This window comes from Lysobacter sp. 22409 (assembly GCF_052045105.1).
In the GTDB taxonomy this organism is placed as follows: Bacteria; Pseudomonadota; Gammaproteobacteria; order Xanthomonadales; family Xanthomonadaceae; genus Lysobacter; species Lysobacter antibioticus_B.
The window spans coordinates 133705-190181 of record NZ_JBQEOE010000002.1; the positions used below are offsets into that span (position 1 = coordinate 133705).

At 68.2% G+C, this 56477-nt stretch carries 45 protein-coding genes and 1 pseudogene (2 of these 46 only partly in view); 19 read left to right on the forward strand and 27 right to left on the reverse strand.

Translation table 11 applies throughout. The annotated features are described in order from the left end of the window. Window positions 1-333: the 5' end (the start) of a triose-phosphate isomerase gene (gene tpiA, locus ACTJJK_RS01665; protein ID WP_223620082.1), read on the reverse strand. It extends 420 nt beyond the left edge of the window; the window shows 333 of its 753 coding nt (coding positions 1-333); it begins with the start codon at window positions 331-333; its stop codon lies beyond the left edge, outside the window. A gap of 180 nt (window positions 334-513) precedes the next feature. On the opposite strand from tpiA, the gene ACTJJK_RS01670 reads away from it, so the two are divergent. Together ACTJJK_RS01670 and ACTJJK_RS01675 are read left to right on the forward strand one after the other, a co-directional pair. Further along, window positions 514-1050 carry a DNA-deoxyinosine glycosylase gene (locus ACTJJK_RS01670; protein ID WP_031370884.1) on the forward strand — a complete coding sequence of 179 codons (537 nt, stop codon included), beginning with the start codon at window positions 514-516 and terminating at the stop codon, window positions 1048-1050. A gap of 559 nt (window positions 1051-1609) precedes the next feature. Continuing rightward, window positions 1610-2758 (forward strand): trypsin-like serine peptidase, encoded by a 1149-nt coding sequence (locus tag ACTJJK_RS01675; RefSeq protein WP_440729290.1) that lies wholly within the window; start codon window positions 1610-1612, stop codon window positions 2756-2758. Between the two features lie 136 nt (window positions 2759-2894). Here ACTJJK_RS01675 and ACTJJK_RS01680 read toward each other — a convergent pair whose 3' ends face one another. Next, entirely contained in the window at window positions 2895-3830 is a 936-nt protein-coding gene (locus tag ACTJJK_RS01680) for an isopenicillin N synthase family dioxygenase (protein ID WP_440729291.1), read from the reverse strand. 280 nt (window positions 3831-4110) lie between these two features. Between ACTJJK_RS01680 and ACTJJK_RS01685 the strand changes: the two genes are divergently transcribed. Next, window positions 4111-5970 carry a DUF3413 domain-containing protein gene (locus ACTJJK_RS01685; RefSeq protein WP_440729292.1) on the forward strand — a complete coding sequence of 620 codons (1860 nt, stop codon included), beginning with the start codon at window positions 4111-4113 and terminating at the stop codon, window positions 5968-5970. 616 nt (window positions 5971-6586) lie between these two features. Here the strand turns inward: ACTJJK_RS01685 and glmM are convergent. The 11 genes from glmM to prmB all read right to left on the reverse strand — a co-directional run bounded on the left by glmM (window position 6587) and on the right by prmB (window position 20170). Continuing rightward, the gene (gene glmM, locus ACTJJK_RS01690) at window positions 6587-7927 is read right to left on the reverse strand and encodes a phosphoglucosamine mutase (RefSeq protein ID WP_440729293.1); all 1341 of its coding nucleotides are present in this window, start codon (window positions 7925-7927) and stop codon (window positions 6587-6589) included. Between the two features lie 184 nt (window positions 7928-8111). After that, the gene (gene accD, locus ACTJJK_RS01695; protein WP_031370889.1) at window positions 8112-9002 is read right to left on the reverse strand and encodes an acetyl-CoA carboxylase, carboxyltransferase subunit beta; all 891 of its coding nucleotides are present in this window, start codon (window positions 9000-9002) and stop codon (window positions 8112-8114) included. A 116-nt stretch (window positions 9003-9118) separates the two neighbouring features. Next, window positions 9119-9919 carry a tryptophan synthase subunit alpha gene (gene trpA / locus ACTJJK_RS01700; RefSeq protein ID WP_031370890.1) on the reverse strand — a complete coding sequence of 267 codons (801 nt, stop codon included), beginning with the start codon at window positions 9917-9919 and terminating at the stop codon, window positions 9119-9121. 134 nt (window positions 9920-10053) lie between these two features. Continuing rightward, window positions 10054-11268 (reverse strand): tryptophan synthase subunit beta, encoded by a 1215-nt coding sequence (gene trpB, locus ACTJJK_RS01705; RefSeq protein WP_031370891.1) that lies wholly within the window; start codon window positions 11266-11268, stop codon window positions 10054-10056. Between the two features lie 155 nt (window positions 11269-11423). Next, window positions 11424-12092, reverse strand: coding sequence for a phosphoribosylanthranilate isomerase (locus tag ACTJJK_RS01710; protein WP_031370892.1), 669 nt, complete (start codon window positions 12090-12092; stop codon window positions 11424-11426). Further along, window positions 12089-12883, reverse strand: a complete 795-nt coding sequence (gene truA, locus ACTJJK_RS01715) for a tRNA pseudouridine(38-40) synthase TruA (protein WP_031370893.1) — start codon at window positions 12881-12883, stop codon at window positions 12089-12091. Before truA ends, ACTJJK_RS01710 begins: the two co-directional genes overlap by 4 nt. Window positions 12884-12992: 109 nt before the next feature. Next, window positions 12993-14978 (reverse strand): FimV/HubP family polar landmark protein, encoded by a 1986-nt coding sequence (locus ACTJJK_RS01720; RefSeq protein ID WP_440729294.1) that lies wholly within the window; start codon window positions 14976-14978, stop codon window positions 12993-12995. Between the two features lie 352 nt (window positions 14979-15330). Next, window positions 15331-16353 (reverse strand): aspartate-semialdehyde dehydrogenase, encoded by a 1023-nt coding sequence (locus ACTJJK_RS01725; RefSeq protein WP_223620077.1) that lies wholly within the window; start codon window positions 16351-16353, stop codon window positions 15331-15333. A gap of 106 nt (window positions 16354-16459) precedes the next feature. Continuing rightward, window positions 16460-17521: a 2-hydroxyacid dehydrogenase gene (locus tag ACTJJK_RS01730; protein ID WP_440729295.1), complete on the reverse strand. Its 1062-nt coding sequence runs from the start codon at window positions 17519-17521 to the stop codon at window positions 16460-16462. Beyond that, window positions 17508-18623, reverse strand: coding sequence for a chorismate synthase (gene aroC, locus ACTJJK_RS01735; protein ID WP_031370897.1), 1116 nt, complete (start codon window positions 18621-18623; stop codon window positions 17508-17510). The genes ACTJJK_RS01730 and aroC overlap by 14 nt, the downstream gene beginning before the upstream one ends. A 617-nt stretch (window positions 18624-19240) precedes the next feature. Further along, on the reverse strand, window positions 19241-20170 hold the full coding sequence (gene prmB, locus ACTJJK_RS01740) for a 50S ribosomal protein L3 N(5)-glutamine methyltransferase (protein ID WP_440729296.1): 930 nt from the start codon (window positions 20168-20170) through the stop codon (window positions 19241-19243). Window positions 20171-20530: 360 nt separating this feature from the next. Here prmB and ACTJJK_RS01745 point away from each other — a divergent pair, with 360 nt between their 5' ends. The 3 genes from ACTJJK_RS01745 to ACTJJK_RS01755 are packed head-to-tail and all read left to right on the forward strand — an operon-like array spanning window position 20531 to window position 23059. Continuing rightward, on the forward strand, window positions 20531-21178 hold the full coding sequence (locus ACTJJK_RS01745) for an SCO family protein (protein ID WP_031370899.1): 648 nt from the start codon (window positions 20531-20533) through the stop codon (window positions 21176-21178). Further along, the gene (gene asd / locus ACTJJK_RS01750; RefSeq protein ID WP_223620074.1) at window positions 21175-22023 is read left to right on the forward strand and encodes an archaetidylserine decarboxylase; all 849 of its coding nucleotides are present in this window, start codon (window positions 21175-21177) and stop codon (window positions 22021-22023) included. Before ACTJJK_RS01745 ends, asd begins: the two co-directional genes overlap by 4 nt. 40 nt (window positions 22024-22063) lie before the next feature. Then, window positions 22064-23059, forward strand: a complete 996-nt coding sequence (locus tag ACTJJK_RS01755; protein WP_223620073.1) for a hypothetical protein — start codon at window positions 22064-22066, stop codon at window positions 23057-23059. A 44-nt stretch (window positions 23060-23103) separates the two neighbouring features. Here ACTJJK_RS01755 and ACTJJK_RS01760 read toward each other — a convergent pair whose 3' ends face one another. The 5 genes from ACTJJK_RS01760 to ACTJJK_RS01780 all read right to left on the reverse strand — a co-directional run bounded on the left by ACTJJK_RS01760 (window position 23104) and on the right by ACTJJK_RS01780 (window position 29065). After that, on the reverse strand, window positions 23104-24888 hold the full coding sequence (locus tag ACTJJK_RS01760) for an XVIPCD domain-containing protein (RefSeq protein ID WP_440729297.1): 1785 nt from the start codon (window positions 24886-24888) through the stop codon (window positions 23104-23106). Between the two features lie 91 nt (window positions 24889-24979). Beyond that, a complete protein-coding gene (locus ACTJJK_RS01765) occupies window positions 24980-25444 on the reverse strand; it encodes a hypothetical protein (RefSeq protein WP_152566101.1) in 465 nt (154 codons plus the stop codon). 109 nt (window positions 25445-25553) lie between these two features. Continuing rightward, entirely contained in the window at window positions 25554-26243 is a 690-nt protein-coding gene (locus ACTJJK_RS01770; protein WP_440729298.1) for a lysoplasmalogenase, read from the reverse strand. Beyond that, on the reverse strand, window positions 26240-27457 hold the full coding sequence (locus ACTJJK_RS01775) for a M50 family metallopeptidase (protein WP_223620071.1): 1218 nt from the start codon (window positions 27455-27457) through the stop codon (window positions 26240-26242). The genes ACTJJK_RS01770 and ACTJJK_RS01775 overlap by 4 nt, the downstream gene beginning before the upstream one ends. A 27-nt stretch (window positions 27458-27484) precedes the next feature. Then, window positions 27485-29065 (reverse strand): transglycosylase SLT domain-containing protein, encoded by a 1581-nt coding sequence (locus ACTJJK_RS01780; RefSeq protein WP_440729299.1) that lies wholly within the window; start codon window positions 29063-29065, stop codon window positions 27485-27487. A gap of 241 nt (window positions 29066-29306) precedes the next feature. Between ACTJJK_RS01780 and ACTJJK_RS01785 the strand changes: the two genes are divergently transcribed. From ACTJJK_RS01785 to ACTJJK_RS01800, 4 genes are all read left to right on the forward strand, one after another. After that, on the forward strand, window positions 29307-30842 hold the full coding sequence (locus ACTJJK_RS01785) for a helicase HerA-like domain-containing protein (protein WP_036148070.1): 1536 nt from the start codon (window positions 29307-29309) through the stop codon (window positions 30840-30842). A gap of 147 nt (window positions 30843-30989) precedes the next feature. Beyond that, window positions 30990-31490: a copper resistance protein NlpE gene (locus ACTJJK_RS01790; protein WP_081930633.1), complete on the forward strand. Its 501-nt coding sequence runs from the start codon at window positions 30990-30992 to the stop codon at window positions 31488-31490. Window positions 31491-31500: 10 nt separating this feature from the next. Next, complete coding sequence (gene greB, locus ACTJJK_RS01795) at window positions 31501-32016, forward strand: transcription elongation factor GreB (protein ID WP_031370909.1); 516 nt, start codon at window positions 31501-31503, stop codon at window positions 32014-32016. Between the two features lie 7 nt (window positions 32017-32023). Next, window positions 32024-32503 (forward strand): GNAT family N-acetyltransferase, encoded by a 480-nt coding sequence (locus ACTJJK_RS01800; protein ID WP_440729300.1) that lies wholly within the window; start codon window positions 32024-32026, stop codon window positions 32501-32503. A gap of 72 nt (window positions 32504-32575) precedes the next feature. Here the strand turns inward: ACTJJK_RS01800 and ACTJJK_RS01805 are convergent, their stop codons facing one another. Together ACTJJK_RS01805 and ACTJJK_RS01810 are read right to left on the reverse strand one after the other, a co-directional pair. Further along, the gene (locus tag ACTJJK_RS01805) at window positions 32576-33220 is read right to left on the reverse strand and encodes a hypothetical protein (protein WP_440729301.1); all 645 of its coding nucleotides are present in this window, start codon (window positions 33218-33220) and stop codon (window positions 32576-32578) included. A gap of 196 nt (window positions 33221-33416) precedes the next feature. Further along, on the reverse strand, window positions 33417-33821 hold the full coding sequence (locus tag ACTJJK_RS01810; protein WP_440729302.1) for a hypothetical protein: 405 nt from the start codon (window positions 33819-33821) through the stop codon (window positions 33417-33419). Window positions 33822-33950: 129 nt separating this feature from the next. On the opposite strand from ACTJJK_RS01810, the gene ACTJJK_RS01815 reads away from it, so the two are divergent. The 4 genes and pseudogenes from ACTJJK_RS01815 to ACTJJK_RS01830 all read left to right on the forward strand — a co-directional run. Next, window positions 33951-34769, forward strand: coding sequence for a helix-turn-helix domain-containing protein (locus ACTJJK_RS01815; RefSeq protein WP_440729303.1), 819 nt, complete (start codon window positions 33951-33953; stop codon window positions 34767-34769). 91 nt (window positions 34770-34860) lie between these two features. Continuing rightward, window positions 34861-35313 carry an ArsR/SmtB family transcription factor gene (locus ACTJJK_RS01820; RefSeq protein ID WP_440729304.1) on the forward strand — a complete coding sequence of 151 codons (453 nt, stop codon included), beginning with the start codon at window positions 34861-34863 and terminating at the stop codon, window positions 35311-35313. Window positions 35314-35356: 43 nt separating this feature from the next. Then, a complete protein-coding gene (locus ACTJJK_RS01825; protein WP_440729305.1) occupies window positions 35357-35908 on the forward strand; it encodes an SRPBCC family protein in 552 nt (183 codons plus the stop codon). 246 nt (window positions 35909-36154) lie between these two features. After that, window positions 36155-36517 (forward strand): annotated as a pseudogene (locus tag ACTJJK_RS01830) (FKBP-type peptidyl-prolyl cis-trans isomerase); the annotation flags it as partial. Window positions 36518-37421: 904 nt separating this feature from the next. Here the strand turns inward: ACTJJK_RS01830 and ACTJJK_RS01835 are convergent. From ACTJJK_RS01835 to ACTJJK_RS01845, 3 genes are all read right to left on the reverse strand, one after another. After that, a complete protein-coding gene (locus tag ACTJJK_RS01835; protein ID WP_031373203.1) occupies window positions 37422-38408 on the reverse strand; it encodes an LLM class flavin-dependent oxidoreductase in 987 nt (328 codons plus the stop codon). 308 nt (window positions 38409-38716) lie between these two features. Beyond that, on the reverse strand, window positions 38717-39187 hold the full coding sequence (locus tag ACTJJK_RS01840; protein ID WP_051885236.1) for a hypothetical protein: 471 nt from the start codon (window positions 39185-39187) through the stop codon (window positions 38717-38719). A 50-nt stretch (window positions 39188-39237) separates the two neighbouring features. Then, window positions 39238-39390: a hypothetical protein gene (locus ACTJJK_RS01845; RefSeq protein WP_161786141.1), complete on the reverse strand. Its 153-nt coding sequence runs from the start codon at window positions 39388-39390 to the stop codon at window positions 39238-39240. 320 nt (window positions 39391-39710) lie between these two features. On the opposite strand from ACTJJK_RS01845, the gene ACTJJK_RS01850 reads away from it, so the two are divergent. The 3 genes from ACTJJK_RS01850 to ACTJJK_RS01860 all read left to right on the forward strand — a co-directional run bounded on the left by ACTJJK_RS01850 (window position 39711) and on the right by ACTJJK_RS01860 (window position 48842). Further along, entirely contained in the window at window positions 39711-45635 is a 5925-nt protein-coding gene (locus tag ACTJJK_RS01850; RefSeq protein WP_440729306.1) for an MG2 domain-containing protein, read from the forward strand. A 53-nt stretch (window positions 45636-45688) separates the two neighbouring features. Then, window positions 45689-48067 (forward strand): penicillin-binding protein 1C, encoded by a 2379-nt coding sequence (gene pbpC / locus ACTJJK_RS01855; protein ID WP_051885238.1) that lies wholly within the window; start codon window positions 45689-45691, stop codon window positions 48065-48067. A 109-nt stretch (window positions 48068-48176) separates the two neighbouring features. Next, complete coding sequence (locus ACTJJK_RS01860; RefSeq protein ID WP_440729307.1) at window positions 48177-48842, forward strand: hypothetical protein; 666 nt, start codon at window positions 48177-48179, stop codon at window positions 48840-48842. Between the two features lie 25 nt (window positions 48843-48867). Here ACTJJK_RS01860 and ACTJJK_RS01865 read toward each other — a convergent pair whose 3' ends face one another. Both ACTJJK_RS01865 and ACTJJK_RS01870 read right to left on the reverse strand, forming a co-directional pair. Next, entirely contained in the window at window positions 48868-50181 is a 1314-nt protein-coding gene (locus ACTJJK_RS01865) for a PQQ-dependent sugar dehydrogenase (RefSeq protein WP_440729308.1), read from the reverse strand. Between the two features lie 506 nt (window positions 50182-50687). After that, on the reverse strand, window positions 50688-51251 hold the full coding sequence (locus ACTJJK_RS01870) for a cold shock domain-containing protein (protein WP_440729309.1): 564 nt from the start codon (window positions 51249-51251) through the stop codon (window positions 50688-50690). Window positions 51252-51598: 347 nt separating this feature from the next. Between ACTJJK_RS01870 and ACTJJK_RS01875 the strand changes: the two genes are divergently transcribed. After that, the gene (locus tag ACTJJK_RS01875; RefSeq protein WP_440729310.1) at window positions 51599-52531 is read left to right on the forward strand and encodes an alpha/beta hydrolase; all 933 of its coding nucleotides are present in this window, start codon (window positions 51599-51601) and stop codon (window positions 52529-52531) included. Between the two features lie 337 nt (window positions 52532-52868). Here ACTJJK_RS01875 and ACTJJK_RS01880 read toward each other — a convergent pair whose 3' ends face one another. Beyond that, the gene (locus ACTJJK_RS01880; RefSeq protein ID WP_440729311.1) at window positions 52869-54587 is read right to left on the reverse strand and encodes a serine hydrolase; all 1719 of its coding nucleotides are present in this window, start codon (window positions 54585-54587) and stop codon (window positions 52869-52871) included. Between the two features lie 140 nt (window positions 54588-54727). Between ACTJJK_RS01880 and ACTJJK_RS01885 the strand changes: the two genes are divergently transcribed. Further along, window positions 54728-56011, forward strand: coding sequence for a TIGR03862 family flavoprotein (locus tag ACTJJK_RS01885; protein WP_440729312.1), 1284 nt, complete (start codon window positions 54728-54730; stop codon window positions 56009-56011). Between the two features lie 71 nt (window positions 56012-56082). Here ACTJJK_RS01885 and ACTJJK_RS01890 read toward each other — a convergent pair whose 3' ends face one another. After that, window positions 56083-56477, reverse strand: the 3' portion of a protein-coding gene (locus tag ACTJJK_RS01890) for a hypothetical protein (RefSeq protein ID WP_440729313.1). Its footprint extends 34 nt past the window's final position; only the last 395 of its 429 coding nucleotides appear in the window; its start codon lies beyond the right edge, outside the window — the gene reads right to left on this strand; the stop codon is at window positions 56083-56085.

A 56477-nucleotide genomic window follows, 5' to 3' on the forward strand; every position in this document is an offset into this window, starting at 1 on the left:
CTTGCGCGCGACCAGCTCGCTGCTTTCTGCGTGGTACTGGCGGCGCTCGGAGTGGCCGACCAGGCCGTAGCCGGCGCCGACGTCCTTGAGCATCGCGGCGGAGACTTCGCCGGTGTAGGCGCCCTTCTCGTTGCTGCTCACGTCCTGGGCGCCGAAGCTCAGGCCGCGCTCGCCGTAGTGCTCGATCAGCTCGCCCAGGTACGGCAGCGGCGGTAGGATCAGGCGTTCGACACCGGACGGCGGCGTTTGCGCTGCGACTTCGTCGAGCAAGGCGAAAGCGAACTCGCGGCTGCCGTGCAGCTTCCAGTTTCCGGCGACGATTCTGCGGCGCATGGCGACTCCCTTGATGCTGAGGCGCGCAGTTTACATTCAACGACCAGGACTGAGTGGAGAGCAGTGAGGAGTGAGCCAAAGCGGCCCCACACACTCGTTTCCGGCGCGCCCGCCCTTACTTAGCCAGGCGCCACCCCACTCACTCCTCACTTTTCTTTACTCACTTTCCTTCCGCGCCGCATGAGCCCCACGCCCTCGCCCACCCTGCACAGCTTCGCCCCGATCGAGGCGCCGGACGCCAAGGTGCTGGTGCTCGGCAGCATGCCCGGCGTCGCCTCGCTGACCGCCGGGCGCTACTACGCCCATCCGCAGAACCGCTTCTGGCCGATCATGGGCGCGGCGGTCGGCGCCGGCCCCGAACTGGCGTACGAACAGCGGCTGCAGCGCCTGCGCGCCGCAGGCATCGCGCTATGGGATGTATTTGCCGAATGCGAACGCGAGGGCAGCCTGGACTCGGCGATCCGCGACGAAACCGCAGTCGCCAACGATTTCCCCGGCTTCCTGGCCCGTCATCGGCAGGTGCGCACCCTGCTGTTCAACGGCGCCAAGGCCGAGCACGCGTTTCGCCGCTTCGTCCTCAAGCCGCTGGCACGCCCGGACCTGATCCTGCGTCGGCTGCCCTCGACCAGCCCGGCCAACGCCTCGCAGCGCAATGAGACGAAGTGGACGGCCTGGCGCGAGGCCCTGCGCGAAGCCGGCGTCTGCGTAGCCGACTGATTCCCGGGCTCGTTCCTGGACTGATTGCCGGGCTGATTGCCGGGCTGAACGCCTGGCCGATCGGCGCCCTCGCCGGCCGATCCGGCCGCGAAACCCGCCTCGCCGCCCTCCGTGACCGCTCGGCCGCGCCCTCCGGATGGCGGTACGGGTGATTCACGTCTGCAACATCCGCGGCCCCGGCCCGAACCGGGCCCGCACCACTGAAACCCGCGCCGCCATGGGCTTTCAGCCTGACGAAAGCGGCCCCGTCCCTGCCCGCCGGAGACCCGGCCGGCGACTTTTTTCCTTCTGCCCCTGTCCTGCGCTCCAGGGCACCGCCGTTTGTTGGGGTTAACCGCCCAGCAGGGCCCACCACCATCACTCGATCGCTTGCGGCCCTCCGGGCGCCGCGGGAAGCGGAGCTTTTCGTCCGCACCCACAGGAAGTCGCTGCGCCGTCGTCGTGATCGACACCAGCAGCGCCGAAACGCCGTTCGCGCCGTCCGGGTCGGAGCGCGAGCGGTCACACAGGGACCGACCCGTTCATCCCTCAGGGAAGCGCTACCACAAGGAGCTCCACCATGAAGACCCATCGCCACCGTTCCGCCCTGCAGCTCGCCGCGTTCAGCGCGCTCGTGCTGCTCTCCTCCACCGCCTCGGCCATCGCCGGCGAGACCGTGATCCGCACGCCGCAGGGCGACATCGCCGCGATCGACGCGCCGAAGTCGCAGCAACTCAATGCCAAGAACGCCCACGCCCATCCGTTCGCGACCGAACGTCAGCGCGCGGCAGCCAAGCCCATGGTCTGGACCGACCGCGGCAACGACGCAGCGCCGCAGGCCGCGGCCCTGACCGACAAACTCGTGCGCGCCGCCGGCAGCGCCCCGGGCGGCAGCGCCCCGGCCTTCGGCAATTACCTGGCCCGCAGCCATTTCCGCGCCAGCTGGGACAAGCTCGACGCGCTGGATGCGCGCCAGGGCGCGGCGGCGGACGCCTCGATCTCCTCGGAGAAAGACGGCGCCCACTATCCGTACACGCGCTTCCTCGGCAACTACTACACCACCCAGTGGAAGGCCTCGCCGTGGAACAAGATCGGCAAGCTCTATTTCACCAAGCCCAACGGCAGCACCTCGTACTGCACGGCCAACGTCGCCAGCGGCAACTCGGTGCTGGTGACGGCCGCGCACTGCGTGTACTCCTTCGGCCAGGGCTGGAACTCGAACTTCCTGTTCGTGCCGGCCGAGCGCTACGGCGTGGCGCCGTACGGCAAGTTCGGCTGGAGCGCCGCGCGCGTGCCGACCAACTGGATCAGCTCGGGCACGCGCCGCTGGGACGTGGCGGTGATCAAGCTGACCGGTGAGCAGACCAGCGGCCTGCCGGTGACCAGCTACGTCGGTTGGCTCGGCCGCGCCTGGAACCAGCCCTACTCGCTGTACACCTACTCGCACGGCTACGCGAGCAACCTGAGCACGCAGTACACCAACATCTGCGCCGGCCAGACCTACGACTCGCCGACCGAAGGCACCAACGTCCTGGTCCAGGGTTGCGACATGACCTACGGCGCCAGCGGCGGCGGTTGGCTGATCAACTACACGCCGAACTCGAGCAGCGGCAACCACGTCAACAGCGTGGTCAGCGGCCCGCATATCGGCGCCTTCGGCACCGCCTGGGTCGGCGCGCGCTTCAACGACGACAACATCGTCCCGCTGTGCACGGCGATCGGTTGCTGAGAGCCGGGATTCGGGAACGGGGACTCGGGATTCGTTCGCGATCCCGGAACCCTGGCCAGGGACTGGCCGAGGCTGTAAAGAAAAAGCCGGCGCGAGCCGGCTTTTTCTTGTCTGCGGACAGCACCTGCGAAATCGACTACTTCAGCTTGATCTCGCGCAAGCGCTCTTCGAGGTAGCCCTGGGCGGTGATCGGCTCGGGGTAGCGGCTCGGGTTGTCCGGGGTGATCGTCGAGGGCAGCACGTCGATCAGGAAATCCGGGTTCGGGTGCAGGAAGAACGGCGTCGAATAACGCGGCTGGCGCGCCTTCTCGCCCGGCGGGTTGACCACGCGGTGGGTGGTCGAAGGATATACGTGGTTGGTCAGGCGCTGCAGCATGTCGCCGATGTTGACCACGATGGTGTCGGCATCGGCGGTGAACGGCACCCACTCGCCCTTGCGCGACTTCACTTCCAGGCCGGCCGAGCTCGCGCCGACCAGCAGGGTGATCAGGTTGATGTCCTCGTGGGCGCCGGCACGCACGTTCGGGATGTCGTCGGTGGTGATCGGCGGGTAGTGGATCGGGCGCAGGATCGAATTGCCCGAGTCGGTCTTGTCGGCGAAATACTGCTCCGGCAGGCCGATGTGCAGGGCCAGCGCGCTGAGCACGCGCGAACCGAGGCGGTCGAGCGACTGGTACAGGCCATAGGCCTGTTCGCGGAAATCAGGGATCTCCTCCGGCCACAGGTTCGGCGGCATCTCGGCGGCGTACTTGGAGTCGCGCGGGATCTCGCGGCCGACGTGCCAGAACTCCTTGAGGTCGAAATGCTTGGAATCCTTGGCGGTCTCCACGCCGAACGGGGTGTAGCCGCGCGCGCCGCCGCCGCCGGCGACGTGATACTTGCGCTTGACCTCTTCGGGCAAGGCGAAAAAGCGCTTGAACACGTCGTAGGAGCGGTCGATCTGATGGTCCGAGATGTCGTGACCGCGAATGCCGGCGAAGCCCCATTCGCGATAGGCCGCACCGAGCTCGGCGACGAAGGCGTCGCGATCAGTATCGAAGCGGCGGATGTCCAGGGTGGGAATCTGACTCACGTTGACGTTCCTGTTGATGTTTCTTCCGGGCAGACCGCTATCTTCGCTCAAAGCCGCGGGCTGCGCGCAAGGCCCGCGCCGCGGGCCGCCCGTATGGACACAACCCGCATGGCCGGCCGCCCGTATGGGCAGTTGGACCCTACACAGGATGAACGCCTTCATGCGCAGCGCCCGCCCCCTCCTTCCGACGGTTCTCCACGGCTTTGTTACACGATAAAGTCGCGCCCCGACCCGGCGTTGCTGACCGGCAGCGCCACCGACCGCCCGAGACGCTCCTTAGATGGATGACCTAGCCGCCCGCCAAGCCTTCACGGTGCGTCGCGCCCTGGCCTGGCTGACCGGGTTCACCCTGACCAACGCGGCGGCGGCGATCGCGATCGCCGGCTTCAACATCCCCTTCGGCCATCTGGCCGAGCATTGGAAGGCCGCGTTCTTCCTGACCGTGGCCCTGCCCGGGCATTTCCTGTTCTTCGGCGCCCTGCTCGGCGTGGTCCCGCTGCTGCTGGGCTGGATCGGCCGGCGCATGCGCTGGACGACCATCGCCGCGGTGCTCCTGCAATCGGCCTGGATCTGCCTGCTGGTCGCCGACGCCAAGGTCTTCGCCCTGTACCGGTTCCACCTCAATGCCATGGTCGCGAACATGGTGTTCGGCGGCGCGATGCAGGATCAGGTGGTGTTTTCCGGTACGGTCTGGGGATTGATCGCGCTCGCGATCGGCTCGGTGCTGATGCTCGAGATCGTCGCCGCCTGGCTGTGGTGGCGCACGGTGGAGCGCCGTCCCGGCACGATCGGTATCGTCAAGGCCTGGTGGATCGCGGCGGCGGTGATGCTGTTCGGCCAGGGCATGGTCGCCTACTACGACGCCCGCGGCGATCGCACGGTGATGTCGCAACTGCCCTACATCCCGTGGGCGCAACCGATCACCCTGAAGGACGCTCTGCATCGCTTCGGCGTCGCCAACGCCGAAGCCGCGCGCCTGCCGAGCGCGGGCGAAGGCCTGCTGGCCTACCCGCGCCGGCCGCTGCAATGCGAGGCCCAGCCCAAGCTCAACGTGGTGGTGATCCTGCTCGAATCGCTGCGCTACGACGTGCTCACCCCCGAAGTGATGCCGAACACCTGGCGCTATGCGCAGCAGTCGCTGTCGTTCGACGATCATTACAGCGCCGGCAACGCCACCCGCTTCGGCGTGTTCGGCCTGCTCTACGGCCTGCCCGGCGGCTACTGGCACAAGATGCTCGCCGAACAGCGCGGCTCGGCCTTGATCGGGCAGATGAAGCGCGACGGCTACGGCATGCACATCTACGGCAGCGCGCCGCTGTACAACCCGGAGTTCGACCGCACCGCGTTCTCGGAAGTGCGCGAGCACATCGTCAACGGCCCGCGCGAACGCAAGAGCGCCGAACGCGACCAGGCCATCCTGGAACGGTTGCAGGCCGACATCGTCGCGACCCCGGCCGATAAGCGCTTCTTCGGTTTCGTGTTCCTGGATTCGCCGCACCAGCCCTATTACATGCCCAAGGGCTATGTCTCGCCGTTCCAGCCGATGGCGAAAGAGATCAACGTGTTCGAATTCGGGCCGGACCACGACCCGACCCCGGAGTTCAACCGCTACCGCGCCTCGGTGCGCTACAGCGACGAGCTGATCGGCCGTTTCCTCGCTCGGCTCCAGGCCAGCCCCTTCGCCGACAACACGGTGGTGGTGATCACCGGCGACCACGGCGAGGAATTCAACGACCTCAAGCAGAACTACTGGGGCCACAACGGCAATTTTTCCGACTACCAGTTGCGCACGCCGTTCGTGCTGCACTGGCCGGGCAAGACGCCGCAGAAGATCGCCCACACCACCTCGCACGAAGACCTGGTCCCGACTCTGATGCGGCATGCGCTCGGCTGCCGCAACGACAGCACCGATTACAGCACCGGCCGCGATCTGTTCGGCCCGGGGCAGCCGTCGCGCCCGCTGCTGGTCGAAAGCTGGTCGCAGCGCGGCATCCGCCAAGGCGACCGGATCTATCTGTTCGACAATTACGGCGCCGCCACGGTGGTCGACCGCCAATACCGCCCCCTGCCCGACGCCAAGGTCGACCCGGCGGCGGTCAAGCAGTCTTGGGAAATGCTGACGCGGTTTCAGCAGCGTTGAGGAATGCGCGGTGGGCCGTCTTACCCTTGTAGGAGCGGCGTGAGCCACGACCATGGGGTCGCCGATGACTGCGCAGGTTCGGACGAATGGCGGTCGCGACTTGCGTCGCTCCTACCCCAAAGCTGCGAAGCTCCTGTAGGAGCGGCGCGAGCCGCGACCACGGGGCGGCCGATGGCTACGCAAAGCCGGATAGATCACGGTCGCGACTTGCGTCGCTCCTACCCCAAAGCTGCGTGCTCTTGGGTAGGAGCGGCGCGAGCCGCGACCGCGGGGCGGCCGATGGTTGCGAAGGTCCGGATCGATCACGGTCGCGACTTGCGTCGCTCCTACCCCAAAGCTGCGTAGCTCCTGTAGGAGTGGCGTGAGCCACGACCATGGGGTCGCCGATGACTGCGCAGGTTCGGACAAATGGCGGTCGCGACTTGCGTCGCTCCTACCCCAAAGCTGCGTAGCTCCTGTAGGAGCGGCGCAAGCCGCGACCGCGGGGGCGCCGATTGCGGCGCAGGCTCGGATGCATGGCGGTCGCGACTTGCGTCGCTCCTACACGAGCTCGGACAGGACAAAAAAAATCGCACCGGCGCCTGCGCGCCGGTGCGATCGTTGTCCGCTCGAAACTTCAGACGGCCGCGCGTACGGCGTTGGCCAAGGCGTCGAGCGTGGTCTGCATCAGGGTCGCTTCGTCGGCTTCGACGGTCACGCGCACCACCGGCTCGGTGCCGGAGGGGCGCAGGAAGGCGCGGCCGCGGCCGGCCACGGCGGCTTCCGCCTGGGCCAGGGCCTGCTTCACCGAGGCCGCTTCGGTCGGCTTGTTGTTGCCTTCGTAGCGGACGTTGATGGTCTTCTGCGGCACGCGGCTCAAGCCTTCGAGCGCATCGCGCAGGCTCAGGCCGCGACGGCCCAGCACTTCCAGCACCTGCAGCGCGCTGACGATGCCGTCGCCGGTGCTGGTGCGGTCCAGGCACAACAGATGCCCGGAAGCTTCGCCGCCCAGCACGCCGCCGTGCGCGATCAGTTGCTGATGCACGTAGCGGTCGCCGACCTTGGCGCGCAGGAACGGGATGCCGCGCTGCTCGAAGGCGCGTTCCAGACCGTAGTTGGTCATCAGCGTACCGACCACCGGGCCCTGCAGGCGGCCGCTGTCCTGCCAGTCGGTGGCGAGCACGTACAGCAGGTCGTCGCCGTCGCAGACGCGGCCTTCGCCGTCGACGAACAGCACGCGGTCGCCGTCGCCGTCGAAGGCGATGCCGAGGTCGGCGCCGGTCGAGCGCACGCGCTCGACCAGGGTCTGCGGGTGGGTCGACCCCACACCGTCGTTGATGTTGAGGCCGTTCGGCTCGATCCCGATGGCGTCGACGCGGGCGCCGAGTTCGCTGAGCACCAGCGGGCCGCTCTGGTAGGTCGCGCCGTTGGCGCAATCCATGGCGATGCGCATGCCGCTGAGGTCGAAACCGCGCGGCACCGAGTTCTTGCAGGCTTCCAGGTAACGGCCGATGGCATCGCGGGTGCGCACGGCCTTGCCGAGGCGTTCGGATTCGACGGTCTGGAACGGTTCTTCGAGCGCGGCTTCGATCGCCAGCTCGGTTTCGTCGTCGAGCTTCTCGCCTTCGGCCGAGAAGAACTTGATGCCGTTGTCGTAATGCGGGTTGTGCGAGGCCGAGATGACGATGCCGCCGTCGGCGCGCAGCGAACGGGTCAGGTGGGCGACCGCCGGTGTCGGCATGGGGCCCATCAACTGCACGTCCACGCCGGCGGCGACCAGGCCGGCTTCGAGCGCCGCCTCGAACATGTAGTTGGAGATGCGCGTGTCCTTGCCGATGATGACCATCGGGTTGCGCCAGCCGCGCCGGATCAACGCGTGGCCATAGGCGTTGCCCAGGCGCAGGACGAAATCGGCCGAGATCGGGCCTTCGCCGACCCGGCCGCGGATGCCATCGGTGCCGAAATACTTACGTGCCATACAGTTCAACCTCCAGGTAGCGCGACGCGTCGCACCTGGACGCGCGCGCTGGATGTGATCGGGAAAGGAACGAAGACATCGCCGACGATCGGCGCCCCCTGGCCATCCAGCCCGCCGTCGTGTGCAGAAATCGCTGGGACTGTCTCGACAGCCCCATAGTGACCGCGCGGATACGCCGCTACGATCAAGCCGCTGCCTCGGCGTCGTCTTCGGGTTGAGATTGTTTCATCATCATCGCCAAAAGATGGGCGAGACGATCACGCATTTCGCGACGGTCGCAAATCTGGTCGACCGCGCCGTGCTCGACGAGGAACTCGCTGCGCTGGAAACCTTCCGGCAGTTTTTCGCGCACGGTCTGTTCGATCACGCGCGGGCCGGCGAAGCCGATCAGCGCTTCGGGTTCGGCCATGTTGATGTCGCCGAGCATCGCGAACGAGGCCGACACGCCGCCGGTGGTCGGATGCGTCATCACCGAGATGTACGGCAGGCCGGCCGCGCGCAGGCGACCGAGCGCGGCCGAGGTCTTGGCCATCTGCATCAGCGAGAACAGGCTTTCCTGCATGCGCGCGCCGCCGCTGGCGGAGAAACACACGAAGGGGCTTCCGATCTCCAGCGCGGTTTCGGCGCCGCGGGCGAAGCGCTCGCCGACCACCGACCCCATCGAACCGCCCATGAAAGCAAAGTCGAACGAACTGGCCACCAGCGGCCGCTGCTTGAGCGTGCCGCGCAGGGTGATCAGGGCGTCGCGTTCGCCGGTGGCCTTCTGCGCCGCCTTGATGCGCTCGGAGTACTTTTTCTGGTCCTTGAACTTGAGCACGTCGGTCGGACCGAGCTCGGCTCCGATCTCGACCGTGCTGCCGGCATCGAACAGCGCGTTCAGGCGCGCGCGCGCGCGGATCGGCATGTGGAAACTGCACTTCGGGCAGACCTCGAGGTTTTCCTCGAGCTCGGGGCGGTACAGCACCGCGCCGCAGCGCTCGCACTTCTCCCACAGCCCCTCGGGCACGCTGCGTCGTTTGGCCGCGCCGGATTCGGTGCGGATGCCGGACGGCATGAGTTTCTTGAGCCACGACATACGATGGAACCTTCTGTTCAGGCAGCTAAATGAAGGACCGGACCGGCGACGATGAGGCCATCGCCGCCGCCAGCCTAGCGGGTCAGTTTAACGCAGCGAACCATACGGTCCGCGGTTCAGCCGTCCAGGGCCTGTCGCAGCGGGGTCAGGAAGCGCCGCGCGGTCTGGGCCGCGGCCTGCGCATCGGCGGCCTCGGCGAGCTCGGCCACCAGGGCGCTGCCTACCACCACGCCGTCGGCCTCGCGGGCCATGGTCGCGGCGCTGGCGGCGTCCTTGATGCCGAAACCGGCCACCACCGGCACCCGGCTGCGGGCGCGGATGGTGTGCAGGCGGTCGTTGGCAGCGCCGGTGTCGAGGCGGTCGGCGCCGGTCACGCCGGCGAAGCTGACGTAGTACAGGTAACCCTGGGCGTCGTCGCAGAGCAGCGCCAGGCGCGCGTCGGTGGTGGTCGGCGAGGCCAGCAGGATCAAGGCCAGACCGGTCTCGTTGAAGGCCGCACGCAGGTCCCCGGCTTCTTCCGGCGGCAGGTCGACCAGCAACACGCCGTCGACGCCGGCCGCGACCGCGTCGCGGGCGAAGCGCGCGTTGCCGCGGATCTCGATCGGGTTCAGATAGCCCATCAACACGACCGGCGTGTCGGCGTCGCGGCCGCGGAACTCGCGCACCGCTTCGAGCACCCAGCTCAGGCCGGCGCCGCGCGCGATCGCGCGCTCGGAGCTGCGCTGGATGGTCGGGCCGTCGGCCATGGGATCGGAGAACGGCACCCCGAGTTCGAGCACGTCGGCCCCGGCCTCGACCAGCGCATGCATCACCGGCACGGTCGCCTCCAGCGACGGATCGCCGGCGGTGACGAACGGGATCAGGGCCTTGCGGCCGGCGGCCTGCAGTTGTTGGAACTTGGCGTCGATTCGGTTCATTAGGCGAGCAGTGAGTTCAGAAGAGTGAGGAGTGAGTCAAAACCAAAGCCGAGCCGCACGACGGGTGAGATCTCGCAAAGGCGGCGCGTTGCCGCCCTTACTCACTCCTCACTCCCACGCACTCGTTGTTCGCCTCAAAAGTGCAGCCCTTCGCGTCCGGCGATGGTGTGCACGTCCTTGTCGCCGCGGCCGGACAGGTTGCACAGCACGACCTGGTCCTTCGGCATCGAGCGCGCCAGCTTGATCGCCTGGGCGATGGCATGGCTGGATTCCAGCGCGGCCAGGATGCCCTCGGTGCGCGCCAGGGTGCGGAAGGCGTCGAGCGCTTCGTCGTCGGTCACGCCGACGTATTCGGCGCGGCCGGCGTCCTTGAGGAAGGCATGCTCGGGGCCGACGCCGGGGTAGTCGAGACCCGCCGAGACCGAATGGGTCTCGATGATCTGGCCGTCGTCGTCGCACAGGACATAGGTGCGGTTGCCGTGCAGCACACCAGGACGCCCGGCCGCGAGCGAGGCGGCGTGGCGACCGGTGTCGATGCCGTCGCCGGCCGCTTCGGCGCCGACGATGCGCACCGCGCGGTCGTTGAGGAAGGCATGGAACAGGCCGATCGCATTGCTGCCGCCGCCGACGCAGGCCGTGATCGCATCGGGCAGGCGGCCGTACTCGGCCAGCATCTGCGCCCTCGCCTCGCGCCCGACCACGGCGTTGAAGTCGCGGACCATGCGCGGATACGGATCCGGGCCGGCCACGGTGCCGATGATGTAGAAGGTGTCGCGCACGTTGGTGACCCAGTCGCGCATCGCTTCGTTGAGCGCGTCCTTGAGGGTCTGCGAGCCGCTGGTCACCGGCACCACCGTCGCGCCGAGCAGCTTCATGCGGTAGACGTTGATCTTCTGCCGCTCGATGTCGGTCGCGCCCATGTAGACCACGCACTCCAGGCCCAGGCGCGCGGCCACGGTGGCGCTGGCGACGCCATGCTGGCCGGCGCCGGTCTCGGCGATGATGCGGGTCTTGCCCATGCGGCTGGCCAACAGGGCCTGGCCGATGGTGTTGTTGATCTTGTGCGCGCCGGTGTGGTTGAGGTCTTCGCGCTTGAGCAGGATCTGCGCGCCGCCGACTTCGTCGCTGAGGCGTTGCGCGTGGTAGATCGGGCTCGGCCGGCCGACGTAATGGGCCAGGTCGCGCTCGAACTCGGCGATGAAGGCCGGATCGACGCGGGCCGCGTCGTAGGCCGCGGCCAACTCTTCGAGCGGCGCGATCAGGGTCTCGGCGACGAAGCGGCCGCCGAAACGGCCGAAGTGACCGGAAGCGTCCGGATAGGCGTGGAAATCGATGGGGTCTGCGGACATCGGCTCGGGCGCGTTCTGCATCAGGGCGGACGTCGCCGTGGCGGCGACGGGAACGGGTGAGTTTAGGGCATCGAGGCGATCACCGTACGCACGAGGTGATCGCAGAATGGCGCCTCCGGACCCGGACGCCCTGCACCGCCGCCTTGCGCCAGGCCTCAGTCGACGTGACAGTCGGCGCGCCGCACTTCTTCGACGAAGTGGCGCATCTTGTCGCCGTCCTTGAGCCCCGGCGCGCTTTCGATGCCGCTGGACACGTCCACGCCCCAGGGCAAGGTCGCCAGGATCGCCTCGAACACGTTCTCCGGGGTGATGCCGCCGGCGAGCACGAAGGGTTTCTGCACGCCGACCGGAATCCGCGTCCAGTCGAAGGTCTTGCCGCTGCCGCCGCTGCTGCCCTTGGCGTGGCTGTCGAACAAAAAGCCGGCCGCGCCCGGATAACGCGTATGCAGCGCCGAGGGGTGCTGGTCGGCGAGTTCGCCGCCCATCGGGATGGCTTTCAGATAAGGCACGCCGAAGGCGCGGCAGAAGGCGTCGTCTTCGTTGCCATGGAACTGCAACAGGCTCGGCCGGACCTGGCGCACCACCTCGCGCACTTCGTCGACCGGGTTATCCATGAACAAGGCCACCGCGTCGACCAGCGGCGCCAAGGCCTGGCGCATGGCGCGCGCCTCCTCGGCGGCGACGCGGCGCGAGCTGCCGGCGGCGAACACGAAGCCGATGGCGTCGGCGCCGAGCTCGCAGGCCAGGCGCACATCGCCGGGACGGGTGAAACCGCAGAACTTGATGCGGGTACGGAACAGGGTGCGGGGACAGGGCTGGCTCAAAACGTAACCTCGGCAGGCAGCTGGCAATCGGCGGGATAGCGTGGGCCGACGAACACCAGACCCGAGGACGGCGCGGTCGGGCCGGCGACGGTACGGTCGCGTCCGGCCAACAATTCCCCGATCCATGCCTCGGGCTGTTCGCCCCGGCCCACCATCAGCAAGCTTCCGACAATGTTGCGCACCATATGGTGAAGAAAGGCGTTGGCCTGGACCTCCATCTCGACCACCTCGCCGTCGCGGCGCACCCCGATGTACTGCAGGTCGCGGCGCGCATGCGGGGCCTGGCAGTGCACGGTGCGGAACGCCGAGAAGTCGTTTTCGCCGAGCAGGGCCTGGGCGGCGCGGTGCATGGCGTCGGCGTCGAGCGGCCGGCGCTCCCAGGTCAGGTACTGCCGTTGCAGGGCCGGCCGCACCGAGCGGTTGAGGATGCGGTAGCGGTAGCGACGCGCGCGTGCCGAGAAGCGGGCGTGGAAATCGGCCGCGACCGGCACGCACCAGCGCACGCATACCGAGGGCGGCAGGCGCGAAGTGGTGCCGAGCACCCAGCCGCGCAGGTCGCGCTGGGCACTGCTGTCGAAATGGACGACCTGGCAGGAGGCGTGGACGCCGGCATCGGTACGCCCGGCGCAGGTCACATCGACGCGGCCGCCGGCCACGAACGACAGCGCGTCCTCCAGAGTGCTCTGGACGGTGGCTTCGCCGCGCAGGTCGGGCTCGCCCGGGCGCACCAGGCGTTGCCAGCCGGAAAACTCGCCTCCGTCGTACTCCACGCCCAGGGCGTAGCGGCGCAGCGGCGCCGCCACTGCGGAGGGAGCCGCCACTACGGAAGAAAGGGCGTCCGTCTCGAAAACTTCGGTCATGCCTGGTTCGGTCGCGTGCTGGCGCGGCTCAACTCAACGCTCAGGATTCGAGTTCGCGCAGCAGGCGCGCAGCCTGTTGGCGCGCCGCATGGTCACCGTTGATCAACACCTCGCCGAGCAGCTGGCGGGCGCTGCTTTCGTCGCCGAGGTCGAGGTAGGCGCGGGCCAGCTCGATGCGCTCCTGGCCCGGCGCGGTCGCCGCTTGGGCGTTGCTGCCGGCCGCGCTCGGATCGAGCACCGGCGCGGCGACGAATTCGGGGATCTGCGGCGCTGCCGGTTCGGCCCGCGGCGCGCCTGCGCCGGTATCGGCCGGGCCGACCGGCGCACGGGCGCTGCCGGCTTCGGCAGCGTGCCAGGTCGGCACTTTCGCGCCGGTGCGCGGTTCGGTCTTGGGCGCGGTCCAGAACGGCGCGGCGATCGGTTCGGCGGTCGCGGCACGGTCGGCCTCGGGTTCGCCGATCAATTGCGCGACCGGGTCGACCAGGGCCGCGGCGGGGTCCGGGCGGCGGCGCAAGGAGTCGCCCGAATCGCTCGCAACGGCATCGACCGCGGCACGGTCCGGGCCGCCACGGCTCGGCGCATCCGCCGCCGAAGCCGGCGCGCGGAAGCTCGGCTTCTTGGGTTCGCGGCGGCTCAACACCCAGCCGCCGATCAGCAAAGCCAGCACGCCGAGGCTGCCGAACACCCACGGCAAGGGCGAGCCGCCCTCGCTGCGGGCCTGGTTTTCGGCCAGACGCTGCTGGCTCGCGGCCAGCTCGCTGTCCTTCATCGCAATGAGCTTCTGCTGCTGCGTCTGCAACTGCTCCAGCTCGGCGACGCGGCTCTTGAGGTCGGCCAGTTCGGCATCGCGCGCGGCGATGACCTCGTTGGCCTGCTGAATCTCCTGTCGAACCATGCTGCCCTCGCCTCCGGCGCTGATGCCGGACTGTGCGCCCGCCTGGGTGGCTTGGCTGGCCCCCGGCGGGACGATTTCAAGACGCGCGTCGTTGCTGCGCGAGGCCGCGCCGCTCTGCGCGGCCGGTGCCACCGGCGTTTTCGCGACGGCGTCGGACTCCAGGCTGATGGGCTGCGGAACCGGCTGCCGCGCCTGGCGCCACTGCTGGACCTGCACCCGCACCAATTCGCTGGCTTCGCGCGGATCGATCGCATCGAATTGGTTGCCAGGCGGCAGGCGCAGCACCGCGCCCTGCCGGAGGCGGTTGATGTTGCCGCCGATGAAGGCCTCGGGATTGGCCCGCAACAGCGCGATCATGGTCTGGTTGAGGGTGTTCTCGCCGGCCACGCCGGCAGCGATCGCCGACAGGGTCTGGCCGCGCTCGACCGTGATCTCGCCGTCGGCGCCTACGCTCGGTGCGGCCGCCACCGGGCGCGGCTCGCGCGGCGCCTGCGGGATGCGGCCTGCATTCGGACGCTCGGCCTGCGCCGGCGGCACCGCCTCGGGCTGCACCGGCTCGGGCTGGAGCGCGATGGGTTCCGGCGCCGGCGCCGGTGCCGCGGTGATCGCACTGCCCGGGTCGTAACGGTCGAGCTGGTTCTCCACCGCCAGCGGATCGGTCGCCTGCGGCTGCGCACCGAACGGCAGCGGCGCATCCAGCGGACGCTCGATGGTGTTGGCGGCGGCGCCGGTCGGAGCCTGGATCGGCGGCTGCATCGGTGCGGACACCGTGCGCGGCGCGTCGAGCAAGGCCGAGTATTCGCGGGTCAGGCGGCCCTGCCCCCAATCGACTTCGATCAGGAAGGTCAGCAGCGGCTGATTGACCGGCTGGGTGCTGGTGACCCGGATCACCGGCTTGCCGGCGTTGTCCAGGGCGAGCACGAAGCGCAGGTCGGTGACGATGCCTTGCGGCGGCTGCAGGCCGATGCGCTGGAAGGTCTCCGGCGAGGCCAGCCCCGCGCGCAACTGCGCCAACTCGTTGCTGTCGCTGGAAATGACCGGGATCTCGGCCAGCAACGGCTGGCCCGCGCGCGATTTGACCTCGATCTGCCCCAGACCGAGCGCACCGGCCGCCCCACTGGCCAGAGCCAACGCGAGAGCCAATGCTGTGCGTGCGAAACCTGATCTCACAGACGATCCCATTACCCTAGTCAGGCGGCGACTCTAGCGGTCGGCGGGCGGAATGCGCAACGCGGCGATGAAGGTCGGCCTTCGATTCGGCGTTCGATCGGCATCCGACCGCCTGAACCGATTCGGCCCGATGCCTGGCGCACCGCCGTCGACCCGTGTCTGCGCAGAGTGCACCACATCGGCCGGTCGACGCCAGCAGCCCGGCTCATTCCGGCGAAACCGGCCCACGGCCCGGTCTGGACATAAACGCATTGCGCAAAAAAATCGGGCCCCGCAGGGCCCGATCCGTACTTCGATCCGTGCGCTGCGGGGCTCAGCCTTCGTTCCAGACCAATTCCGCCAGTTGCACGGCATTGGTCGCCGCGCCCTTGCGGATGTTGTCGGACACCACCCACAGCGACAAACCGCGCGGATGCGAGATGTCGTCGCGGATGCGGCCGACGAAAACCGGATCTTGTCCCGAAGCGTGCGTGACCGGCGTCGGATATCCGCCGCCGACCGGGTCGTCGACCACCACCAGGCCCGGCGCCTGCTCGAGCAGCGCGCGCGCGTCGACGGCGCTGAGCTTGTCGCGGGTCTCGATGTGCACCGCCTCGGAGTGGCCGTAGAACACCGGCACCCGCACCACCGTCGCGTTCACGCCGATGCTGTCGTCGCCGAGGATCTTGCGGGTCTCCCAGACCAGCTTCATCTCTTCGGTGGTGTAGCCGTTGTCGGTGAAGTCGCCGCCGTGCGGGATCACGTTGAAGGCGATCTGCACCGGATAGACCTCGGCCTTGGCTTCCTGGAAGTTCAACAGCGCCGCGGTCTGCTTGCCGAGCTCTTCCATCGCGCGCTTGCCGGTGCCGGACACCGACTGGTAGGTGGCGATGTTGATGCGTTCGAGCTTCGCCTTGCGGTGGATCGGCGCCAACGCGACCATCAACTGCATGGTCGAGCAGTTCGGATTGGCGATGATGCCGAGCGGGCGGTGCTTGGCCGCTTCCGGATTGACTTCGCTGACCACCAGCGGCACGTCGTCCTGGTAACGGAACGCGGACGAGTTGTCGATCACCACCGCGCCGGCCGCGGCGAACTTCGGCGCATATTCCTTGGACACCGAACCGCCGGCCGAGAACAGCGCGATATCGACGCCGCTCGGATCGAATTTCGCCAGGTCCTGGACCACGATGGTTTTGCCGTCGAACTGGATTTTCTCGCCCGCCGAGCGTTCGCTCGCCAACACATGCAACTGACCGATCGGGAATTTGCGCTCGGCCAGCACCTTCAGCATGGTTTCACCGACTGCGCCGGTGGCACCGACGACAGCGACATTGCAGGACGTCTTGGCGTTCATCTGTTCCTATTTACCTGACTTGTGGGAGCCGCCGGACCCATTTCCGGCGGATGTTGCTCGGGTCGGCGCGCGAGGCGCCGGAAAAGCTTGGCCGCGGGCTGCGCCTTCATGGCGCGCCCTGTGCGCCCATTGTGCGGCCGCCGGCGTCGGCGTGGCGGGCCTCAGCTCGGTGGGCGAACTGCGCGGCGTTCACAGGCGACGGCGGCCGGCCGGCGTCGGGCCCGTGGCCCAGCGCCGCGATCAGATTGTCCACCGCTAGCGCGACCATGGCACGCCGGGTGGCGAGGCTGCCGCTGGCGATATGCGGGGTCAGCACGACGTTGCGCAGCGCGAGCAGGCGCGGATTGAGCGCCGGCTCGCCCTCGAACACGTCCAGACCGGCCGCGGCCAGGCGCCCGTGTTCGAGGGCATCGGCGAGCGCGTCTTCGTCGACGATGCCGCCTCGGGCGATGTTGGTCAGGGTCGCGTGCGGCTGCATCCGCGCCAGCGCGGCGGCGTCGATCAGATGATGCGACTGCGGCGAGTACGGCAGCACCAGGACCAGGTGGTCGGCGCGTGTCAGCAGTTCCTCGAAACCGACGTAGGTCGCGGCCGACTCGCGTTCGACCGCTTCCGACAGACGGCTGCGGTTGTGGTAGAGCACGCGCATGCGGAAGCCGGCGGCGCGGCGCGCGATGGCCTGGCCGATGCGGCCCATGCCGAGGATGCCCAAGGTCGTGCCGTGCACATCGCCGCCGAGCAGCGAATCGAAACTCCACTGCCGCCAATGACCTTCGCGCAGCCAGTGCTCGGCCTCGCTGATCCGCCGCGCGGCGGCCATCATCAAGGCCCAGCCGAAGTCGGCGGTGGTTTCGGTCAACACGTCGGGCGTATTGGTGACGAGGATGCCGGCCGCGCTCAGCGCCGGCAGGTCGAGGTTGTTGTAGCCCACCCCGACGTTGGCGATCGCGCGCAGGCGGGCGGCGCCGGCGACCTGCGCCGCACCGATCGGGTCGTTCAGCGTGACCAGGGCGCCGTCGGCCTCGCGCAGCGCCGCGGCGATCGCCTCGGGGCCGTGCTGGGTCACGCGCGCGGTCGCGACGACGTCGAAGTGCTCGCGCAGGCGCGCGACGACGTCGTCGAACAACGGTTGCGAAACCCAGACCCGCGGCCGCTCAGGCATCGGCATCGAGCTCCAATTGGGCCGGGATGCGCGGGCTGACCACACCGACGTCGCCGCACTGGGCGCGGTGGCGCAGGGCCTGGTCGACCAGCACCAGCGCGACCATGGCCTCGCAGATCGGGGTGGCGCGGATGCCGACGCAGGGGTCGTGACGACCGGTGGTGATCACTTCGACTTCGTTGCCGTGGATGTCGACGCTGCGCACCGGCAGGCGCAGGCTCGAGGTCGGCTTGAACGCGGTCGAACAGCGCAACTGCTGGCCGGTGCTGATGCCGCCGAGGATGCCGCCGGCATGGTTGCTGGCGAAGCCGGAGCGCGACAGCTCGTCGCGATGCTCGCTGCCCTTGGACGCGACGACCGCGAAGCCGTCGCCGATCTCCACGCCCTTGACCGCGTTGATGCTCATCAGGGCGGCGGCGAGGTCGCCGTCGAGCTTGCCGTAGATCGGCTCGCCCCAGCCCGGCGGCAGGCCGTCGGCGATCACGTCGACGCGCGCGCCGACCGAGTCGCCGGACTTGCGCAGCGCGTCCATGTAGGTCTCCAGCTCGCCGACCTGGTCGGCGGCGGGCCAGAAGAACGGGTTCTCTTCCACCGCCGACAGGTCGTAGGCGTTCGGCACGATTTCGCCGATCTGCGACATGAAACCGCGCACGCTGACGCCGTAGCGCTCGGCCAGCCACTTCTTGGCGATCACGCCGGCCGCCACTCGCATGGTGGTCTCGCGCGCCGACGAACGCCCGCCGCCGCGCGGATCGCGCAGGCCGTACTTCTGCCAATAGGTGTAGTCGGCGTGGCCGGGGCGGAACTGCTCGGCGATCGAGCCGTAGTCCTTGCTGCGGGCGTCGGTGTTGCGGATGACCAGGGCGATCGGCGTACCGGTGGTGCGGCCCTGGTAGACGCCGCTGAGGATTTCGATGTCATCGCTTTCCTGGCGCTGCGAAGTGTGGCGCGTGCGCCCGGTAGCGCGGCGGTCGAGGTCGCGGCGGAATTCCTCCGGCGCGATTTCCAGGCCCGGAGGGCAACCGTCGATCACGCAACCGATCGCCGGACCGTGGCTTTCGCCGAAGGTCGTCACCGTGAAAAGCTTTCCAAAGCTGTTGCTGGCCACTGATCGAAGTCCTGATGCGTGCCGGTCTCGTCCGGCGTGGGGGGGTGCGCGGAGTCGGTGCGAGCGTCGCTTGCGCGAAGCGCCCGTGCCGATGCGCGGCGGCAGGGGTGCGTCCTGCGCCGACGCCATCGCGATGCGCGCCGAACGCAGCCACCTGCCTACGCCGATGGTATGACGCAGCGGTGACGCGCGGCTTCACGAATCGCAGGGCGACGGCGATCGAGGACAGCGGATTCTATGCCGGCCGACCGCGCGGACATGCGACGGCGACACGCATCGCCTGCGACTCGCGCCTCATCTCGAATTCCCCCGAATGTGAGGAAAAACCGATGATGTGGAGTGTGCCGTAGACACCGATCTCGCGCGAACTACCATCGCGACCTACGTCGTCCACCATAGCCGACGGCGCAGGTTTCCGCTGCAACGATGAGCGAAGCCCAATGCGGCGAGGTGGTCGGCGACCCTACGCCGGAGTATCTGCGCGCCTACTCGAACGAACGCAGACGCCGCGGGGCGCTTGCGGATTCCGGTCGGTCTGGCGCCTGGCGCGTGCTGGATCAGCGTTCAGGCGCTGCGGGGACGCGTCGCGTCGCCCGCCACCGGCCGCCGACGCACGCTCAACCGCGCGCGTCGGCGAGTCGTTTGATTGCGTCGTGGTGTTCGACGAGGTCGTGGCGCTCGGCCACGAAGATGCCCATCTGGCCGACCTTGAACTCGACCCAGGCCAGCGGTAGTTGCGGCAGCAGTTCGACCAGGGCGCGTTCGGCCTCGCCGACTTCGCAGATCAGCAGGCCGTGCTCGCTCAGATGATCGGGCGCATCGCGCAGGATCTTCAGCGCCAGGTCCAGGCCGTCGTCGCCGGCACGCAGGCCGAGCTCGGGTTCGTAGGAATATTCCTTCGGCAGCGCGTCGGTCTCGTCGTTGGTGACGTAGGGCGGATTGGTCACGATCAGATCGAAGACCTCGCCCTGCAGCCCCTTGAACAGATCGGACTTGCGCAGCTCGAGGTTGTCGGCGTGCAGGCGGGCCTTGTTCTCGGTGGCCAGCGACAGCGCCTCGTCGTTGATGTCGGCACCGACCACCTGCCACTCGGGGTGGTAATGCGCGGTGGCGATGGCGATGCAGCCCGAACCGGTGCACAGGTCGAGCGCGCGCTCGACCTCGCGGCCGCCGAGCCAGGGCTCGAAGCCCGACTCGATCAATTCGGCGATCGGCGAACGCGGCACCAGGGCGCGGCGGTCGCTCTTGAAACTCAGGCCGGCGAACCAGGCCTCGCCGGTCAGATAGGCGGCCGGGATGCGCTCGTTGACGCGGCGCTCGAACAGTTCCAGCACCTTGGCCTTTTCTTCGCCGGTCACGCGGCCGGCGCCGTACACCGGGCTCAGGTCGTGCGGCAGGTGCAGCGCGTGCAGGACCAACTGGGTGGCCTCGTCGAGCGCGTTGTCGTAGCTGTGGCCGAAGGTCAGCCCGGCCGCGCCGAAGCGGCTGGCGCCGTAGCGGATCAGATCGACGAGGGTCAGCTGTTCGAAGGAGGCGGAAGCGGGCACGGCGGGTCCAGGGCAAAACAAGGCGCGCAGTATAGCGGGTGAGGTGGATTCGAGCTCGGGCTCGGGCTTGGACTCGGGACTCGGGCACGGCCAGAGCAAATCCCCCCTGCCCCCTCCTTAAAGGGGGGGACTCGTCTGGAGGATTCGTAAGGAAACAGGGAGCACGTCCAGGCCTGGCCCCTCCAACAGGCCCGGCCCCGCTAAAGCGAACGAAAGCGCCCCGAAGGGCTTCCCCCCTTTGCAAAAGGGGCCAGGGGGGATTTGCTTTTCGCTCCCGGCCCGCCCCTCGATCCGTTCACGCCGAACAAGCGCCCGCCTCCGCGCCCGGTATCATGCCCCGGCGCAACAAACGGAATCGCCATGTTCAATCGCACCACCGCCATCGTCCTGGTCGCCGCGCTCGCCGCAGCAGCCGGCCTGTGGGCGTCCAGGCAGTACTTCGGCAGCGCCCGCCCTTCGCCCTGGCCGCAGACCAAGGCGGTGCGCCTGTTCGAGCCGCCGCGCACCCTGCCGGCGTTTTCGCTGCGCCAGTCCGACGGCACCCAGCTCATTCCCGGCGAACTCAAAGGCCACTGGACCCTGGTCTTCCTCGGCTTCACCCACTGCCCCGACGTCTGCCCGACCACCCTGGCCGAGCTGTCGGTGGCGCAGAAGCAGTGGGATTCGATTCCCGAATCCACCCGTCCGCGGGTGCTGTTCGTCTCGGTCGATCCCGAGCGCGACCCGCCCGACCGCATCGGCGAGTACGCGCACGGCTTTCACAAAGACACCCTGGCCGCGACCGCCGACATCCCGGCGCTGGAAACCTTCACCAAGTCGCTCGGCATGGTGTTCGGCAAGGTGCCGGCGCCCGACGGCGCGCCCGCCGACCAGTACACGATGGACCACAGCGCCAGCATGGCCGTGCTCGATCCGCAGGGCCGCATGGCCGGCCTGATCCGACCGCCGCTGGACCCGAACGCCATCGCCGCCGACCTTGCCGCACTGACCGAAGCCAAGACCCCGTGAGTCTCGTCACCACCCTGACCTATGCCCTGCCGCACCGCGCGCTGTCCTCGATCGCGCGCTCGCTGGCCTATTCCTCCAACCCGCGCGTCAAGCAGTGGCTGATCGATACGGTCACTCGCAAGTTCGGCGTGAATCTCGGCGAAGCCGCCGAGCCCGATGCGCAGGCCTATCCGACCTTCAACGCTTTCTTCACCCGCGCGCTGAAGCCCGGCGCGCGCGTGCCCGAGGCCGACCCGCGCAGCTTGCTGATGCCGGCCGACGGCCGCATCAGCCAGTGCGGGCCGATCCGCGCCGGCGAAATCTTCCAGGCCAAGGGCCAGTCGTTCACCGCGACCGAGCTGCTCGGCGGCGACGAAGCCGCGGCCGCGCCGTTCCGCGATGGCGTGTTCGCCACGGTCTATCTGTCGCCGAAGGACTATCACCGCGTGCACATGCCCTGGGCCGGCACCCTGCGCGAAACCGTGCACGTGCCGGGCCGCTTGTTCAGCGTCGGCCCGGACGCGGTGCGCAACGTGCCGCGTCTGTTCGCGCGCAACGAGCGCCTGGTCTGCCACTTCGACACCGACTTCGGGCCGATGGCGATGGTCATGGTCGGCGCGCTGTTGGTCTCGGGCGTGGAAACGGTCTGGAGCGGAGTCGAGATCCCCCGCTACGGCGATCGCGTCCAACACAAGGACTACCGCGGCAAGGGCATCGCGCTCGAACGTTTCGCCGAAATGGCCCGCTTCAACTACGGTTCGACCGTGATCGTGCTGTTGCCGCCGGGCGTGGCGAACCTGGCCGACGGCCTCGGCGCGGAAACCGCGGTGCGCCTGGGCGAAGCCCTGGCCCGACGCAACGACTGAATCGCTGCGACTTCGCAAACCTCACCCAAGGAGGGGAATCATGTCATTTCATCAACGCCCGGCCCTGCGCCGGGCGGCCTGCCTGTTGTTGATCGCCGCCCTCGCCGCCTGCAGCAGCAAGAGCGAGAACGAGCAGTTGCTCGAACTGCGCGACGGCCTGGCCTACACCCAATATCGGCGCCTGTCCGAGAGCGGCTTGCCGGGCGCGATCGGCGCCTACCGAAAAGGCATGGAATGGAGCGGCAAGACGCCGCCGGTCGAGTTCGACGAGGCCGACTACTGCGCCATGCACGTGCTGCTTGCCTACGGCGCACTGGTCGCCGACAAGAGCACGATCGCCTTGGCCGAAAGCGACATCGTCGAGGCGCGCAAGTGCGGCAGCTTCGATCGCGTCGCCGCGAACTCGCTGCGTTCGGTGGTGTTCCAGCGACTGGAATGGCCGCAACTGGCCCAGGCCGAGAGCGACAAAGTCTGGACCGCGCCGCAGGCGCCCGGCGCGGATCAACCGCCGGTCGCGCACGTGATCACCTTGCATGCCGCCCTGACTTATCTGGCGGTGAGCGAGAAGCGCTGGGACCGCGCCCAGGTGCATATCGATGCGCTCGGGCAGCTGTTGAAGCAGCCGTGGATGAGCGAGCTGCCGCGCGCCGGCCTGGCGTTCCAGGAAGGCCGCACCCGCGACGGTCTGGTCACGCTCAAGCGCATGAGCCAGGACCCGAGCGCACCCGAGCCGGTGCGCAAGGAACTCGCGCGTTTCATCGCCAAGGTCGAAGCCAAGGGCGGCGACGTCGATTCCTTCGTCTTCATGCCGCGCCTGATCGCGGTGCTGACTTGGGAAGCGGTCAAGCAAGAAGGGCCGGACGTGCTGCGCACCACCACGCGCTTCGCCGAAGAGCAGGCCTGGAAGCCCTTGAACGATTCGGTCAAGGACGGCGCCGGCAAGGCCCGCGAAGTCGCCGGCGGCTGGTGGAATAAAGCCCGCGACGCGGTCTCCTCCGACGCGAAGGCGGCGCCCGAGGCCGCGAAACCGCAGTAAGCGCACCGCCGTCGCACCANGGCGGTGCGATGCAGCGGGGCTTATTACATGCCCCGCGCGTGCGGCGGCAGCGCCTGCTGCTGGGTCTGGTGTTGCTGCTCGTGTTGCGCCGCCTGCTGCGGGCCGAGCTGGCTCAGGCGCTGCTGCGAATCCTGCACCGGCGTATTGGTCGCATCGGCGGTCGGCATGTGCGCGCGCAGGCTGGCCGGGTCGTTGGCCGCGCCCTGCACCACGAACACGTTCTGCCCGGCGCGCTGGGTCTCGGTCTGCTGGCTCAGGAACACGCCGTCGATGCGCTCGAAACCGTTCTGGCGGGCCAGGCAGGCGACGCTGAAGATCATGCATTCGCTGGTTTGGTCCGGGGTGCGCCCGAGCCGCGCGTCGAGCTGATTGACCTGGGCCCGCGCTTGTTGCACCAAGGGGTCTTCCGGCCCGGCACGTCCGCTCGCGTTCGCATGCGGCTGGGTCGCCTGCGGCGGGACCTCCGGCACCTGCACGCCCGGCGTCTGGGTGGCCGGGGTCTGCGCGCCAGGCGGCTGCGGCTGCGTCGCCGGTTGCTGAGCGGCCGGCTGCAGCGCCGGATCCGGCGTGGTGCGCAGCACCGGCGCATGCGGATCGACGTGCAGCAGGCGCGTGGTGGCGCCGTTGTGGGTCTGGCTGAGGTCGGTGGTGCCGTCGCGATTGCGCACCCGCGACAGCTCGTTGCGATCGACGTCGGCCCACACGCCACCGATATTGGAATGACCGCTGCCGTCGCGGTTCCAGACCACGAAGTCGTTGCCGGACGCGTACAGGCCTGCGGTCGGACGCCCTGCCCGGCCCTGGCCTTCCTGCTGCGGACGGCCATAGGCATAGGCGCCGCCCTGGTCGAGCGCGTGGATCAAGGCCGGCGCCTCGACCTTCTGCAGGAACAAATTCTTGGCGGTGTCGTACTCGGCGGCGAGATGCGGACGCGCCGCGTCCTGACCGGTCTGGCTGGGATTGACCAGGGGATTGGCCATCACATCCTGCCAGGTCTGGTGCAGCGGGCTGCGCGAGTCGGCGTTGCGCAGCGCAATCATCACTTCCGCGCCCTGCAGCGCGGCGTCGCGGCCGGTCTCCATGTAGTCGCGGTCGCCGCTGGTCCTCGGCAACAGGCGGTCGACCGCGCCGCTGACGTCGGCGACGCTGTTATGGGTGCCGTTGTTCATGTCGCGCAACAAGGCCGGGGTCCAGCGCGTGCCGCTCTGGTTCTCGACCTTGGCCACCATCGTGGTCAGGCGCACTTGGTCGTCGGGCGTGGAATTGCGGTACAGCGCGGTCTGGCTGACCTGGGCCATGACGCCGCTGACCAGTTCGTTGGCCTGGGCGACGTCGCGGTTGTGGATGTAGGTGACACCGGCGTCGGAGCGCAGGAATTCGTTGAGATTGCCTTCGATGCGCGCGTCCATCGCACGCCCGCCCTGGGCGGTGATGGTGTTGCCGTTGCGGCCGAGGTCGGCGATGGTCTGGGTGCGCTCGGCGGCGCTGAGCACGCGCTCGGGATGATTCGCGCGGGCCCAGCCCTGATAGGCGTCGACCAGCGACGGCACCACTTCGGGATGCTGGCCCAGGTCGGTCTGCAAGGTGCCGATCGAATAGCCGCTGTTGCCGACCGGCTGCATCACCCCGTTGACGGTGTTGCCGGCGAAGGACAGGTGATTGGAGACGTCGCGGCCGCCGACGCTGCCCTCGGAGCCCACGCCGATGGCGAAATAGGCGATCGCACGGCGTTCGTCGTCGGTCATGACGCGCGGCGGCGGGGCCGCAGGCGGTGTCGCCGCGGCGTCGTTCTGTGCGGGTTGGTTCATGGTCTAGCCTCCTTGCTGCGACACGGGCCGGAGCGCCCGCGGCTTCGCTGTCTGTTCGGACCCTTTCTGTGCGGACCCCATCGTCCGCGGCTCAGTTGTCTTTGGGTTCGTCGTCTTTGGCTTCGTCGTCGGCGCACTGGTCGTCGGTCGGCACCTTCTGCCCGGCCTTGGCCTCGTGCAAGGTCAGATAGGGTTTGTAGTCGCTGCCGAACTTCCGGTACCAGACCACCGTAGCCTTATCGCGCACGAGATAGGCCGAAGCCTCGCCATAGCTCGGGCAGGCTGGCGTGCCGGTGTCGCTGCAGAACTGCAGGAACAACTTGTCGTCGCGCAGCTCGCCCTTGAGCTTGCCGCTGTCGCCGCCGACGCGGGTGCCGTCGTCCCAGCTGCCGGTATAGGACTGGCCAGAACCGGCCAGGTCCAGGTTGGCGGTGTGGTTCCAGCCGCAGCTCTGCTGATAGCTCCACTGGCCATCGAAACGCACCCCGGCCGAAGCGCAGGAACACAACAATAAGGTCAGCAACGCCGCGGCGGCGCGATTACATCCTGTAAGCATGACGGACTCCAGACGGACCATGCGCAGCGATTTAGCACGCGCCCTGGCTTTAGTAAACCGATTCCCGGGCCCAGGTCCGGTTACGGGGCGATAGAGCATCAAAGCGCGATCAGCCGCGGCGGACCGACAGCGCGATCAGAGTCTGCGCGATCCAATAGGTCGCCAACACCACGGCCGAGGCGGCCGCGAACGGCGCGGCGAAGCGGTCGATCGCCAGGGTCGCGTCGGAGGCGACGAAGAACGCCCCGCCCAAGGCAGCCAAGGCGGTCGCCCGCGAGGCGCGGTGGCGCCATGCCGCGGCGGCCTGCGCCGCCATCGCCGCGAGCACCACCACGTAGACGATCACCGGGACCCGCAGTTCCCCCGGCAGATGCGGCCATAGCACCGACAGCACCGCCGCGGCCAGCGCGGCATACGCCGGAAACGGCCAGACCGCGGCGAACCAGGGCGCGCGCCGGGTCAGGCCGATCAGGTACGCGATATGGGCGCACAGAAAACTGCCGAGCCCGAACACGAACCAGTCGCCCGGCAACATCAGGAACACGTCGCCCAGGGTCGACAACAGCAGGCCGATCAGGATCGCGCGCCGGTAGCCGGTACCGGCGTCGACTTCGGGTTCCCCCTCGCCGCCGCGACGCAGCAGCATCGCCACGATCAACAGCGTGGTCAGCGGCTTGAATACATAGTGCAACCACGGCGACAGATAACTGCCGGCGATCGCCAGCGCTGCCGACAGCGCGATCGCTGCGAGCCACGGGTTTCGATGCGAAGACGAGGTCGTTGCGATGCGGTTTTTCATGCCGACGCCACTGTCTCACGATCCTTGTGCAGCGAACCGGGACCGGCGTCGATCAAGGCTTCGATCTCTCGGCGCAGACGCGCCTCATGGGCCCGCAGCCTGGGCTCGATCGCGCCTTCGGCGTACCGGCGCGACACGACCAGTTGCTTGCGAGCCGTCTCCCGGTCGCCGCGCAAGGCCGCGGCCAAGGCACGCAGGCGCGGCAGCACATGCGGCACGTACCAGAGCACCGGCGTGCGCGGATCGACCAAGTCGATGATCGCGGCATCGCGCTCGGTCCAGGCCTGCAGATAGCGCCCCTCGATCTTGCACAACTCCATCGCGGCGAAGTTCTGCGCCTGCAATGTTTCGTCGTAAGTGTCGAAACGCGCCTGCATCTGCGCCAACAACCGCCTCGCTGTCTCTGCCCCACCACGTTGCAGCGCGTGTTGGAAGCAGAACCAATCGTGGACCAGCGGCACCGGCTCTGGTTCCGCGATCAAACGCCCCAACAACTCTTCGGGCAGTTGTTCGTGTGGTTCGCTATGCAAAAGCCACCTATGGATCTCATAGGAGGCCGCACCGGCCAGTTGCTCGTGACGGTTGCGCCAGGCCTGCAGAAAAAGCAGGCCGTCGTTGGCGGATCCATCAGTCGCTCGCGGTAACAGATTGCTCAAGCCTGTCGAAAGATTCAGGAAGGCGAACAGTTCCCAAAGCTTCTGGGAAGTCGGGGATTCAGAACCGAACGCGATCGCCAGGCCGGCGCCCGCCATTAGCAGATTCGCGAGCGGGCCACCGAGTGCCTGCACAAGCAGTGCTCGACGTGGATCGCACCCAGGTTGGGCGTACGCCTCGACCAAACCGCGAATACTGCTGTTACCAGTACAGGGACGGCGGCGAAGACGCAGGCCGCGCCGCCTCGGCTGGATCTCCAGAGAACCGACGATCACCCGCACCGTGGTCATGCCGAACAGATGCGCAGACAACCAATGTCCGCCTTCGTGAATCGCCAGCGTGAGCCATAGCACCGGCACGACCGTGGCGATCAGCAAAAGGGGGCCATACCGGTTGTACTGGGCATCCGTATTGACCAAGAGCACAACGAAGCCGCACCAGGTCAGCACGGTCAGCAGAGTGTTCAACTTGCCGAAGAACCTCTGCCACCGCGGCGACAAATCCCAGGCGACGGGCGCCGCCCGGGTCGGTGCAAGCTCATCGTCGGCGGGCGCGTCCATGCGTTCGCTCCGGGCTCGGCGACCGGCTTACGGGCCGCAACCGTTGAGTTTGAGCTTCTGGCCCGGCTTGACCATATAACGCGGGGCCTTGATGCCGTTGGCCTTGGCGAGTTGCTTGGTGTCGCACTGGAACTTCTGCGCGACGTCGGTCAGGGTTTCGCCGCGCTGGACGCGGTAGTCGCGCGGCGTCGCCGGCTTCTTCTTCGCCGGCGCTTGCGGCGAGGCCAGGCCGGCCAGTTCGCCGGCGGCGATGGTGCTCGGCAGGGTGCCGTCGACGGCGCCGTCGGAAGACGGCAACACCGTGAGCGGGCCGGTGCGGACGATGGCGTTGCTGGCATCGCTCATCACCAGGGTATGGGCGAGTTCGGCGCGCTTGCCCTGGGTGCACCAGCGGTTGTACAGGCCGACCATCTTGACCGTGGCGTTGAGGCTGGTGCCGGCCGCCAGATAGCTGCTGGGCTGGTAACGCGGGTTGAGGTTGCGCAGCGCGCGCATATAGCCCTCGCGGGTGCCGCCGTTGCCCAGGCAGATGGTCAGCTCGTAGATCGAAGTGGCCTTGCTCAGGCGCAGCGGCGCCGGCTTGGCGTCGATGCGCGGGAAACGCAGGCCGTATTCGCGCGGATGCAGGTACAACCAGGCCGCCGCGATCACCATCGGCACGTAGTCGCGGGTCTCGGCCGGGAACTGGTTATAGACCGACTCGTCCCAGAAATTGCGTCCGCCGCTGGCGTTGTTGATGCGCAGCGCGCGGCCTTCGCCGCCGTTGTAGGCCGCCAGCGACATCTCGATGCTGTTGTTGAGCTGGCCCAGGCGCTCGTTCAAATACGAAGCGGCGGCCTCGGAGGACGCGCGCGGGTCGTAGCGGGTGTCGAAACCGCTGCCGTCGTCGCCGAGCCCGAAGCGCTTGCCGGTGGCGAACATGAACTGCAAGGGACCGGCGGCGCCGGCGCGCGAGGTCACGTGGACCTTGCCGTTGGACTCCTTGGCCATGATCCCGAACAGCAGCGCTTCCGGCAGGCCGGCGCGCTCGAACTGCGGCCACATCACCTGGCGCATGTACTGATAGTTTTCGTGGGTCTGGATCAGCGAACCGCGCATGTCGGTGAGCCAGCGGCGGATGCCGGCCTGCACCGCGGGGTTGTACTGGACCATCTTGACGAAGCGCTGGCCGTCGTCGCTGAGCAGCGCGGCCGCGCGCGCGGCTTCCGGCACGTCGGCGCCGAGCCCTTCGCTGTCGAGCGTGCCGCCCTCGTCGAGTTCTTCGTCGCCGCCGGCAACGGAGGCATCGGCGTTGGCCTTGAGCAGGCGCTTGTAGCCGGCGAGCATCGTGGTCAGCTGGCAACCCTTCTGCTTCATGCAGGCCGCGATCACGTCCTCCATGTCCTCGAGCGCGGCATCGCTCTCGCGGCGCCCGGCCGGGTCGGCGTTGCGGATCTTGACCAGGGCCGACTGATAGCGGGCCTCGCCGGACTGCATGCGCTGGGTCAGGGCATCGACGGCGGCCTGGTCGCGCTTGGACAGCGCGGCGGCATCGGGCGAAAGACAGGACAGCGCGAGCGCGGCGGCGAACGGCGCGAGGGCGCCCGGGATGCGGAGGGAAGCAGGCATGTGGCGGGCAGCAGGTCCTTGTTGCGGGGGCCCAGGGTAACGGCGGGGTCCGGGCGCGGCAAGAAAACACGACGTTGCCGGCTTTTCCGTGTTTGCCGGGTTCATTCCGGCGCCCTCTGCGGCGAATCGCGACCCCGGTCGCGCCGGCGCATGAGCCCGACCGGATCACAGTTCACGAACCTCACGACGCTGCCGCTAGAATCGGCCCTTCGCTTTCTCTTCATGGATCACGGACGCGGATATGGCTTCGACCCCCGGCGCAACCCAGAACGACATCCTGATCGGCAAGGCCGTGACCACCCCCGACAGCGGCCAGGTGTTCCTGCACACCAAGCTCGGCAACCGCCACGGCCTGGTCGCCGGCGCCACCGGCACCGGCAAGACCGTCACCCTGATGACGCTGGCCGAAGGCTTCTCGCGCCAGGGCGTGCCGGTGTTCCTCGCCGACGTGAAGGGCGACGTCGCCGGCCTGGCCATGCCCGGCACCCTCAACGACAAGCTGCAGGCGCGCCTGGGCGAGATCGGCATCGCCGACTTCGCCCCCGCCGGCAACCCGGCGGTGTTCTGGGACCTGTTCGGCAAGCTCGGCCATCCGGTGCGCACCACCGTCAGCGAAATGGGCCCGACCCTGCTCGCGCGCATCCTCGAACTCAACGACACCCAGTCCGGCGTGCTCGACATCGTGTTCAAGCTCGCCGACGACCGCGGCCTGCTGCTGCTCGACCTGGAAGACCTGCGCGCCCTGCTCGGCCTGGTCGCCGACGAGCGCAAGGACATCTCGACCAGCTACGGCCTGGTCAGCACCCAGTCGGTCGGCGCGATCCAGCGCTCGCTGCTGCGCCTGGAACAGGAGGGCGGCGCGCATTTCTTCGGCGAGCCGGCGCTGGAGCTGAACGACCTGATGCGCACCACCAGCGACGGCCGCGGCGTCATCAACATCCTCGCCGCCGATTCGCTGATCCTCAAGCCGCGCCTGTATTCGAGCTTCCTGCTGTGGCTGCTGTCGGAGCTGTTCGAGCAACTGCCCGAAGTCGGCGACCTCGACCGGCCCAAGCTGGTGTTCGTGTTCGACGAGGCCCACCTGCTGTTCGACGACGCGCCGCCGGCGCTGCAGCAGCGCGTCGAACAGGTCGTGCGCATCATCCGCTCCAAGGGCGTCGGCGTGTATTTCTGCTCGCAGTTTCCCGACGACATCCCCGACAACATCCTCGGCCAACTCGGCAACCGCGTGCAGCACGCGCTGCGCGCCTTCACCCCGCGCGACCAGAAGGCGGTCAAGACCGCGGCCGAAACCTTCGTGCCCAATCCGGCGCTGAAGGTCGCCGAGGTGATCTCCCAGCTCGGCACCGGCGAGGCGCTGGTCTCGACCCTGCAGGACAAGGGCGTGCCGATGCCGGTCGAACGCACTCTGGTGGCGCCGCCGCGCTGCCGCATGGGCGCGATCACCGAGGCCGAACGCGCGCAATTGCGTGCGAGCAGCCCGATCGGGCCGAAGTACGACAACTCGATCGACCGCGAATCGGCCGCGGAAATGCTGGCCAAGCGCGCCGAAACCGCCGCCGTGCAGGCCGACGCCCCCGCCGCTAAGACCCGCGAGCAGGACGACCAGGAGGAAGGCGGCATCGGCCAGTCGATCAAGGACGCGGTGTTCGGCACCAAGCGCCGCCAGGGCATGGTCGAGACCATGGCCAAACAGACCGCGCGCACGGTCGGCAACCAGATCGGCCGGCAGATCCTGCGCGGCCTGCTCGGCGGCATCTTCGGCGGCAAGCGCTAGCCGTACGGCACGGCCCGACGCGACCGCGCTGCGCGGCCGCTTGGGCAGGCCGCGCCCCGGTTTCCCTGCTCTTCGCAGCACTCGCTACTCGCAGCACCCGCCCTCGGTTTCATCGATCGTTTCCACCATCCCGACCAGGAGTCGCTCATGACCAAGCAATCGCTCGCTCTCGCCTGCCTCGCCGCGCTCGCCCTGAGCGCATGCAATAAACCCGCCGAAGCGCCGACCGCTCCGGCCGATGCGCCCAAGGCCGCCGAAGCCGCACCGGCAGCCCCCGCGCCCGAACCGATTCCGGCCGAAGCGCCGAAGACCGGCTTCGACGTGGCCGCCTTCGCCGGCAGCTTCAGCGGCACCCTGCCCTGCGCCGATTGCGCCGGCATCGACACCAAGGTCGAATTCAAGAGCGACGGCACCTACGCCATCGAAGAGACCTACCAGGGCAAGAAGGACGGCAACGCCAAGGGCGACGGCACCTGGACCGCCGAGGAAGAAGGCAAGCGCCTGCGCCTGGACCCGAACAGCAAGAGCGACCAGGACCGTCTGTTCGAAGTCGTCTCCAAGGAAGAGATCCGCCTGCTCGACCAGGAAGGCAAGGCGATCGACTCGCAGCTCAACTACAACCTCAAGCGCGTCAGCGCGGCGCAGTAAGCGAGCACCCATGGCCCGCTGGCGCCCTCCTGCCGAACACAGCACCGCGCTGATCACGCGCGAGGGCCACGCGCGCCTGAAGCACGAACTCGACGACCTGTGGCGCGTGCGCCGCCCGGAAGTCGTCAAAGCCCTGGCCGCCGCGGCGGCCGAGGGCGATCGCTCGGAAAACGCCGAATACATCTACCGCAAGAAGCAGCTCGGCGAGATCGACCGGCGCGTGCGCTACCTCAGCAAGCGCCTGCCGCTGCTGCATGTCATCGAGACCACGCCGAGCGACCCGCGCTCGGTGTTCTTCGGCGCCTGGGTCGAGGTCGAGAACGTCGCCAACGGCGAACTGGCGCGTTATCGCATCGTCGGCCCGGACGAGACCGACGCCAAGCTCGGCCACATCAGCATCGACTCGCCGCTGGCGCGGGCCATGCTCAAGCGCCGCATCGACGACGAATTCGAGGCGATGCTGCCGGCCGGCCCGCAACGTTACGCGATCGTCGAGGTCGCCTATCGGCCGCCCGCCGACGAGTGAGCGGCCGATGACGGACGAGGTCAGCCTGCGGATCGCCACGGCGGCGGACGCCGAAGCCATCAGCGCCCTGGTCCTGGCGTCGGCGCAACGCTGGATCTTTCCGCTTTGCGATGCCGACGGCCGCGCCATTCTGGCCGCCTCGATGGGCGCCGAAGCCACCCGCGAACGCCTGCTCGCCGGGCATGCCTACCTCGTCGCCGAAGCCGAAGGCCGCATCGTCGGCGTGGCCGCGCTGCGCTTGCCGGCGCATCTCTATAACCTGTTCGTCGACGATCGCTTCCAACGCCGCGGCATCGCGCGTCGGCTCTGGTCCGGTCTGCGCGCGCATCCCTTATTGAAGGACGCCTGGCCCACGCAGGTCACCGTCAACGCTTCGCGCCACTCCGTCGGCGTCTATCTGCGCCTGGGCTTCGAGGCTCAGGGCGAGGAGCAGGCGCGCGGCGGCATACCGTCGACGCCGATGCTGTGGCGGGCGCCGCAGGCCTGATCGGGTCCACGCTGCGACCGCGCCGACGTTCGGCGCAGATCGGCAAGTACGGCGACTCCTTCCCAGGCCGTCTTACAAAGACTCCAGCAGCGAATCCGGATTCGGCGTGGTTTCCATGTACAGCGGCTTGCTCGGTCGCTTGTCGCGCTTGGCCGGCGCGTAATCGATGGCCTGATCGCCCTGGCCCGAGTCGTTGACTTCGCCGCGTTCGACGATGCGGTCGCCGGTCAGCAGATTCCAACTCAGCTTGACCGTGCCGTGGCTGTTGGTGCGGCTGTAGCGCTCGGCGTCCAGGCCGATCAGGCGCATGCGTTCGGCCTTGGAATCGTAACGGTAACGGTAGGTCGACTGGGTCGCAGTGGTACCGCCGGTCAGGTCTTCGATCACCAGCACGCCCTTGCGGATCGACAGGCCGACATCGCCGAGCGGATAGGGATCGAGTTGCAGCGTGCCGACCGGCTGATGGCCGAAATCGACCTCGCTGCGATACGCCAGCCAGACCATCAGGCTGCGTTGGTCCTCGCCGCGGCCGACGAAGACCGTGTCGATGTCGCCGTCGCCGTTGAGGTCGCCGTCGATGCGCTTTTCCAGTCGGTTGCCGCCGTCGAGCATGCTGGCGACTTGTTCGGCGCTCATCGCAGGGATCGGCCCGGGTTGCGCCGATAGCGGCGCAGCGATCAGCAACGTCGCTGCGAACAAACACAAAATCGGTTTCATCGCGTTCTCCCCTAAGCCGCGCAGGCCGGCGCCCGAATATCCGGGCCGACGATTCATCTGACGCCCAATCTAACGCGTCCAGGCCACGGCGGTGGCGGCTCGCGGTCCATCCATCCCGACCCGGCTGCCCAAAACGACGACGGCCCTCGCCTGAGCGAGAGCCGTCGATGCGACGGATCGGTTTGCAGCCCCGCCCTCAGCCACGCGACTGCCTGCGCAGGCCGAAGAACTGCAGTTCGGCGAAGATCGCGACCACCGCCGCCTGCGCCAGCACGTAGGCCATGCCCAGGGTGTTCGGCGCGATCGCGCCTTCGACCAGCACCAAGATCGAGGCTGCGACCCAGGCCAGGTTGATCCCGATCACCGTCCACGCCATCGGCGGCGAGACCGCCTTGCGGGTCAGCATCCAGCCGAGCAAGGCGGTCCAGGCGAGCAAGATCAGGCCGCTGCGCTGCAGCCAACCCGCCTCGATGGCCAGCAAGCCGGACAAGGGTCCGGCCGCGGCGAGTTGCAAGGCACCGACGGCACCGGAAATAACGGCGTCGGCGACCAGCGCACGACGTAACAAAGAAGAAGGACGAGCTTGAACGGCGATGGCCATGGTCGACTCCTGAAGGCTTGCGGTTGAAGGGCGTGTGGATCTCGGAAGCCATCACACCGCCGCGGCGGCCGCGGGTCGATTACCTGCCAGGTAATGCCGCCGACCGAGGCCTCGGGCTATGGTGAGCGCATGAACGATCTCCGCCCCGTGGGCGAGCTGCTGCGCAATTGGCGCCAGCGTCGCCGCCTGACCCAGTTCGACCTGGCCGAAATGGCCGAGGTCTCGACCCGCCACGTCAGCTTCATCGAGACCGGTCGCTCGCTGCCGAGCCGAGCCTTGCTGCTGCGCCTGGCCGACCGCCTCGACGTGCCCCTGCGCGAAAGGAACCTGTTGATGACCGCCGCCGGTCTCGCGCCGATGTACGCCGAGCGCTCGCTCGACGACCCCGCCCTGCGCGAGGCGCACGCCGCCATCGAGATGGTGCTGTACGGGCACGAGCCGCATCCCGCGCTGGCGGTCGACCGGCACTGGAACCTGATCATGCACAACCGCGCGGTCGCGCCGCTGCTCGCCGGCATCCCCGATTTCCTGCTCGCGCGGCCGTCGAACGTATTGCGGGTGAGCCTGCACCCCGAAGGCCTGGCGCCGCGCATCATCAATCTGGGCGAATGGCGCGCGCACTTGCTGCACCGCCTGCGCCACCTGGCCGACACCACCCGCGATCCGTTCCTGTCGACGCTGTACGACGAACTGGTCGCCTACCCCTGCGACGATCCTTACGACGAAACCGAACTGACCGCCTCGGCCCACGTCGCGGTGCCGTTCCGGGTGCGCAGCGAGTTCGGCGACCTCGCCTTCATCAGCACCATCACCGTGTTCGGCACTCCGCTCGAAGTCACCCTGTCGGAGCTGGCGATCGAATCCTTCTTCCCCGCCGACGCCGCCACCGCGCAGGCGATGCGCGCCTTCGGCGCCAGCCTGGAGCCGGCGCAGTTCGCCGGGCATTGATCCTCGCCGCCGGCTGACCGCTCGTCGGCGCCCAGGCCAAAATTATACCAATCGGTTGACAATCGCCCCGGCGAAACGGATATTCAACCGCATGGTTGACTATCGCTCCGCACGGCTCGACGCCGTATTTCATGCCCTCGCCGATCCGACCCGGCGGGCGATGCTGCATCGCCTGGCCGAACGCGAGCACAGCGTCGGCGAACTCGCCGAGCCCTATCGCATGACCCTGGCCGCGGCCTCCAAGCACATCAAGGCGCTGGAACGCGCCGGCCTGGTCCGTCGCACCGTGCTCGGCCGCACCCATGTCTGCCGCCTCGAAGCCGGGCCGCTGCACGGCGGCTTCGAGTGGCTGCGTCATTACGAGCGCTATTGGAACCAACGCCTCGACAGCCTCGAAGCGCTGCTGCACGCCGAGGACGAAGCCCAGGTCCGCCCGCGTCAACCGGACGCATCGAAACGGGCTGCGCCCAAAGAGAAACCGAGAGCGAAACCGCCTGCGGCCGAGCACAAGACCGCCGCTCCGCGGCGCAAACCCCGCGCCTGAGCGCGCATCACCCAGGCCGCGTTCGCGGCCTCAGGAGACCGCCATGAACCCGCCCCCGACTCACGACGACTACGGCACCGTCACCGCCGCCGACACGGTGCGCATCGAACGCCTGCTGCCCGGCCCGATCGATCGGGTCTGGGCCTATCTGACCGAATCCGACAAACGCCGCCGCTGGCTTGCCGCCGGCGACATGGAGCTGCGCCTCGGCGGTGCGGTCGAACTGGTCTTCAACAACGACCGGCTCACCCGCGACGACGACCCGCCGCCGGCGAAGTACGCCCAGTACGGCGGCGAGCACCGCGAACACGGCCAGATCACTGCGTTCGACCCGCCGCATCTGCTCAGCTACACCTGGAGCGACGTGCCGCCCTCGGAGGTGCGCTTCGAACTCGCCGAAGAAGGCGAGCGCGTGCGCCTGGTCGTGACCCATAGTCGCCTGGCCGATCGCGCCATGATGATCAGCGTCGCCGGCGGCTGGCACACCCATCTCGGCATCCTGGTCGCCCTGCTTTCGGGCGAACAGCCGCAAGGCTTCTGGCGCACCCACACCCGGGTCGAGGCCGAGTACGAACGGCGCATCCCCTCGGCGTGAGCGAACGGCATCCCACCGGATTCGCCGACAGCGGCTAAGCTTGGCGTCCTGTCGGCGAAAACTCAGAGGTCGCGCGTGTCCATCGGTCGTTCCACATCCTCCTCGTCCGCTAACGTGGCCCCCTCGCGCCTGCACCGTTGGGCGCGCGCCCTGCCGCTGGCCTTGGCCCTGGTTTCGACCGCCGTCGCCGTGAGCGCCTGCCGCAAGCCGGCGTCGCAGGAAGAAGCGGCGGCGAAGGTCTTCAGCGGCCGCATCGCCCAGTTCCAGACCATCGACGAACGCGTCGGCACCGGCGAGGTCGCCCAGTCCGGCCAGGACGTGATCGTCCACTACACCGGCTGGCTGTACGACGAGAAGGCCGCCGACAAACACGGCACTAAATTCGACAGCTCGCTCGACCGCGGCAAGCCCTTCGACTTCTTGCTCGGCGCCGGCCGCGTGATCCGCGGCTGGGACGACGGCGTCGCCGGCATGCGCGTGGGCGGCAAGCGCATTCTGATGGTGCCGCCGGAAATGGGCTACGGCCGCGAAGGCGCCGGCGGCGGAGTGATCCCGCCGGATGCCTCCTTGGTGTTCGAGGTGGAGTTGTTGCGGGTGGAGAAGCACTGAGGCGCGTAGCGCGGTTGCGGTTGCTGCCGTTGCTTTTGCCGTTTCCGTTTCCGTTTCCGTTTCCGTTTCCGTTTCCGTTGCCGTTGCCGTTGCCGTTGCCGTTGCCGTTGCCGTTGCCGTTGCCGAGATTTTGATCTGTTTTGCCGCTTTGCTGCTTTGCCGGTCAACAGTAGACCCGGAGGGCGCCGCACAGGACGTGCGGCGTTTTCCGATAAGACAGGGATGTCTTATCGGAAAATCCCGGCGCTAGCTGCGAACTCGTGGCCTGTGCCCTTGCAAGGAGAGCCCTTTTCTTTGGTTACCTTTCTTTTGGGCTTAGCAAAAGAAAGTAACCCGGCCGCGTAGCGGGCGGAAGCTCTGCACTTGCTTATGACTTTCATACAAGCAAGATCAAACGCCAAAAGCTTCCGCCACTAAAGCGGCGGGTTACTTTCTTTTGTGATAAGCAACAAAAGAAAGGTAACCAAAGAAAAATGCTTTTCTGTGAATCAAGGGCCCGCACGAGCGGTGCCTCCGCGGGGATTTTTCATACGGGACATCCCTGTCCCGATGAAAAACGGCGCGCATCCCTGCGCGCCGCCCTCCGGGTCTTCGATTGCCTTCGCGAGTGCCAAGCGACGCACAGCTACAGCAAGCGCAAGAACAAGAACAAGAACAAGAACAACGACGCTACCAGGGTAGGAGCGCGGCGTCTGCAAGGCGCGTGGTCGCGACTTGCGTCGCTCCTACCCCGCGATAGTTAACAGCTCCGATCAATCTCGAAGGCGCCCCGACGTCTGCGCATCCCGCGGTCGCGACTTGCGTCGCTCCTACACCGCGATAGTTAACAGCTCCGATCAATCTCGAAGGCGCTCCGACGTCTGCGCATCCCGCGGTCGCGACTTACGTCGCTCCTACCGTCGATCTACACCGCACGACATACCTCGGCGGCGATTTCGAACGAACGCAAGCGCGCCGCATGGTCGTAGATGTTCGCGGTCAGCATCAATTCGTCCGGCCGATGCCGTTCGATGAAGGCGGCGATGCCCTCGCGCACCTCACCGGCATCGCCGACCACGGCGCAGGCCAGGGCCTGGGCGACACCGGCTTTTTCGATCGGGGTCCAGAAGGTTTCGATGTCGTCGATCGGCGGCGGGATCAAACCCGGGCGGCCGCGGCGCAGGTTGACGAAGGCTTGTTGCTGGGTGGTGAACAAACGCTTGGCCGCGGCGCTGTCGTCGGCAGCGACTACGTTCAAGGCCAGCATCGCGTGCGGGCGCTGCAGCCGCGACGACGGCTGGAAGTCGCGGCGGTACAGGCTCAGGGCTTCGTCCATCGCATCCGGGGCGAAGTGCGAAGCGAAGGCGAACGGCAGACCCAGCGCGGCCGACAGGCGCGCGCTGAACAAACTCGATCCCAACAGCCACACCGGCACCTCAAGGCCGGCGCCGGGCACGGCGCGCACCGCTTGCCCGGGTTGCACCGGTTCGAAGTAATGCAGCAATTCACTGACGTCCTGCGGAAAGCTGTCGGCGCCGTCGTAATAGCGACGCAGCGCGCGCGCAGTCGCATGGTCGGTGCCGGGCGCGCGTCCCAGGCCGAGGTCGATGCGGTCCGGGTACAGCGAAGCCAAGGTGCCGAACTGTTCGGCGACCTGCAGCGGCGCGTGGTTCGGCAGCATGATGCCGCCGGCGCCCACTCGAATGGTCGAGGTGCCGCCGGCGATATGGCCGATCAGCACCGCAGTCGCGGCGCTGGCGATGCCCGGCATGTTGTGGTGTTCGGCGAGCCAATAGCGGTTATAGCCCAGGCGCTCGGCATGTCGGGCCAGGTCGAGGCTGTTGGCGAAGGCCTGGCGGGTGTCGCTGCCTTCGGTGACGGGCGCCAGGTCGAGTACGGAAAACGGCAGCATGCGGTCGCGCTCGGAACGTAGTTGCCTTCGATCTGGGGGCGATGCGGGGCGAATTCAGCGCTGCCCCGCTTGGATCGGACGCGATGCTGTGTTGCGTAGGCGACGCTGACATGGCGGTGACGACGTGTCGATGTCGGGGCGCTGGGCTTCGGCCCTCACTTCAACCCCACCCGGCCCGAACACAGAACGTTCCGGACGCTGCGAGCCTATCGCTCACAAGCGGCGCTCCCTCCCCACGTGCATGGAGAGGGGCCCGGAAAACCGACGAGGCGTTTGCAGCGATGGCTCAACGCCTATCGCTCATGCCTTCAGAACAGATCGAAGCGCAGCCCTTCGCGCTCGTTGTCCCAGACCGTGCAGAACACCCACCAGCGCCCCTGTTCGTGGCAGAGCTGGATGCTGTTGGCGCCGCGCTTGAGCACGGTCGTCGAGTCCGGCGTCGGCCGCGCCTCGTACTTGCTCCAGATATGGGCGATCTGGCCGAAGCGTTCGATCCGCTGGTCGGTCTCGACTTCGTGGAAGTCGTTGCCGGCGAAGAAGGCCTCGACGTCGGCGATGTAGCTGTCGACGTCGAACACCGCCGCGCGGGTCGTACCGTCGGCCTCGACCACGGTGCGCAGGCTCAGCGCGCGCGGGTGCTGCAGGTAACGGAAGCGCGCCCAGTCGCGCGGCGTGCCGGCCGGGCCGGAAATGCATTCGTAGACGGCCCGGACCAGGCGTCCGGCGTCCTGGGTGTCTGCATGCCAATGGGCGGGTACGGCGTCGGTGCGGTCGTTCATGGCGAGTCGGTTTCCTTGCGACGGGGACGAAGACGACGGCGCAGCGGCGCTCACCAGGGCACGGGCCAACCGGCGAGCGGTGCGATCAAGTAGTAGAGCCCTGCCAGGACCAGCAGCCACATCGCCGACTTCAGCAGGAAGCCGACCAGCTTGAAGGCCAGGTACAGCCCCAACGCCACCATCACGATCGCCACGATGTCCATGCCAGCTCCCACAGTGCAAAACGGCCCCGAGCTTAAGCGTTCGGGGACGAGGCGACCAAGTGCCGGGGGTACCGCCTGCGCGGGGTGGGTCCTTGGCCGCCGTCGCAAGCGGCGATACCCAAGGCGTTAAAAAATCCTTAGGATTCCGACGAACGGCAGGAACGTTTTTCTAACATTCCGGTCTAGGCCATCGATCGATCACGCAGTGCCGCGCGCAAGCGCCCGGCGCGGTCGGGAAAGGGACGAACACGGGGACCGGCCAGGCAACGGATCGCACTGGCCCGGCACTAGCCACAGCACCACGGATTGGAACACCCGCAATGCAAAACACCGACTCGCCGTCGCAACCGGCTCCCACCGCGGAGGCCGGCGACGCCGGCCGCGCCACACCCTGGGCGCGGGCTTCGCGCTCCCTGTTCGGCCAGGTCGACTGGGTCCCTCCGGCCTGGCTCGCGGCCGTGCTCGCCCGGGTGCGGCAACGCCCCAGGCTGTACCTGCGCAGCGTGCTCGGCCTGATCCTGGTCGGCACGCTCGGCTATTGGCTTGCCACCCGGCCCAAGCCGATCGTTCCCGGTGCGCTGGACGTCGAAGTCCACACCCCGGCACTGACCGACTACACGCGCGCGCCGGCCGAAGTCGACAGCCTGCGCCTGACCTTCTCCGACACGGCTGCACCCATCAAGCAAGTCGGCCTGGCGCCGGCCGGCGTGACCCTAAGCCCCGAACTCAAGGGCGCATGGCGCTGGGAAGACGACAAGACCCTGGTGTTCAAGCCCTCGGCCGACTGGCCGGTCAAGACCCGCTATACGGTCGAACTCGATCCCAAGCTCAGCCTCGCCCCCAAGGTGGTGCTGCAGGAGTATCAGTTCGAGTTCGAGACCGCGCCGTTCACCGCGCAGATCGCCAGCAGCGAGTTCTACCAGGACCCGCAAGACCCCGCGCTCAAGAAAGGCGTGTACGAACTCAAGTTCTCGCACCCGGTCGATGCCGCCCAGCTCGAACGCCGCATCGTCCTCAAGCTCGCCGACGGCGCCGGCACCGCGTTGGCGGCGCCGAAGTACACGGTCAACTACGACGAAAAGGGCCGGCTCAAAGCCTGGATCCATTCGCAGCCGCTGACCCTGCCGGAGAACGGCGGCAGCCTCAAGCTCGAACTCGCCGCCGGCATCGTCAGCACCCTGGGCGGCAGCGGCAGCGCCGAGGCGCTCAACGCCACCGTCGCCCTGCCCTCGCTGTACAGCGTCAACGTCACCGACGTCGCCGCCGCGCTGGTCGACAACGAGCGCTTCGAGCCCGAACAAGTGCTGGTGCTGAGCTTCAACAACGCCATGCGCGACAGCGAAGTCGCCGGCGCCGTGCGCGCCTGGCTGCTGCCGGTCAAGGACCCGCGCCGCCCCGCCGCGCAACAGAGCGGCGCCTACACTTGGAGCCGCGACGACGTCGACGAGGCGGTGCTCAAGCACGCCACGCCGCTGCCGCTGAGCGCGGTGCCGACCGAACGCGAATACGTCGAGACCCACAGCTTGAAGTTCCAGGCCCCGCCCGGCCGCCGTATCTATGTGCGCGTCGACAAGGGCCTGAAGGCCTTCGGCGGTTTCATGCTCGGCGCGCCCCACACCACGGTCGCCACCGTGCCCGACTACCCGAAACTGTTGCGCTTCGTCGGCGAAGGCGCGTTGCTGTCGCTGCGCGGCGAGCGCCGGATCAGCCTGGTCTCGCGCAACGTCGCCGGCGCGCGTCTGGAAATCGCTCGCGTGCTGCCTGAGCAAATCCAGCACCTGGTCTTCAACAACGAAGGCAGCTACGCCAAACCCAGCTTCTACAACCTGTCCGCCGACAGCCTGGTCGAGCGCGAGGAAAAACGCCTGACCCTGCCGGCCGAAAATCCGGCCAAGGCCCATTACGAAGGCGTCGACCTCGGCCAATACCTCAAGCCCGGCCGCCGCGGCGTGTTCCTGCTGAGCCTGCGCACGCTCGACGAAGACGACAAGAAACGCAGCGCCGAGGAAACCCTGGCCGACGATGCCGGCAGCGAAGAGGACAGCCGCCTGGTGGTGCTCACCGACCTGGGCATGGCGGTCAAGCAGGCACTCGACGGCCGCCGCGACGTGTTCGTGCAATCGCTGTCGAACGGCGCGCCGGTCGCCGGCGCGCGCGTGCGCGCGGTCGCCCGCAACGGCGAAACCCTGGTCGAAGCCGAGACCGACGCCAGCGGCCGCGCCCAGTTGCCCTCGCTGAAAGGCTTCAAGCGCGAGAAGCAGCCGACCATGCTGACCGTGAGCCAGGGCGAGGATTATTCGTTCCTGCCGATCGGCGACCACGACCGCACCCTGGACTATTCGCGTTTCGACATCGGCGGCGAGCCCAACGACCTGGAGGCCGGCGCACTCAACGCCTTCCTGTTCTCCGACCGCGGCCTGTACCGGCCCGGCGACACCGTCAACATCGGCATGATCGTGCGCGCCGCCGACTGGAAGCGCGCCCTGACCGGTCTGCCGCTGGAATGGGAGTTCACCGATCCGCGCGGCACCGTCGCCAAGCGCGAGCGACTCAAGCTCAGCGCCAGCGGTTTCGAGAGCGCCAGCTTCACCCCGAGCGACAGCGCGCCGAGCGGTACCTGGCAGGTGCAGTTGTTCCTGCTCGGCCGCGACGACAAGCGCACCACCATCGGCTCGACCTCGGTGCAGGTGCGCGAGTTCGCCCCCGACACCATGCGGGTCAAGGCCAAGCTGTCGGCGGAGAACCCCAATGGCTGGATCAAGCCCGAACAGCTCGCCGCCCAGGTCGATGCCGAGAACCTGTTCGGCACGCCCGCGCAGCAGCGCCGCGTCGAAGGCACGATGGTGCTGCGCCCGGCCTTCCCGAGCTTCCCGGCCTATCCGGGCTATCAGTTCTTCGACCCGCAACGCGCCAAGGAAGGCTACGACGAATCGCTCAGCGACCAGACCACCAACGCCGAAGGCCGGGCCGAGTTCAAGCTCGATCTGACCAAGTACGAGCGCGCGACCTATCAGCTGAGCTTCCTCGCCCGGGCCTTCGAACCCGGCAGCGGCCGCAACGTCGCCGCCCAGACCAGCGCCCTGGTGTCGAGCAACGATCACCTGGTCGGCATCAAGTCGCAGGACGACCTGAACTACATCCAGCGCGGCGCCAAGCGCGCCTTGCAATTGCTGGCCATCGGCCAGGACGGCAAGCCGAAGACGGTCGCCGGCCTGCGCGCGGTGGTGGTCGAGAAGCGCTACGTATCGGTGCTGACCAAGCAGGATTCGGGGCTGTACCGCTACGTTTCGCACGAACGCCGCTTCGACCGCCGCGACCAGGCCTTGGCCCTGGCCGGCGGCCGCGAGAACGTGTCGCTGACCACCGACCAACCCGGCGACTTCGTGCTTGAGGTGCGCGCCGCCGACGGCAAGGTGCTCAACCAGATCGGCTACCAGATCGCCGGCGCCGCCAACCTGTCGCGTTCGCTCGAACGCAATGCCGAGCTGAGCCTCAATCTGTCCAAGCCCAGCTACAAGCCCGGCGAGACCATCGAGATCAGCGTGCGCGCGCCCTACGCCGGCAGCGGCCTGATCACGCTGGAGCGCGATCGCGTCTACGCCCACGCCTGGTTCCGCGCCGACAGCAACGCCAGCGTGCAGAAGATCGTCGTGCCCGCCGATTTCGAGGGCAACGGCTACGTCAACGTGCAGTTCCTGCGCGACCCGAACTCGGACGAGATCTATATGAGTCCGCTGTCCTACGGCGTGGCGCCGTTCGCGGTCGACCGCAGCGCGCGTACCCAGCCGATCAAGGTCAGCCTGCCGCGGGTGACCAAGCCGGGCACGCCGATGACCGCCGATGTGGTCACCCAAGGCAAGGCGCGGGTGGTCCTGTTCGCGGTCGACGAAGGCATCCTGCAGGTCGCGCGCTACCGCGTCGGCGACCCGCTCGATCATTTCTTCCGCAAGAAGATGCTACAGGTCGACACCGCCCAGATCCTCGACCTGTTGCTGCCCGAGTTCAGCCGCATCGCCGGCCAGGCCGCGCCGGGCGGCGACGGCGAAGGCGGTATGGCCAAGCACCTCAATCCGTTCAAGCGCAAATCCGAGAAACCTGCGGTGTGGTGGTCGGGCATCGTCGATGTCGACGGCCAACACCAGTTCAAGTTCACCCTGCCCGATCATTTCAACGGCCAGGTGCGGGTGGTCGCGGTGGCGGTGACGCCGGAGCGGGTCGGCGTGTTCCAGACCGAAGCGCTGGTGCGCGGCGATTTCGTGTTGACGCCGACGGTGCCGACGCACGTCGCGCCCGGCGACGAGTTCGACCTGCCGGTCGGCGTCGCCAACACCATCGAAGGCGCCAAGGCGGCAGCCAAGGTCGCCGTGAATCTGCAACTGCCGCCGTCGCTGACCCTGGTCGGCGCGGCGCCGGCGCCGGTGTCGATCGCCCCGCGCGGCGAAACCACGCTGCGCTTCCGGGTTCGCGCCGGGCAGGCGCTGGGTGCGGTGCCGGTCGCGATCCAGGCGAGCTCGGGTGCGTTCAAGGCGCAGCGGCGCATCGAGCTGTCCTTGCGTCCGGCCGTGGTCGCACGCCAGGACCTGATCGCCGGGCGCGCCACCCAGCGCACCGTCATCCAACCCTTGCGCAGGATGTACGACCAGCGCGCGACCCGGCAGCTGTCGGCCTCGGTCTCGCCCTTGGTCGCGCTCGACGGGCTCACCGCCTATCTGAGCGATTACCCGCACCAGTGCACCGAACAACTGCTGAGCGGCGCCTTCCCGGCGTTGGTGCTGCAATCGCACCCCGAGCTCGGCAAGGTGGTCGGCCCGGGTGCGGGCCAGCCGAAGCACAACATCGTCGACGTGTTGCGTTCGCGCCAGAACAGCGAAGGCGGCATGGGTCTGTGGACGGCGACGCCGCAGGCCGATGCCTTCGTCACCGCCTATGCCGCCCTGTACCTGATCGAAGCGCGCGAACGCGGCCAGCCGATCCCCGAGGATCTGCTCAAATCGCTCAACGGCTATCTGGAGTCATTGGCCGCCGACCGCTCCGGCAACGACCTGGCGACACTGCGCAGCCGCGCCTTCGCGGTGTATCTGCTCGTCCGCCAGGGCCGCACCGCCAGCAATCTGCTCAGTTCGGTGCACGAGCAGATCAAGCGCGACCAGCCCAAGACCTGGGAGAACGACAGCGCCGGCCTGTTGATCGCGGCGAGTTATCAGCTGTTGCAGCAGGACAAGGCGGCGCGGCCGCTGGCGGTTAAAGCTTTCACCCGCGCCAACCGCAGCGCCGGCGCAGCGCCGGGCCCCTACGCGTATTACTACGACGGCGGCATCGACCAGGCCTGGACGGTCTACCTGCTCAACCGTCACTTCGCCGCGCTGGCCAAGGACCAGCTCAAGCCGGTGGCGTTGGAACGCTTGCTCGACCCGCTGCGCAACAACAGCTACAACACGCTGTCCTCGGCGCTGACCGTGCTGGCGATGGACGCCTACGCCAACGCGCAACCGGCGCAGGCGACACCGGTGCTGGAAGCGGCCGGCAAGGACGGCAAGTCGCGACGCATCGGCAGCAGCCAGGGCTTGATCGCCCGCGGCGCCTTCACCGGTGGCGACCTGCGCCTGTGGGTGGCGCCGGCCGGCCCGGTCCCGGCCTGGTACCTGGTCAACCAAAGCGGTTACGACCGCGCCGCGCCGAAGGCGGTGCAGGATCGCGGCCTGGAAGTGGTCCGCGATTATCTCGACGCCGCCGGCAAGCCGATCACCGCGCTCAAGCAGGGTCAGGAAATCACCGTGCGCCTGCGCGTGCGTGCGCTCGGTGCGCCGGCCCGCGGCAACATCGCCATCGTCGACTTGTTGCCGGGCGGTTTCGAACCGGTGATGCAGTACGCGGCCGCGTCGGTGACCGACGAAGCGGCATCGAGCGACGAGGGTTCGGAAGGCTGCGAGGAGGAATGCGAAGACGGCGGCGAAGAAGACGGCCAGCCTTCGCGCGACGGCGGCGAGCAGAACGCGGCGCCGCAGCAGACCCTCGCCCTGCCCGGCTCGAGCTTCCTGCCCGACCACGTCGAACAACGCGAAGACCGCATCGTGCTGTACGGGGGCGTCGGCTCGGAGGTCGTCGAGTTCCGCTACAGCGTGCGCGCCAACAACACCGGCAAATTCATCGTGCCGCCGGTATACGCCGAGTCGATGTACGAACGCTCGGTGTATGCGCAGGGCGGCCCCGCCGGTCAGCTGCAGGTCGACGCGCCCAAGCCATGAGGGGTTCGTCGGGCGAGGCAGGGAAGATGCGCCAGTTGGGCGAGACGGGATACATGCGACTACGAGGCGACACAGGAAGCATCCGACGGCAGTGGTGGATTGCACTGCTGAGCCTCACCGTCGCCGTTACGGTGCTGGTCGCGGTGCGCTATTCGCCGCGCCCCTCGCTGTCGGAATCGGTGCCGCTGTCGACGGTGGTCCGCGATCGCGAGGGTCGGCTGTTACGGCTGACCCTCGCCAGCGACCAGCGTTACCGGCTATGGGTGCCGTTGTCGGAGATCTCGCCGTCGCTGGTCGAGGCGGTGATGCTGCAGGAAGACGCCTGGTTCCGCTGGCATGCCGGCGTGAACCCGGTCAGCCTGGTGCGCGGGGCCTGGTCGACCTACGCCAGCGGCGAGGCGCGCATCGGCGGCTCGACCCTGACCATGCAGCTCGCGCGGCTGCGCTGGCGTCTGCAGACCCGCGACGTGCGCGGCAAGCTGGTGCAGATCGCGCGCGCCTTGCAGTTGGAGCTGTGTTACTCGAAAGACGAGATCCTCGAGGCCTATCTCAACCTCGCCCCGTACGGCGGCAACATCGAAGGTGTCGGCGCGGCGAGCCTGATCTATTACCGCAAACCCTCCGATCGCCTGACCCTGCCCGAAGCGCTGGCCCTGGCGGTGTTGCCGCAGGCGCCGTCGCGGCGCGGCCGACTGACCGCCCGCGACGACGACGCCTTCTACATCGGCAGCGGCCTGGAAGCGGCGCGCGCACGCCTGTACGCGCGTTGGCGCGAACGCCATCCCGAGGACGCCGCCGAAGACGCGCTGCTGAAATTGCCGTTGCGCCTGCACAGCGCGCGCGAGCTGCCGTTCCGCGCCCCGCACCTGGTCGACCGCGTGCTCGCCGAACGCGCCTGGCACCCGCACGACGGCCCCGAGCTCAAGACCACGCTCGACGCCCGCCTGCAACGCCTGCTCGAAGAACGCGTGCGCAATCATCTGCAACGCGAACGCAGCCGCGGCCTGCGCAACGCCAGTGCGATCCTGATCGACACCCGCGACATGGGCGTGCGCGCCCTGGTCGGCTCGGCGGATTACTTCGACGCCGGCATCCAGGGCCAGGTCAACGGCGCCGATGCCAAGCGCTCGCCCGGCTCCACCCTCAAACCCTTCATCTACGCGCTCGCCCTCGATCAGGGCGTGCTGCATCCGGCCAGCGTATTGCGCGACGTGCCGAGTGCGTTCGGCCCGTACACGCCGGAGAATTTCGACGGCCGTTTCATGGGGCCCGTCACCGCCACCGAAGCGCTGGTGCGCAGCCGCAACATCCCCGCGGTCGGCGTCGCCGCCCAACTCAAGCAGCCGAGTTTCTACGACTTCCTGCGCCGCGCCGGCGTGCGCGATCTCGCCAGCCAGAACCACTACGGCCTCGCCCTGGTGCTCGGCGGCGGCGAGGTGACGATGGAAGAGCTCGCGCGCATGTACGCGATGCTCGGCAACGACGGCCGCCTGCGCGCGCTGCGCTGGCGCGACAGCGATCCGCAGGAAGAAGGCGCGCGCCTGCTCAGCGCCGAGGCCGCCTTCGTCACCCGCGACATGCTGCGCCAGAATCCGCGCCCCGACGCCGGCTCGCAATCGGCCTCGCGGCCCTTGCCGGTGGCGTGGAAGACCGGCACCTCGTGGGCCTTCCGCGACGCCTGGAGCGCCGGCCTGGTCGGCCCCTACGTGCTGGTGGTCTGGCTCGGCAATTTCGACGGCTCCAGCAATCCGGCCCTGGTCGGCGTCGAGGCCGCGGCGCCGCTGTTCTTCGACATCGTCGACGGTCTGCAGGCGGCGCGGGTCGATCTGGGCGAGCCGGTGCGGCAATGGCCCTTGAACCTCAAGCGCGTGGAAATCTGCCGCGCCAGCGGCGACCTGCCGAACGCCTGGTGCCCGCAGCGCGGCATGACCTGGTTCATCCCCGGCAAATCGCCGATCCGGATCAGCACCGTGCACCGCGCCATCGCCATCGACATCGCCAGCGGCCGCCCGGCCTGCGGGCCGTTCGATCCGCGCAGCATGCGCAACGAGGTGTTCGAGTTCTGGCCGTCCGACCTGGCGCGGGTGTTCGTGCAGGCCGGTATTCCGCGCCGGCGCCCGCCGCCGGGGCACGACTGCGCCGGCTCGCAAGACTGGCTGGGCTCGCCGCCGAGCATCACCTCGCCCTATCGCGCCACCCGCTACACGATGCGGCTGTCGCATCCCGAGCAGGTCGCCTTGAACCTGGCCGCAACGGTGGATGCCGACGTCACCCGACTGTACTGGTTCGTCGGCAACACCTTCCTCGGCAGCGCCGAACCCGGCACCGCCCTGGCCTGGACGCCGGACCGCACCGGGCATTTCCGCTTGTCGGTGGTCGACGATCACGGCCGCAGCGACGAACGCGAGGTCGAAGTCGCGGTGGTGCAATGAGGCGGTCCTTGCGGCGACGCTGAACCCCGCCTCGCCCGGCCGCCGCGAAGGCTTTGGAAAAGTGCCGGCGGCGCTTATGGTGAGCGCGTCCATCGCGCAGGAAACCTCCATGCCGCGCCATCGCTTCCGTCCGCATTTCGCCATCCCGTCGCGCCGGCTCGTCGCTCGCGCTGTCGCCGCGTTCGCTCTTAGCGCCGGCGGACTCGTAGCCGCGAGCGCTCATGCATCGCCCGCGCCAAGCGAGTATCCCGACGACATCGACAAGGTCCGCGGCTGCTGGATCCAACGCGTCGAACCCGATGGCCCCGCCACCTTGTTCCTACGCCTGCTGCCCGAGCCCGAGCGCAAGGATTGGCTGGTCGGCGCATTACAGCGCGCCGACGGCGACGACCCCGACCGCCGCCTGCGCCTGCAGTTCGCGCGCAGCGGCCAGGGCGCGGTGCTCGGCCCGAATACGCCGAGCGGCGATGCGCCGGCGCCAACCGACACCCAACCGGCGCCACTCAAGACCCTCAAGGCCATCCGCCCAGCGCGATCCGGTCTGGTGCATCTGCCGAAGACCCAGATGGAGTACTGGCGCATGGCGGGCCTGTCCCCTCCTCCCATCGGCGCGCCCGAGCGGACCAGCGTCATCTTCTACCACCACGACAGGACATTCCTGCGCGTGGAGGTCTCGCCCGAGCATCTCAAGCTGAGCATCGGCGGCACGCATCCGCACACCCGCAAAATGCCCGAAAAAGTGCTGTTCGACGGCCGCCGCGACGGTTGCGACTGAGGCATACAGCCGCTCCGGCTGCGTATCACCTCGCCGCGGTGACGCGCCAGACGACGTTGCCCACGTCGTCGGTGACCAACAAGGCGCCGTGCTTGTCCAGGCGCACGTCGACCGGCCGGCCTTGCGCGTTTTCTGCCGCGTCGAGGAAGCCGGTCAATACATCGACCGGCTGACCGTCCGGCTGGCCGTTGTCGAAAGCGACGTAGATCACCTTGTAGCCACTCTTGGGCTTGCGGTTCCAGGAGCCGTGCTGGCCGACGAACAGACCGTTCGCGAACTGCGCCGGCAGACTCGTGCCCTGCGAGAAAGCGATGCCGAGCGAGGCCGTATGCGGCCCGAGCGCGTAATCCGGCACCAACGCTTTAGCGACCAGTTCGGGTTTCTGCGGTTTCACCCTCACGTCGACGTGCTGGCCGTAATAGCTGTAGGGCCAGCCGTAGAAACCGCCGTCGCGCACCGAGGTGATGTAGTCCGGCACGAGGTCGCTGCCGATCTCGTCGCGTTCGTTGACTGCCGTCCATAACGCGCCCGTCGTGGGCTCCCAAGCCAGGCCGTTGGGATTGCGCAGGCCGGTCGCGAACAAACGTTTCTTGCCGCTGGCGCGGTCGAGTTCCCAGATCGCGGCGCGGCCCTCCTCCATGGCCATGCCGTTCTCGCCGACGTTGCTGTTGGAACCGACGGTGACGTAGAGCTTGCTGCCGTCGGCGCTGGCGATGAGATTCTTGGTCCAGTGGTGATTGATGCCGGCCGGCAGGTCGGTGATCTCGACCCCCGCCTGAGCGATCGAGGTCTCGCCTTCGCGATACGGGAAACGCAGCACCGCATCGGCATTGGCGACGTAGAAATCGTTGCCGACCAGGGCCATGCCGAACGGCGAATGCAGGCCTTGCAGGAACACACTGCGGAAATCGGCGACGCCGTCGCCGTCGGCATCGCGCAACAGGCTGATGCGGTCGGCGCTGGGCACCGCCGCGCCGGCGCGCTTCATCATCCGGCCCGCGATCCAGGCCTTGATGCCCGAAGCCTTCTTGTCCGATGCCGGCGCATTGCTTTCGGCGACCAAGACATCGCCGTTCGGCAGCACATGCAGCCAGCGCGGATGATCCAGGCTGTCGGCGAACGCCGTCACCGCCAGACCCGTGGCCGGGACCGGCTTGCCCCCGGACGGCCAACCCACCGCCGGCGCGATGTTGACGGTCGGCAGCAGGGTCTTGTTCGGTACCGGCAAGGTCGGCCGCTGGCCGGTGCCGTCGGCCACCTGCAGGGTCGCGGTCTCGCCGCAAGCGGTCAGGATCAATATCGACAGTATCGGCGCAACGACTTTCGATGCTGAGGCCATGTCGTTCTCCTGTAGTCGCCTGACATCGGCTGGAGCATGCCTCGACCGTGATCAAGGCAATGAGAACCCGATCGCTCCGCGGCTGGCCGCCCTCACCCCAACCCCTCTCCCGCAGTTTCAGGATTCGACTCTTTCCGCGACAGAGGGTTGTTTCCTTCTCCCGCTTGCGGGAGAAGGTGCCCGAAGGGCGGATGAGGGTTGTTCCCGCTTGCGGGAGAAGGTGCCCGAAGGGCGAATGAGGGTCATGCCGGAAGCCCAATGAAGAAGGCCCTGCATCGCAAGACGCGGTGATGCAGGGCCTTAAGTGACGCAACCGGCACGGTCCCTTGCGCCACAAGCTGCCGCCGTCATCCCCGCCCAGGCGGGGATCCGGGACTTTATCGCGGCATGACTCTGAAGTCTCTGGATCCCCGCCTGCGCGGGGATGACGAGCTAAGAATGGCCGCGGCTGCGCGGCAAAGCCCGCACCGATGCTCCGATGCTCGTATGCATCTGCGCATCCATCGCTAGCGCGGACACTGTTGCTCGCAAGGTTCTCCGTCGCTATCGCCGTCCATTTTCGTATCCGGACAATGGCGAAGAAAATACTCGGCCTCGGCGCACGAACTCATCTGCGAACAATGCTGACGGCCATCGCAAACGAACCCCGGCGACGACTGCGTCGACGACCGTACCGACGCGGCCGGCGATGCCGATGCCGCCGGGCGTGCGGACTCGATCCCATCCAGATGCGGCGACGAGCGGCTGTAGACGTATCCGCCGACCGCGACGATGGCCGCGATCGCCAGGGCCACGATACCGATCCCGCTTCGCGCAGGAGCGCCCGAATCGCGACGTCGCGCCGATGCCGTCCGCCTGCCCTCGCCTGCCCGCATGACCCGGACGGCCTCGCGCTTGCCGTCGCTCTTAGTACGAACCTCGAAGGAAACCAATTCGTTGAGTGCAGGCCTGACGCCGCGGCGGTTGAACTCGGAGATATGCACGAACAGCTCGTCGCCGCCCTGGGCCGGGGCGATGAATCCGAACCCCCGCTCATCGTTCCATTTGATCAAGGTGCCGTGAGTTCGCATGCCGGTCCCTGGGCCGATGCCTGAGCGAAGCATCCGGCCCCTCAGCGTCCGGATCAAGGCCTCTCGTCCGTGGTCGTTGCGCAGAGCTCACGGCGGCGAACTCCATTGCCTGCCGACCCGTCCGCCGACGTGCCTCCTGCATCGCTTACGGCATGAGGGCCCCCCCACCGAGCGGTTCGCCCCGCCTCGGGACAAACGCCGTGGTCACACAGACAGCCGCGGCGGCAGCGCCCCAAGCCCGCCCCGCGATTACGGCGCCTCGTTCCGATATGTCCGGATTGCTGCAGCGTTTATCGCCGATTGCGGCGCGCGTAGCTTGCGCGGACCTTCCCCGTTTCGGAACCGCCATGCCTCTGCACCCGCAAGCCCGCGCCATGATCGATGCCTATGCCGATGGCCCGGCACTCGACTTCGAGCGCCTCGAGGCCGCCCGACTGCGCGCCGATTTCGTCTTGCCCGCACCGTCCGCGCCGCCGCGCGCCGACGTACGGATCGAGGAGCATGCGATCGCGGGCCCCGGCGGCTCCATCCCGGTACGTCTGTACCGCCCTGAGCGTGTGGCGTCCGATCCGCCGCGATGGCCGATGACCTTATACCTGCACGGCGGCGGCTTCGTCCTCGGCAGCCCCGACACCACCGACGGCCTGTGCCGCACCTTGGCCGCGTTGGCGCGCACCCTGGTGATCTCGGTCGACTACCGCCTCGCTCCCGAGGCGCCGTTTCCGGCCGGGCTCGACGACGCTCATGCCGCCTTGCTGTGGGCGTATGGTCAGGCGGCCGCGATCGGCGGCGACGACGAACGCATCGCCGTCGCCGGCGACAGCTCCGGCGGCAATTTCGCCGCCGCGCTCGCGCAGCGTGCCTCGCGCGACGGGCTGCGTTTGCGCCATCAGTTGTTGTTGTATCCGGTGCTCGACGCCGCTTGCGACCGGCCGTCCTATCGCGAGTTCGCCGAAGGCTATTTCCTCAGCGCGCCGATGATGCATTGGTACTGGCGCCAGTACCTTGCCGATGCCGACCCGGCCGATCCGCGTGCCTCGCCACTGCGTTCGCAGGATCTGCGCGGTCTCGCCGACGCGACCGTATTCAGCGCCGAGTACGACGTGCTGCGCGACGAGGCCGAGGCCTATGCGCAGGCGCTGTCCGAGGCCGGCGTGCCCACGCGCCTGCAGCGCTGGGACGGGCAGATCCACGGCTTCCTGTTGCAGCAAGGCAAGAACGACGACGCCGATGCGGCCCTGGAGCAAGCCGCGGCGGCCTTGCGCGCCGCGTTCGCCTGAGGACGGCGCCGGCCCTGCGCAATCCGGCCGCGCAATGAAGAAGGCCCTGCATCGCGGGACACAGCGATGCAGGGCCTTAAGTGACGCAATGGGCACGGTCCCTATGCGCCACAAGCTGCCGCCGGCATCCTGGAGACATGCAGGCGGGGACGACCGGGTACCCAGTCCTAGCTAACAACGAGACAGGATCGCCGCCCCCCTACCTCGCCCGGCCAGGAAAACACTGCCGGTCGTCGGATCGCGACCCACTCCCGCTTTACCTGGAGCGTCGCACAGGCTTGGTAGGCCATGACGGCTGCGTGCGGCGTCCGTGGCTCCGATGACGTCCTCGCTTCGCTCAACCCTCGCGCTTGCCCGCGGCCGGGCCGGCCTTGACCGGGGCGCCCTTCGCCGCAGGCGCAGGGGCAGGCGGAGCCGTGTCCTTTTCCGCGGCGGCCACCGGTGCCAGGCGCAGGTCCTGGAAGTCGAAGCTGAAGTCGGTCAGCGGCGAGATCGCCTCCATCCGCACTTCGCGCACCTTGCCGTCGGGGGTCAGGGCGAAGTTGACGAAGGCGTCGGCGTTGAGCCAGCGCTGGTTCCAGCGGACGATGAAGGTGTCGTGCTGCCAGTGGCTGAGTTCGCCGACCAGATCCTTGCTGCGGCCGAAACGCAGCCGCCATTGGCCGTTGCCGGCCGCTTCGACGAAGACGTCGCCGTACCACGGGTCGCGATAGGTGCCGGCATAGGCCTGCAACGGCAGCGACGGCTTCGAGTTCGCATCGCGCGCGGCGACGTGCTTGCTCCAGTCGTCGTCGGCCTTGCTGCGGCTCTTGGCCAGGGCCGCGGCATAGGCCGCGTTCCAGTCGGTCTTGGCCGCGCCCAGGTAGGCGTCGAGCGCGCGCATGGTCACCGCCTGGAAGGCGCCGCCGAGTTCGGCGTTGGTCAGCACCACCACGCCGAGTTTTTGCTCCGGCACCAGGGTCACCCGCGAGACCATGCCGGGCCAGCCGCCGGTATGCCAGACCAACTTGCGCCCGCGGTAATCGGTCAACTGCCAGCCTTCGCCGTAACCGGCGAAATTCGGCTTCGCCGGCGCCAGTTCCGGCACAGAGGGTTCGGCGATCGGCATCGGCGTGACCACCGACCACATCGCCTGCTGGCGCTTGGCGCTGAACAAGCGACGCTCCTGGTCGCCGTCGCGCCCGTAGACCCCGCCGTCGAGCTGCACGCGCATCCACTTGCTCATGTCGTGCACGCTCGAGTACAGGCCTCCGGCGCCGGCGACATTGGCCCAGGTCATGCGCGGCGCGGTCTGCAGATCCTTGAAATCGGCCTTGGAATGGCCGCTGGCGACCGCGTCGCCGCTGCGCAGGGCGTCGCTGTTGTAGCGCGTCTCGTCCATGCCGAGCGGGGCGAAGATGCGCTGGGCGAGGAAGTCGCGATAGCTCTGGCCGCTGACCTTCTCGATCACCAGTTGGGCGACGCCGTAGAGGATGTTGTCGTAGGCGTACTGGCCGCGGAAGCCGCCGCTAAGAGGCACTTCGGCAAGACGGCGGGCGACTTCCTCGTTGCTGTAGTCGGTGCCCGGCCAATACAGCAGGTCGCCGGCGCCGAGGCCCAGGCCGCTGCGGTGGGCGAGCAGATCGCGCAGGCGCATCTCGCGGGTCACGTAGGGGTCGGCCATGCGGAACCAGGGCAAGCGGTCGATCACCCGGTCGTCGAGGCTGAGCTTGCCTTCGTCGGCGAGCATCGACAGCGCGGCGGCGGTGAAGGCCTTGGTATTGGAGGCGATGGCGAACAGGGTGTGGGCGTCGACCGGCTCGGGCTTGCCGATCTCGCGCAGACCGTAGCCGCGTTCGAGCACGACCTGGCCGTCCTTGACGATCGCCACCGCGATGCCGGGCACCTCGAACTGCTTGCGCACCGCTTCGACGTAGGCGTCGAAATCCTGCAACTGCTCGGGCAGCGCCGGCGCCGCGGCCGCGGCTGCCGCTTCGGGCGCCTGCGCGGCCGCACCGGCGGCGCTCACGCACAACAGCAGACCGGCGCCGTGCGCCTTCCAGTCGTTGGCTCGCATCGTTGTCCTTCCCGGAAAAACGCCCACTCTCGGCGATCGTCGCGGCGGGCGCCAGAGGTCGGAAGTCGTGCGTGGGCGCGGCCCGCACGCCGCGGCGGCATAATGGCCGGCCGCTACCGCGCCGCCGTGCCTTACCGCCCATGTCCGTCAACGCAAGCACCCTGCCCGGCCTGGTCGTGATCGGCGGCGGCCCTGCCGGCCTGATGGCCGCGCAGACCGCGCGCGCGTTGGGCGTCGAGGTGGACCTGTTCGACGCCATGGGCTCGGTCGGGCGCAAGTTCCTGATCGCCGGCAAGGGCGGGCTCAACCTCACCCACGGCGAACCGCGTCCGGCCTTCGACCGCCGCTACGGCGCGCGCAGCGAGGCGGTCGGCCGCTGGCTCGATCAATTCGACGGCGAAGCCTTGCGCGAATGGGCGCGCGGCTTCGGCGTGGACACCTATGTCGGCACCTCCGGGCGAGTGTTCCCGATGGACCGCAAGGCCGCGCCGCTGCTGCGCGGCTGGGTGCGCAGGTTGCGCGAGGACGGCGTGCGCTTCCACGTCCATCACCGCTGGACCGGCTGGAGCGAGGACGGCGCCCTGCGTTTCGCCACGCCCGAGGGCGAGTCGCGGGTGCAAGCCGCGGCGACGGTGCTGGCGCTCGGCGGCGGTAGTTGGCCCGAACTCGGTTCCGACGGCGCCTGGGCGCCGTGGCTGAGCGAACGCGGCATCGACGTCGCCCCGCTGCAACCCTCGAACTGCGGCTTCGACATCGGCTGGAGCCCACATTTCGCCAGCCGCCATGCCGGCGCACCGCTCAAGCCGGTGATCGCGCATTGGCACGACGAAGCCGGCGAACACAGCTTGCAGGGCGAATGCGTGATCACCGCGACCGGCATCGAAGGCAGCCTGATCTATGCCTTGTCGGCGGGCCTGCGCGACCGCATCGCCGCGCACGGCGAAACGGTGTTGCGCCTGGACCTGGCGCCCGGTCGCGAACTCGATCGCCTGCAACGCGATTTCGCCCAGCCGCGCCGCGGCCGCAGCGTCGGCGAGCATCTGCGGCGCCAGACTGGCCTAGATGGGGTCAAGGCCGCGCTGATGTTCGAGGTATTGGGCAAGGATGGCCTGAACGACCCGGCCGTCGTCGCGCAGACGATCAAGCGCCTGCCGCTGCGTCTGCTGCGCGCGCGCCCGATCGCCGAAGTGATCAGCAGCGCCGGCGGCGTGCGGCTGGAAGCCTTGGATTCGCAACTGCACCTGCTTGCGCCGACCGAGGGCGATTCCAGCCTGGAAGCATCGAAGCCGGCGATCTTCTGCGCCGGCGAAATGCTCGATTGGGAAGCCCCGACCGGCGGCTACCTGCTAACCGCCTGCTTCGCGAGCGGTCTGATCGCGGGGCGCGCGGCCGCGCAGCACCTGCTGGGTGCCGCGGACGAATGAGCCGCGCGAGGCGCCTTGCGCGCGTCGGGTGATCCGCTACGGCTTCGACGATCGAGAGACGCCGCGACCTGTCAGAGCTTCGACCTGACGACCAAGCGGCTCGTCCAGCGCTCGTCGCGTCTCGAAGCGCCGTTGAATTCCGTACCCGGGCCTACGCCCTCGTGCCACTGCGAGTGCTTCGACAATCGGTACTCGCGGCCTTCGATCAGCGCTGTTCCCGACAGCGAATAAGGCACCTTGGCCACCAGATCGAGGTAGTTCCGGGTGTCGCTCAGCCGATCCAGATAGAACTCGCTCTCTTCGATTTCGATCACCAGAATCGACGACTCCGGGGTCTGCGCACGCTCGAGCGAACGCAGGTTATCCGTGCAATCGGATAAATGAATTCTGTCCTGCGAGTTGTCCTGGATTTCGAGCCTGGCCTGGATGCGGCGTATTTCCGCTGCCAGGTGCTGCTTCAACCCGA

What these genes read in the sequence shown, in the direction of transcription:
- ACTJJK_RS01685 (WP_440729292.1), top strand. Translation starts at nt 4,111, where the DNA reads ATGGATGACCTAGCCGCCCGCCAAGCCTTCACGGTGCGTCGCGCCCTG.
- ACTJJK_RS01810 (WP_440729302.1), bottom strand. Translation starts at nt 33,821, where the DNA reads ATGGCCATCGCCGTTCAAGCTCGTCCTTCTTCTTTGTTACGTCGTGCG.
- ACTJJK_RS01730 (WP_440729295.1), bottom strand. Translation starts at nt 17,521, where the DNA reads ATGCCGATGCCTGAGCGGCCGCGGGTCTGGGTTTCGCAACCGTTGTTC.
- ACTJJK_RS01780 (WP_440729299.1), bottom strand. Translation starts at nt 29,065, where the DNA reads ATGCCTGCTTCCCTCCGCATCCCGGGCGCCCTCGCGCCGTTCGCCGCC.
- accD (WP_031370889.1), bottom strand. Translation starts at nt 9,002, where the DNA reads ATGTCGTGGCTCAAGAAACTCATGCCGTCCGGCATCCGCACCGAATCC.
- ACTJJK_RS01840 (WP_051885236.1), bottom strand. Translation starts at nt 39,187, where the DNA reads ATGAACGACCGCACCGACGCCGTACCCGCCCATTGGCATGCAGACACC.
- greB (WP_031370909.1), top strand. Translation starts at nt 31,501, where the DNA reads ATGGCCCGCTGGCGCCCTCCTGCCGAACACAGCACCGCGCTGATCACG.
- pbpC (WP_051885238.1), top strand. Translation starts at nt 45,689, where the DNA reads ATGCGACTACGAGGCGACACAGGAAGCATCCGACGGCAGTGGTGGATT.
- ACTJJK_RS01820 (WP_440729304.1), top strand. Translation starts at nt 34,861, where the DNA reads ATGGTTGACTATCGCTCCGCACGGCTCGACGCCGTATTTCATGCCCTC.
- trpB (WP_031370891.1), bottom strand. Translation starts at nt 11,268, where the DNA reads ATGTCCGCAGACCCCATCGATTTCCACGCCTATCCGGACGCTTCCGGT.
- glmM (WP_440729293.1), bottom strand. Translation starts at nt 7,927, where the DNA reads ATGGCACGTAAGTATTTCGGCACCGATGGCATCCGCGGCCGGGTCGGC.
- ACTJJK_RS01850 (WP_440729306.1), top strand. Translation starts at nt 39,711, where the DNA reads ATGCAAAACACCGACTCGCCGTCGCAACCGGCTCCCACCGCGGAGGCC.
- ACTJJK_RS01835 (WP_031373203.1), bottom strand. Translation starts at nt 38,408, where the DNA reads ATGCTGCCGTTTTCCGTACTCGACCTGGCGCCCGTCACCGAAGGCAGC.
- ACTJJK_RS01845 (WP_161786141.1), bottom strand. Translation starts at nt 39,390, where the DNA reads ATGGACATCGTGGCGATCGTGATGGTGGCGTTGGGGCTGTACCTGGCC.
- ACTJJK_RS01725 (WP_223620077.1), bottom strand. Translation starts at nt 16,353, where the DNA reads ATGAACGCCAAGACGTCCTGCAATGTCGCTGTCGTCGGTGCCACCGGC.
- ACTJJK_RS01870 (WP_440729309.1), bottom strand. Translation starts at nt 51,251, where the DNA reads ATGCGAACTCACGGCACCTTGATCAAATGGAACGATGAGCGGGGGTTC.
- ACTJJK_RS01815 (WP_440729303.1), top strand. Translation starts at nt 33,951, where the DNA reads ATGAACGATCTCCGCCCCGTGGGCGAGCTGCTGCGCAATTGGCGCCAG.
- ACTJJK_RS01865 (WP_440729308.1), bottom strand. Translation starts at nt 50,181, where the DNA reads ATGGCCTCAGCATCGAAAGTCGTTGCGCCGATACTGTCGATATTGATC.
- ACTJJK_RS01885 (WP_440729312.1), top strand. Translation starts at nt 54,728, where the DNA reads ATGTCCGTCAACGCAAGCACCCTGCCCGGCCTGGTCGTGATCGGCGGC.
- ACTJJK_RS01785 (WP_036148070.1), top strand. Translation starts at nt 29,307, where the DNA reads ATGGCTTCGACCCCCGGCGCAACCCAGAACGACATCCTGATCGGCAAG.
- ACTJJK_RS01765 (WP_152566101.1), bottom strand. Translation starts at nt 25,444, where the DNA reads ATGCTTACAGGATGTAATCGCGCCGCCGCGGCGTTGCTGACCTTATTG.
- ACTJJK_RS01755 (WP_223620073.1), top strand. Translation starts at nt 22,064, where the DNA reads ATGTCATTTCATCAACGCCCGGCCCTGCGCCGGGCGGCCTGCCTGTTG.
- ACTJJK_RS01775 (WP_223620071.1), bottom strand. Translation starts at nt 27,457, where the DNA reads ATGGACGCGCCCGCCGACGATGAGCTTGCACCGACCCGGGCGGCGCCC.
- ACTJJK_RS01825 (WP_440729305.1), top strand. Translation starts at nt 35,357, where the DNA reads ATGAACCCGCCCCCGACTCACGACGACTACGGCACCGTCACCGCCGCC.
- ACTJJK_RS01860 (WP_440729307.1), top strand. Translation starts at nt 48,177, where the DNA reads ATGCCGCGCCATCGCTTCCGTCCGCATTTCGCCATCCCGTCGCGCCGG.
- ACTJJK_RS01770 (WP_440729298.1), bottom strand. Translation starts at nt 26,243, where the DNA reads ATGAAAAACCGCATCGCAACGACCTCGTCTTCGCATCGAAACCCGTGG.
- ACTJJK_RS01790 (WP_081930633.1), top strand. Translation starts at nt 30,990, where the DNA reads ATGACCAAGCAATCGCTCGCTCTCGCCTGCCTCGCCGCGCTCGCCCTG.
- trpA (WP_031370890.1), bottom strand. Translation starts at nt 9,919, where the DNA reads ATGAACCGAATCGACGCCAAGTTCCAACAACTGCAGGCCGCCGGCCGC.
- ACTJJK_RS01675 (WP_440729290.1), top strand. Translation starts at nt 1,610, where the DNA reads ATGAAGACCCATCGCCACCGTTCCGCCCTGCAGCTCGCCGCGTTCAGC.
- ACTJJK_RS01800 (WP_440729300.1), top strand. Translation starts at nt 32,024, where the DNA reads ATGACGGACGAGGTCAGCCTGCGGATCGCCACGGCGGCGGACGCCGAA.
- ACTJJK_RS01805 (WP_440729301.1), bottom strand. Translation starts at nt 33,220, where the DNA reads ATGAAACCGATTTTGTGTTTGTTCGCAGCGACGTTGCTGATCGCTGCG.
- ACTJJK_RS01880 (WP_440729311.1), bottom strand. Translation starts at nt 54,587, where the DNA reads ATGCGAGCCAACGACTGGAAGGCGCACGGCGCCGGTCTGCTGTTGTGC.
- ACTJJK_RS01875 (WP_440729310.1), top strand. Translation starts at nt 51,599, where the DNA reads ATGCCTCTGCACCCGCAAGCCCGCGCCATGATCGATGCCTATGCCGAT.
- ACTJJK_RS01760 (WP_440729297.1), bottom strand. Translation starts at nt 24,888, where the DNA reads ATGAACCAACCCGCACAGAACGACGCCGCGGCGACACCGCCTGCGGCC.
- ACTJJK_RS01745 (WP_031370899.1), top strand. Translation starts at nt 20,531, where the DNA reads ATGTTCAATCGCACCACCGCCATCGTCCTGGTCGCCGCGCTCGCCGCA.
- ACTJJK_RS01670 (WP_031370884.1), top strand. Translation starts at nt 514, where the DNA reads ATGAGCCCCACGCCCTCGCCCACCCTGCACAGCTTCGCCCCGATCGAG.